51 protein-coding genes and 1 pseudogene are annotated in these 56,019 nt (G+C 43.5%); 12 read left to right on the forward strand and 40 right to left on the reverse strand.

All coding sequences use genetic code 11. The annotated features are described in order from the left end of the window. Window positions 1-153: 153 nt before the first annotated feature. Genes V7D18_RS04705 through V7D18_RS04740 form a run of 8 tightly spaced genes read right to left on the reverse strand, consistent with a single transcriptional unit; the run spans window position 154 to window position 8,591 of the window. Entirely contained in the window at window positions 154-1,839 is a 1,686-nt protein-coding gene (locus V7D18_RS04705) for a sulfate adenylyltransferase subunit 1 (RefSeq protein ID WP_426151944.1), read from the reverse strand. Further along, entirely contained in the window at window positions 1,840-2,742 is a 903-nt protein-coding gene (gene cysD, locus V7D18_RS04710) for a sulfate adenylyltransferase subunit CysD (protein ID WP_426151946.1), read from the reverse strand. A 12-nt stretch (window positions 2,743-2,754) separates the two neighbouring features. Then, complete coding sequence (locus V7D18_RS04715; protein WP_426151948.1) at window positions 2,755-3,066, reverse strand: indolepyruvate ferredoxin oxidoreductase subunit alpha; 312 nt, start codon at window positions 3,064-3,066, stop codon at window positions 2,755-2,757. Further along, window positions 3,047-4,735 carry an adenylyl-sulfate reductase subunit alpha gene (locus V7D18_RS04720; protein WP_426151950.1) on the reverse strand — a complete coding sequence of 563 codons (1,689 nt, stop codon included), beginning with the start codon at window positions 4,733-4,735 and terminating at the stop codon, window positions 3,047-3,049. Before V7D18_RS04720 ends, V7D18_RS04715 begins: the two co-directional genes overlap by 20 nt. Window positions 4,736-4,757: 22 nt before the next feature. Further along, complete coding sequence (locus tag V7D18_RS04725) at window positions 4,758-5,822, reverse strand: sulfate/molybdate ABC transporter ATP-binding protein (RefSeq protein ID WP_426151952.1); 1,065 nt, start codon at window positions 5,820-5,822, stop codon at window positions 4,758-4,760. 21 nt (window positions 5,823-5,843) lie between these two features. Continuing rightward, window positions 5,844-6,680: a sulfate ABC transporter permease gene (locus tag V7D18_RS04730; protein ID WP_426151954.1), complete on the reverse strand. Its 837-nt coding sequence runs from the start codon at window positions 6,678-6,680 to the stop codon at window positions 5,844-5,846. A 12-nt stretch (window positions 6,681-6,692) separates the two neighbouring features. Next, complete coding sequence (cysT, locus tag V7D18_RS04735; protein ID WP_426151956.1) at window positions 6,693-7,544, reverse strand: sulfate ABC transporter permease subunit CysT; 852 nt, start codon at window positions 7,542-7,544, stop codon at window positions 6,693-6,695. Window positions 7,545-7,559: 15 nt separating this feature from the next. Further along, the gene (locus V7D18_RS04740; protein WP_426151958.1) at window positions 7,560-8,591 is read right to left on the reverse strand and encodes a sulfate ABC transporter substrate-binding protein; all 1,032 of its coding nucleotides are present in this window, start codon (window positions 8,589-8,591) and stop codon (window positions 7,560-7,562) included. A gap of 190 nt (window positions 8,592-8,781) precedes the next feature. On the opposite strand from V7D18_RS04740, the gene V7D18_RS04745 reads away from it, so the two are divergent. The 5 genes from V7D18_RS04745 (at window position 8,782) to V7D18_RS04765 (ending at window position 15,200) form a co-directional block, all read left to right on the forward strand. Further along, window positions 8,782-9,663: a LysR family transcriptional regulator gene (locus V7D18_RS04745; RefSeq protein WP_426151960.1), complete on the forward strand. Its 882-nt coding sequence runs from the start codon at window positions 8,782-8,784 to the stop codon at window positions 9,661-9,663. A gap of 75 nt (window positions 9,664-9,738) precedes the next feature. Then, on the forward strand, window positions 9,739-10,449 hold the full coding sequence (locus V7D18_RS04750; RefSeq protein WP_426151962.1) for a response regulator transcription factor: 711 nt from the start codon (window positions 9,739-9,741) through the stop codon (window positions 10,447-10,449). Next, window positions 10,450-11,862 (forward strand): sensor histidine kinase, encoded by a 1,413-nt coding sequence (locus V7D18_RS04755; RefSeq protein WP_426151964.1) that lies wholly within the window; start codon window positions 10,450-10,452, stop codon window positions 11,860-11,862. A 118-nt stretch (window positions 11,863-11,980) separates the two neighbouring features. Continuing rightward, window positions 11,981-14,491 carry an ABC transporter permease gene (locus V7D18_RS04760; RefSeq protein ID WP_426152037.1) on the forward strand — a complete coding sequence of 837 codons (2,511 nt, stop codon included), beginning with the start codon at window positions 11,981-11,983 and terminating at the stop codon, window positions 14,489-14,491. A gap of 22 nt (window positions 14,492-14,513) precedes the next feature. Further along, window positions 14,514-15,200, forward strand: a complete 687-nt coding sequence (locus V7D18_RS04765) for an ABC transporter ATP-binding protein (RefSeq protein WP_426151966.1) — start codon at window positions 14,514-14,516, stop codon at window positions 15,198-15,200. Between the two features lie 72 nt (window positions 15,201-15,272). On the opposite strand, the gene V7D18_RS04770 is transcribed toward V7D18_RS04765, so the two are convergent. Continuing rightward, window positions 15,273-16,085, reverse strand: a complete 813-nt coding sequence (locus V7D18_RS04770) for a CAP domain-containing protein (RefSeq protein WP_426151968.1) — start codon at window positions 16,083-16,085, stop codon at window positions 15,273-15,275. 146 nt (window positions 16,086-16,231) lie between these two features. Next, a complete protein-coding gene (locus tag V7D18_RS04775) occupies window positions 16,232-17,107 on the reverse strand; it encodes a LysR family transcriptional regulator (RefSeq protein ID WP_426151970.1) in 876 nt (291 codons plus the stop codon). A 129-nt stretch (window positions 17,108-17,236) separates the two neighbouring features. On the opposite strand from V7D18_RS04775, the gene V7D18_RS04780 reads away from it, so the two are divergent. Together V7D18_RS04780 and V7D18_RS04785 are read left to right on the forward strand one after the other, a co-directional pair. Next, entirely contained in the window at window positions 17,237-17,959 is a 723-nt protein-coding gene (locus V7D18_RS04780) for an AzlC family ABC transporter permease (RefSeq protein WP_426151972.1), read from the forward strand. Next, the gene (locus V7D18_RS04785; protein WP_426151974.1) at window positions 17,952-18,257 is read left to right on the forward strand and encodes an AzlD domain-containing protein; all 306 of its coding nucleotides are present in this window, start codon (window positions 17,952-17,954) and stop codon (window positions 18,255-18,257) included. Before V7D18_RS04780 ends, V7D18_RS04785 begins: the two co-directional genes overlap by 8 nt. Before the next feature lie 148 nt (window positions 18,258-18,405). On the opposite strand, the gene V7D18_RS04790 is transcribed toward V7D18_RS04785, so the two are convergent. From V7D18_RS04790 to V7D18_RS04815, 6 genes are all read right to left on the reverse strand, one after another. Continuing rightward, complete coding sequence (locus tag V7D18_RS04790; RefSeq protein ID WP_426151976.1) at window positions 18,406-18,810, reverse strand: hypothetical protein; 405 nt, start codon at window positions 18,808-18,810, stop codon at window positions 18,406-18,408. 96 nt (window positions 18,811-18,906) lie between these two features. Beyond that, on the reverse strand, window positions 18,907-20,184 hold the full coding sequence (locus V7D18_RS04795; RefSeq protein ID WP_426151978.1) for an MFS transporter: 1,278 nt from the start codon (window positions 20,182-20,184) through the stop codon (window positions 18,907-18,909). 254 nt (window positions 20,185-20,438) lie between these two features. Further along, window positions 20,439-20,870, reverse strand: a complete 432-nt coding sequence (locus tag V7D18_RS04800; RefSeq protein WP_426151979.1) for an RrF2 family transcriptional regulator — start codon at window positions 20,868-20,870, stop codon at window positions 20,439-20,441. Window positions 20,871-20,928: 58 nt separating this feature from the next. Further along, window positions 20,929-22,131 (reverse strand): ATP-binding protein, encoded by a 1,203-nt coding sequence (locus V7D18_RS04805; RefSeq protein ID WP_426151980.1) that lies wholly within the window; start codon window positions 22,129-22,131, stop codon window positions 20,929-20,931. 21 nt (window positions 22,132-22,152) lie between these two features. Beyond that, window positions 22,153-22,920 carry a tRNA threonylcarbamoyladenosine dehydratase gene (locus V7D18_RS04810; protein WP_426151981.1) on the reverse strand — a complete coding sequence of 256 codons (768 nt, stop codon included), beginning with the start codon at window positions 22,918-22,920 and terminating at the stop codon, window positions 22,153-22,155. Window positions 22,921-23,050: 130 nt separating this feature from the next. Beyond that, window positions 23,051-23,395 carry a metal-sensing transcriptional repressor gene (locus V7D18_RS04815; RefSeq protein WP_117419896.1) on the reverse strand — a complete coding sequence of 115 codons (345 nt, stop codon included), beginning with the start codon at window positions 23,393-23,395 and terminating at the stop codon, window positions 23,051-23,053. Between the two features lie 144 nt (window positions 23,396-23,539). Between V7D18_RS04815 and V7D18_RS04820 the strand changes: the two genes are divergently transcribed. Beyond that, window positions 23,540-24,088 (forward strand): GNAT family N-acetyltransferase, encoded by a 549-nt coding sequence (locus V7D18_RS04820; RefSeq protein WP_426151983.1) that lies wholly within the window; start codon window positions 23,540-23,542, stop codon window positions 24,086-24,088. A gap of 249 nt (window positions 24,089-24,337) precedes the next feature. Here V7D18_RS04820 and V7D18_RS04825 read toward each other — a convergent pair whose 3' ends face one another. The 8 genes and pseudogenes from V7D18_RS04825 to V7D18_RS04860 form a co-directional block, all read right to left on the reverse strand. After that, window positions 24,338-25,663, reverse strand: coding sequence for a carbohydrate-binding protein (locus V7D18_RS04825; protein WP_426151985.1), 1,326 nt, complete (start codon window positions 25,661-25,663; stop codon window positions 24,338-24,340). Between the two features lie 297 nt (window positions 25,664-25,960). Next, a complete protein-coding gene (locus V7D18_RS04830; protein ID WP_426151987.1) occupies window positions 25,961-27,760 on the reverse strand; it encodes a glycoside hydrolase family 43 protein in 1,800 nt (599 codons plus the stop codon). Window positions 27,761-27,774: 14 nt separating this feature from the next. Further along, on the reverse strand, window positions 27,775-28,272 hold the full coding sequence (locus V7D18_RS04835) for a carbohydrate-binding protein (RefSeq protein WP_426151989.1): 498 nt from the start codon (window positions 28,270-28,272) through the stop codon (window positions 27,775-27,777). Window positions 28,273-28,511: 239 nt separating this feature from the next. Beyond that, window positions 28,512-29,096: pseudogene (locus V7D18_RS04840) on the reverse strand (alpha/beta hydrolase); the annotation flags it as partial. A gap of 70 nt (window positions 29,097-29,166) precedes the next feature. Beyond that, a complete protein-coding gene (locus V7D18_RS04845; protein ID WP_426151991.1) occupies window positions 29,167-31,821 on the reverse strand; it encodes a carbohydrate-binding protein in 2,655 nt (884 codons plus the stop codon). 111 nt (window positions 31,822-31,932) lie between these two features. Next, window positions 31,933-34,029, reverse strand: a complete 2,097-nt coding sequence (locus tag V7D18_RS04850) for a sialate O-acetylesterase (RefSeq protein WP_426151993.1) — start codon at window positions 34,027-34,029, stop codon at window positions 31,933-31,935. A gap of 520 nt (window positions 34,030-34,549) precedes the next feature. Beyond that, window positions 34,550-37,141, reverse strand: a complete 2,592-nt coding sequence (locus V7D18_RS04855; protein WP_426151995.1) for a glycosylhydrolase-like jelly roll fold domain-containing protein — start codon at window positions 37,139-37,141, stop codon at window positions 34,550-34,552. Between the two features lie 2 nt (window positions 37,142-37,143). Continuing rightward, complete coding sequence (locus tag V7D18_RS04860; RefSeq protein WP_426151997.1) at window positions 37,144-38,532, reverse strand: PTS transporter subunit EIIC; 1,389 nt, start codon at window positions 38,530-38,532, stop codon at window positions 37,144-37,146. A 179-nt stretch (window positions 38,533-38,711) separates the two neighbouring features. Here V7D18_RS04860 and V7D18_RS04865 point away from each other — a divergent pair, with 179 nt between their 5' ends. Beyond that, window positions 38,712-39,749 (forward strand): AraC family transcriptional regulator, encoded by a 1,038-nt coding sequence (locus tag V7D18_RS04865; protein ID WP_426151999.1) that lies wholly within the window; start codon window positions 38,712-38,714, stop codon window positions 39,747-39,749. A 290-nt stretch (window positions 39,750-40,039) separates the two neighbouring features. Here the strand turns inward: V7D18_RS04865 and V7D18_RS04870 are convergent, their stop codons facing one another. The 6 genes from V7D18_RS04870 to V7D18_RS04895 are packed head-to-tail and all read right to left on the reverse strand — an operon-like array spanning window position 40,040 to window position 42,876. Further along, window positions 40,040-40,444 carry a hemerythrin domain-containing protein gene (locus V7D18_RS04870; protein WP_426152001.1) on the reverse strand — a complete coding sequence of 135 codons (405 nt, stop codon included), beginning with the start codon at window positions 40,442-40,444 and terminating at the stop codon, window positions 40,040-40,042. 43 nt (window positions 40,445-40,487) lie between these two features. Then, the gene (locus tag V7D18_RS04875; RefSeq protein ID WP_426152003.1) at window positions 40,488-41,036 is read right to left on the reverse strand and encodes a hemerythrin domain-containing protein; all 549 of its coding nucleotides are present in this window, start codon (window positions 41,034-41,036) and stop codon (window positions 40,488-40,490) included. Then, complete coding sequence (locus V7D18_RS04880; protein WP_426152005.1) at window positions 41,033-41,644, reverse strand: hypothetical protein; 612 nt, start codon at window positions 41,642-41,644, stop codon at window positions 41,033-41,035. Before V7D18_RS04880 ends, V7D18_RS04875 begins: the two co-directional genes overlap by 4 nt. A gap of 16 nt (window positions 41,645-41,660) precedes the next feature. Beyond that, window positions 41,661-41,843: a DUF1858 domain-containing protein gene (locus V7D18_RS04885; protein ID WP_170823777.1), complete on the reverse strand. Its 183-nt coding sequence runs from the start codon at window positions 41,841-41,843 to the stop codon at window positions 41,661-41,663. A 15-nt stretch (window positions 41,844-41,858) separates the two neighbouring features. Beyond that, complete coding sequence (locus V7D18_RS04890) at window positions 41,859-42,521, reverse strand: hypothetical protein (protein WP_426152007.1); 663 nt, start codon at window positions 42,519-42,521, stop codon at window positions 41,859-41,861. Between the two features lie 19 nt (window positions 42,522-42,540). Further along, window positions 42,541-42,876: a cupin domain-containing protein gene (locus V7D18_RS04895; RefSeq protein ID WP_426152009.1), complete on the reverse strand. Its 336-nt coding sequence runs from the start codon at window positions 42,874-42,876 to the stop codon at window positions 42,541-42,543. A 156-nt stretch (window positions 42,877-43,032) separates the two neighbouring features. Between V7D18_RS04895 and V7D18_RS04900 the strand changes: the two genes are divergently transcribed. Beyond that, window positions 43,033-43,716 carry a Crp/Fnr family transcriptional regulator gene (locus V7D18_RS04900; protein WP_426152011.1) on the forward strand — a complete coding sequence of 228 codons (684 nt, stop codon included), beginning with the start codon at window positions 43,033-43,035 and terminating at the stop codon, window positions 43,714-43,716. A gap of 4 nt (window positions 43,717-43,720) precedes the next feature. Here V7D18_RS04900 and V7D18_RS04905 read toward each other — a convergent pair whose 3' ends face one another. The 5 genes from V7D18_RS04905 to V7D18_RS04925 all read right to left on the reverse strand — a co-directional run bounded on the left by V7D18_RS04905 (window position 43,721) and on the right by V7D18_RS04925 (window position 49,322). Next, window positions 43,721-45,106, reverse strand: coding sequence for a sensor histidine kinase (locus V7D18_RS04905; RefSeq protein WP_426152013.1), 1,386 nt, complete (start codon window positions 45,104-45,106; stop codon window positions 43,721-43,723). Window positions 45,107-45,111: 5 nt separating this feature from the next. Further along, complete coding sequence (locus V7D18_RS04910; protein ID WP_426152015.1) at window positions 45,112-45,810, reverse strand: response regulator transcription factor; 699 nt, start codon at window positions 45,808-45,810, stop codon at window positions 45,112-45,114. Window positions 45,811-45,884: 74 nt separating this feature from the next. Then, window positions 45,885-46,094, reverse strand: a complete 210-nt coding sequence (gene copZ / locus V7D18_RS04915; RefSeq protein WP_426152017.1) for a copper chaperone CopZ — start codon at window positions 46,092-46,094, stop codon at window positions 45,885-45,887. Between the two features lie 23 nt (window positions 46,095-46,117). Then, window positions 46,118-46,837 carry a hypothetical protein gene (locus tag V7D18_RS04920; protein WP_426152019.1) on the reverse strand — a complete coding sequence of 240 codons (720 nt, stop codon included), beginning with the start codon at window positions 46,835-46,837 and terminating at the stop codon, window positions 46,118-46,120. A gap of 7 nt (window positions 46,838-46,844) precedes the next feature. Beyond that, a complete protein-coding gene (locus tag V7D18_RS04925; RefSeq protein WP_426152021.1) occupies window positions 46,845-49,322 on the reverse strand; it encodes a heavy metal translocating P-type ATPase in 2,478 nt (825 codons plus the stop codon). 142 nt (window positions 49,323-49,464) lie between these two features. Between V7D18_RS04925 and V7D18_RS04930 the strand changes: the two genes are divergently transcribed. Further along, the gene (locus V7D18_RS04930; RefSeq protein WP_426152023.1) at window positions 49,465-49,827 is read left to right on the forward strand and encodes a winged helix-turn-helix transcriptional regulator; all 363 of its coding nucleotides are present in this window, start codon (window positions 49,465-49,467) and stop codon (window positions 49,825-49,827) included. Between the two features lies 1 nt (window position 49,828). Here V7D18_RS04930 and V7D18_RS04935 read toward each other — a convergent pair whose 3' ends face one another. The 4 genes from V7D18_RS04935 to V7D18_RS04950 all read right to left on the reverse strand — a co-directional run bounded on the left by V7D18_RS04935 (window position 49,829) and on the right by V7D18_RS04950 (window position 53,728). Beyond that, the gene (locus tag V7D18_RS04935; protein ID WP_426152025.1) at window positions 49,829-50,368 is read right to left on the reverse strand and encodes a DUF2318 domain-containing protein; all 540 of its coding nucleotides are present in this window, start codon (window positions 50,366-50,368) and stop codon (window positions 49,829-49,831) included. 135 nt (window positions 50,369-50,503) lie between these two features. Continuing rightward, window positions 50,504-52,372 (reverse strand): sulfite exporter TauE/SafE family protein, encoded by a 1,869-nt coding sequence (locus tag V7D18_RS04940; protein WP_426152027.1) that lies wholly within the window; start codon window positions 52,370-52,372, stop codon window positions 50,504-50,506. A 150-nt stretch (window positions 52,373-52,522) separates the two neighbouring features. Further along, window positions 52,523-53,311, reverse strand: coding sequence for a shikimate kinase (locus V7D18_RS04945; RefSeq protein WP_426152029.1), 789 nt, complete (start codon window positions 53,309-53,311; stop codon window positions 52,523-52,525). A 78-nt stretch (window positions 53,312-53,389) separates the two neighbouring features. Further along, window positions 53,390-53,728, reverse strand: a complete 339-nt coding sequence (locus V7D18_RS04950; RefSeq protein ID WP_426152031.1) for a winged helix-turn-helix transcriptional regulator — start codon at window positions 53,726-53,728, stop codon at window positions 53,390-53,392. A 118-nt stretch (window positions 53,729-53,846) separates the two neighbouring features. Between V7D18_RS04950 and V7D18_RS04955 the strand changes: the two genes are divergently transcribed. Further along, window positions 53,847-54,242 carry a pyridoxamine 5'-phosphate oxidase family protein gene (locus tag V7D18_RS04955; RefSeq protein ID WP_426152033.1) on the forward strand — a complete coding sequence of 132 codons (396 nt, stop codon included), beginning with the start codon at window positions 53,847-53,849 and terminating at the stop codon, window positions 54,240-54,242. Between the two features lie 55 nt (window positions 54,243-54,297). Here the strand turns inward: V7D18_RS04955 and V7D18_RS04960 are convergent, their stop codons facing one another. Then, the gene (locus V7D18_RS04960; RefSeq protein ID WP_426152035.1) at window positions 54,298-55,968 is read right to left on the reverse strand and encodes a methyl-accepting chemotaxis protein; all 1,671 of its coding nucleotides are present in this window, start codon (window positions 55,966-55,968) and stop codon (window positions 54,298-54,300) included. Window positions 55,969-56,019: the final 51 nt, after the last annotated feature.

Here is a 56,019-nt window from a genome sequence, read left to right on the forward strand (position 1 = left end):
TCAATTTTGTGTATTTTTACCAATAAAACTATCAAAAAAGTATGTAATCAACAAGTTATCCCATCCAATACAAAACAGCTTCCCATCTGCAAAATAGCAACGGAAAGCTGTTTTTTTTGAAAGCTCTCAGGTATGCTTCTGTCTTTAAATGCTTTAAATAATCCAGAAATTTTCATTACATACAATTCGTCTGTACGTTTCAAATTTAGACCATTTATTTTGGAAAGCGATTTTATTACCAGCCATATTTTTATATTCTTCCAGACAGTTTAACAAATCTTCTTTGGAACCGATTTTTAAAGCAAAGCCTCTTTCATCCAGAATCGGCAACCCGGAATAACCATAATCATCAAGGCTTATGATGTCCAGTATTGTTCGGTTTCGTACAAGAACTGCCACTGAATCTTCCAAAGATATTACATCAAAAAAGTCCGGATAATGGAAACTGTCTCCCGAAACAGGGACGAAGTCACCCTGGCGGTACGTGATCTCTTTTGTCTTCTGTCTGGAAAGAAAAGCATTTTCCAGATTAAAATAAAACTCTTCAAAAATATATCCGCCTGCCCGTAACCCGCCCTTTTCAAAATAGGGCTTTTCTTCTCCGCTCTCCACATGCTCCACCACTCCGCAGGCTGAAGTCATATGGCTGACCCTGTCAATTAAAATTAGTTCACCCAGGGTTTTGTTCCTTTTAAATTCATCAACCGGAATCCGTTGGGAAAATTCAAGCAGACAGGATGCAATCTCATTCTTACCAATCTCTCTGGCGGATAAATGCTCACCTGTATTAATATCCACACGGTAATCAATGCGTTTTACCACAGCCGGCAGCATTCTTGTTCCCAGCTTCAGCAGATAATCATTTCCCTCCTTAAGGGGTGCTTCGTCCATCCACAGGATGGATGCCTTCACTTCTTTGCTTACCGGCAGCTGATCCTGATCCGTCAGAACGCTTCCACGGCTCACATCTACCTCTCTGTCAAGCTGTATGGTAACTGCCTGACCTGCAGCTGCCTGATCCGATGACCGGTCACCCACCAGAATGCTTTTTACCTTTGCTGTCTCATTTCCGGGAAGAATTGTAAGGCTCTGGCCCACTGAAACGGTCCCTGATTCCACCTGGCCCTGAAAACCGCGGAATTCATGATCAGGACGGCACACTCTCTGGACAGGCATATAAAAACCGCTTCCCTCCTCCCTGGCAACTTCCGTCTCTTCCAGACTGGAAAGGAGTGTTTCTCCCTCATACCAGGGCATATGATCTGATTTAACAGTTACATTATCCCCTTCCGTAGCGCTGACGGGAATTATGGTTACATGCGTTAGAGACAATTCCTCTGTGAGAGCCGCAATACTCCGGCTGATTTCTTCAAAGCGTTCCTGGCTGTAATCTGCCAGATCCATCTTGTTGACTGCGAAGATGAAATGATGGATTCCCATGAGGGAACAGATCCTTAAGTGACGCCTTGTCTGTACCAGAACGCCCTGCTTCGCATCTACAAGGATGACCGCTAACTGGGCGAAGGAAGCCCCTACCGCCATATTTCTTGTATATTCCTCATGCCCCGGAGTATCCGCCACGATAAAGCTTCTTCTTTCCGTTGTAAAATACCGGTAAGCCACATCAATGGTAATCCCCTGCTCCCGTTCCGCCATCAGACCGTCTAAAAGAAGGGAATAATCAATCTCACCGCCTCTGGAGCCCACCTTACTGTCAAGCAGCAGCGCCTTTTCCTGATCTGCATACAGCAGTTTGGAATCGTAGAGTATATGCCCGATCAGAGTAGATTTTCCGTCGTCCACACTTCCGCATGTAATAAATTTCAGCAATCCGTTCATTTAAAAATACCCCTCCCTCTTTCTCTTTTCCATACTGGCGGCTCCGCCGTCTTTGTCAATCACACGGCTGGTCCGCTCTGATTCTACGGAGCTTAGCGTTTCTTCAATAATCTGATCAATGGTATCTGCTTCTGAAAGAACTCCGCCGGAAAGAGGATAACAGCCCAGTGTTCGGAAACGAACCTTTTTAAGCTGGGGAACCTCTCCGGGATTTAACCTCATCCGGTCATCATCCACCATGATAATATCATGATCCCGGTAAACAACCGGCCTTTCTGCCGCAAAATACAATGGAACTATGGGGATATTCTCCTGTTTTATGTACTGCCAGATGTCCTTTTCCGTCCAGTTGGAAATGGGAAATACCCGTATGCTCTCCCCTTTATAAATCTCTGTATTGTAAAGCTTCCACATTTCCGGTCTCTGATTTTTAGGATCCCAGGCGTGTGAGGCGTTTCGGAAGGAAAAGATCCGTTCTTTTGCCCGGCTTTTTTCCTCATCCCGTCTGCCCCCGCCAAAGGCTGCAGTAAACCCATATTTATTAAGCGCCTGCTTTAATGCCTGGGTTTTCATGATGTCAGTATAGGAGGAACCATGGTCAAATGGATTGATTCCCCGTGCGACACCGTCCTCATTGATGTATTCTAACAGCTCAATTCCCAGCTCCTTAGCTGTTCTGTCCCGGAATTCAATCATTTCTTTAAACTTCCAGGTGGTGTTGACATGAAGAAATGGGAAAGGCGGCTTCTCCGGATAGAACGCCTTTAATGCCAGGTGAAGCATGACCGAACTGTCCTTTCCGATTGAATAGAGCATAACCGGCTTCTCACACTGGGCGGCTACCTCTCTGATAATATAAATTGCTTCTGCTTCTAACTCATCAAGATGGGATAATCTGCTCATATAATCTCTCCTCTAATACTTATTCGAATTTTTACCGTCCACTTCAATCATACGTACGGTACCATCGGGTCTGGTGATTTTCCAGAAAAGGAGATTTCCTTCCCCGGACACGTTCATCACAGTTCCATTTCCTCCCATATCAGCCCCCAGGTAAAAATCAATGGCCCCAAACCGGCACTCCTTCACACAGGATGCACAGCCCCAGCAGTCTCTGGGATATTTGATAAATGCTTTGCCGTCTTTTACCTTAATCAGACTGCCCGGACAGACCCGGGTGCAGGCAAGACAGCCCACACATGCTTCTTTAGAAATCCGTATGCTCATATCTTGTCTCCTTTCCTATGTCCCGGAGTTTTAGAATGAGCCTGCCATCTTTCAGCATGGAATTAACAAATTTGTGGTAAGCCTCATCTTTACCGGGAAAATCCAGATTCTCCTGGAATGAATGCCATCTGGTTTCCTTTCTGTATCCGAGGTGGGCGATGACAAAACGGCATACAGTCAGACGCTCCTTCAGCTCATAGACAAACATCAGCTCATGCATATCGGTGGCATTTAAATATCTGGTCAGCTCCGTGATTTCCATTATTTTTTCTTTCCCCAGCTTTAGCTGCTTTTCATTAAACTGATAACTGGCAGAAATCCCTCCTGCATACTCATCCATCACTTTCTGCATTGCTTCTTCCAGCTCCTCTGCTGTAAAAACAGCTCCTGTACCATTTAAAATGCTTTCATACTCCCGGATCTTTTCCTCTGCCAAGGAAGTAACCCGGTCTGAAATTTCAATACGCCGGTCTTTATTTATAATATCAAGTGCGGCAATTTCCCCTTCTGCCAGGGCTCCGGTCACATACTTCTGGGGGCAGCCGCCTGCTGCGTCTCCCGCTGCATATAAACCTCTGACTGTGGTTTCCCTGTTTGTATTAATCCAGTAGCCGCTTGCCGTATGGCCTCCCACTATATAAGGCTCGGTTCCCGCTATCTCCACATCCTCTGTTCCCGGAGTGTTGTCATTTTGCAGCCATTTAAGAGTCTGGCCTGGAGCCATGTTTAAGTATGCTTTCAGCAAATCTTCTTCCGTGTCTTTATCAATTCCCTTGGTATGCAGATAACAGGGACCATTTCCCAGCTGATTTTCCTTTACGGTTCCATAGACCCGCTCACTGGTGGTGATTCCATATTTTTCCTCGTAAATCTCACCTCTGGAATTAATCTGTTTTGCCCTGACCCCCTGGGCGATGGTTCCGGTGGGCGCAATGGTATCTTTACAGCGGAGTGCGATAAAGCGCATTTCAAAAGATGTCATTTCTGCACCAGCTTTCATTCCCATGGCATAACCAGCTCCTGTGTTAAAGGGAGGGTACCACATCTTATGACGGGAAAACCCCGGGTTATTTGGTTTATAAAGACCGGCTGCGCCTCCGGTGGAAACGATGACTGCTGCTGCCCGTAATTCATAAGCAGTATTTTCTTCCATATGAAAACCAACGGCCCCTTTTACTTCATTTTTATCTGCAAGCAGATCCGTCACATTTACATGCTCTAAGACCGTGACATTTGGTGCCTGCAATACGGCATCGGCAAGAATGGGCTTTATATTTTCTCCGTTAATCTTTATATTGCGCTTCCCTCTGGTCACGTAATTGCCCTTTTCATCTTTCAGAATCACAAGTCCCAGCCGTTCTAAATCAGCTGTCACTTTATTAAATCTTAAGGCTGCCGATAACAGAAGATCTTCTCTTGCAATCCCCGCCGCATCTTTCATTGCATAATCCACATAATCCTCAGCAGTCTGCCCATCTGTGATGTAAGCATTGATGGCATTTACCCCGGCTGCCAGACAGCCGCTCCGCCTGATCCCTGCTTTTTCCGCAATGATAACCTTTAAGTCCGAATTTTTTGAAAGAGTCAGCGCCGCATAACACCCTGCCGTCCCTCCCCCTATAATCAGAACATCTGCCGTCATAACTTCCCGCTTCAACCTTATACTCATCTTTGACTCCTCTTTTTCTGTATCAGAATGTGACGATATTGACTCCGTTTAACAGTGAATTTTCCAGCAAATACGCCTTTTTGTCATCGTAAGCATAAATCCGGTAAACAATCACATGCATTTTTTCACCAATGGAAACAGGACGCCTTTCCAGAGACCTTCGGGTCGTAAGGAAAACTCCATTTACATTCAGCCGTACCTCCAGATAGTTTCCACGAAAGGAAATATCTTCAATGGTCCCCTCCTCCGAATACTCCATCACATCCTGAAACTTTGAATTATCACTTTTAAATGCTTCCACAAACTCGGGCCGGATAATCGCTCCCGTATAATCACCCTTTTCAAAGCCCTTCAGCCTGTGATACCCATCCATTCTGGTTGACTGACCGATAAACTCAGCCACAAAAGGTGTTGCCGGATTTTTATAGATTTCAAATGGACTTGCGATCTGTTCGATTCTGCCCTGATTGGTGACAATAATCTCATCTGCGACCTCCACCGCCTCATCCTGGTCGTGGGTGACAAAGATACTGGTAATGCCCACCTTATGAATCATTTCCTTTAACCAGCTGCGAAGTTCCTGACGCACCTTTGCATCAATGGCTGCAAACGGTTCATCAAGGAGCAGAAGCCCGGGGTTTGGTGCCAGTGCTCTGGCAAATGCAACCCTCTGACGCTGTCCGCCGGAGAGCTGATTTGGATAGCGTTTCTCTAACCCCTCCAGACCGGTCAAAGAAATCAGTTCCATAACCCGTTCCTTAATCAGCTTTTTGTGAACTTTTTTTACTTGCAGACCAAAGGCGATGTTTTCAAAAACTGTCATGTACCGAAACAGAGCGTAATTTTGAAACACAAAACCAATACCTCTTTCAGGGGCTGGAAGATCATTGACTCTTTTCTGATCGATCATGATATCTCCGGAATCCGGTGTTTCAAAACCGGCAATCATCCGCAGGATTGTTGTTTTTCCGCTTCCGCTTGGTCCAAGAAGAGCTGCCAGAGTTCCCTTTTTCAAGGCGAAATTCACTTCTTTGGAAACCTTAAAATTCCCATATGATTTTTCAATATTTTTCATTTCTATGTACATAGGACCCTCCTGACTAAACCTTTACTGCTCTTTCCCGTTCTTTTTTGCCTGATGCTCCGCCACATTGCGTATGATCAGCACTGCCACCGCCATCAGAACCAGAATGGAAGAAACAGCAAATGCTGAAGTAATGGATTCCGATGAATTGGAGAGATAAAGTGCATCGATTTCAAGAGGAAGAGTAAATGTTTCCCCTCTGGTTTTTGACAGGGCATGGACAGCCCCGAACTCCCCAAGTGCCCTTGCCGTACAGAGAATCACTCCATAAAGAAGTGCCCAGCGTATATGAGGAAACGTAATCTTTCGGAATATGGTAAATCCGTCTGCCCCCATAAGCGCTGCCGCTTCTTCCTCTTCTTTTCCTATGGAATGAAGAACCGGTATGATTTCCCTTGATACAAATGGAAATGTGACAAATACAGTTGCAAGCACCACTCCCGGAATGGCAAATACGATCTGGATATTTGTTCCAAGAGCCTCATTAAGCCTGGCAATCAGACCGCCTGCCCATCCCATTCTCCCGAATGTCATTAAAAAGGCAAGCCCTGCAATCACAGGAGAGATGGAAAATGGAATATCAATGACTGCAGAAAGAATCTGCTTTCCTTTAAACGAAAATCTGGTTATCAGCCATGCTGCCGCGATCCCAAAAATGGTATTGACAACGACTGCAGTCACAGCTGCCAGCACAGTGACCCAAAACGCTGATTTTACAGAAGAGGCAGCCAATGATTTTAAGTAAAAGCCCATACCCTCTTTCAGTGAATTGACAATGACTGAGATCAGAGGCAGGACCAGCATCAAAAAGAGAAATACCGCACTGATTCCTATGAGAATCCATTTACCTTTTATTTTCATCCATGTTCCCTCCTATAAACTGCTGGTGCGCTTCGCCTGATGCACCTGAATCATATTTACAGACAGTAAAACCATAAAGGACAGGAAAAGCATCACCAGAGCAATTGCTGTCGCGCCGGGATAATCTACATAATTCAGTTTCTGCATGATCACATAGGATACCACCTGTGTCTGATTCCTGGCGTTGTTTCCGGATATGTAGATTACGCTGCCGTATTCCCCCACCCCCCTTGCAAATGCAAGACCAAATCCAGTCAGAAGCGCAGGCCCAAGCTCCGGCAGAATCACCTTTCTAAACGTATGAAATTTCCCTGCTCCCAAAATTGCTGCTGCCTCCTCATACCGTGGATCAAGGGTTTCCAGAACCGGCTGAATGGACCGCACCACAAATGGTATTCCTATAAAAATCAGGGCGATGGTCAGCCCGGTCTTCGTATATGCCGCTTTTATTCCGAACAATCCGAGAAACGGGCCCATGATCCCCGTATCAGAATACAGTCTGGAAAGAGTGATTCCTGCTACTGCAGTGGGTAAGGCAAAGGGAAGTTCAATGATCCCATCCATAATCCGCTTGCCTGGAAACTCATACCGCACGAGGACCCAGGCAAGAATGAGTCCGGACACACTGTTGACAAATGCGGCAAAAAGGGAACAGAGCAGGCTGGTTTTAAATGCATTTACCACATTGGTCTTTGTAATCAGGTTTAGAAATTCCCGGGGGGATAACTGAAAGGAATAAACCAGCACTGAGGCAAGTGGAATGAGTATCATGCAGGAAAGCATGAAAAGAGTGACTCCCATACTCAGCCCGAATCCAGGTATGACACGCCGGCTTTTTCCTGTTGGATGCGACTGTTTTATCATCTGATTAACCTCCCTTTAATTGTCGTAAATCTCATCAAAGATTCCCCCGTCTGCAAAAAACATCTCATAAGCTGCATCCCAGCCACCGAAATCATCAATGGTGCAAAGTTTTACATTAAGATCAAACTTCCCGGAAAATTCAGAAAGAATCTTCTTATTTGAAGGCCTGTATCCGTATTCGCCGATCAGCCTCTGCGCTTCATCGGAATAAAGATATTTTAAGTATTCCTCTGAAGCCTTCTCTGCTCCGCCTCTTCGGGCGTTTTCATCTACCACCGCCACACTGGGTTCTGCGAGGATGCTGATGCTGGGAGTGATAATTTCATACTGGTCGGGATACTCTTTCACCGTATTGATGGCTTCATTCTCCCAGGCAATCAGCACATCTCCCTGTCCGTTTTCCACAAAGGTAGTGGTAGCTCCCCTCGCCCCTGAATCCATAACAGAAACATTTTTATAAAGGTCTGCCGCAAATGATTTTATTTTCTCCCCGTTTCCATGGTAAGTGACCTTCGCATACTGCCAGGCAGCCAGGAAATTCCAGCAGGCACCACCGCTGCTCTTGGGGTCCGGGGTGATTATCTCCACACCTGGTTTCATTAAATCAGACCAGTCCTTTATCTTTTTTTCATTTCCTTTCCTCACCAGAAACACGATGGCAGAGGTATAAGGTGATGAATTTCCCTCAAATTCTTTCATCCAGCCGGTATCAATCAATCCGGACTTTTCAATCATGGAAATATCATGGGCCAGAGCCAGAGTGACCACATCTGCCTTTGCTCCTTCTATGACCGAACGGGCCTGACCGCCCGATCCCCCGTGGGACTGCACCACCGTTATTCCGGTTTTGTAGGTATCCCTGTAATAGGATTCAAAGATTTTGTTGTACTCCTGATAAAACTCTCTGGTGGGATCATAAGAAACATTGGTAATTGTAATTGTTCCGTCTTTTCCGGAATCTGTCTGCTTCGCACAGCCTGCTGATATTACTGCTGCTGCGATGATCAGCGTAAGGGCTGCTGCCCGCTTTTTCCCTCTTTTTCTCATACATGAACCTCCGCTTGCTCCGTGTGTTATCTGGAAGTTTAATCCCTATTTACATATTTGTAAAGTATGTTATTGTTTTTTCTTTCTCTATATGTTAGAATTTCCTTATCTATTCCCCTATAACCATATTTTTTTGCTTATACATCATATATTACCAGTATGTAAATATGATATTAGTCAGGAGGAAATCATGTCCATTAAAACATTGCTGATCTTTGTCACGGTCTACAAGGAAGAAAGCATTACTGCTGCTGCAAATAAGCTGAATATCAGCCAGCCCGCGGTGAGCCTTGCAATCCGGGAACTGGAAAATGAGTATTCCATCCGGTTGTTTGAACGGGCTGGGAGGGGCATTCAAAAGACCAGTGCTGCCCGTAATTTATATGAATTTGCCTCCCACATCGCCTCTCTTTATCAGGAAATGGATTCAGAGTTTAAAAAGCAGGATCAGACGACTCCGCTGCGAATCGGATTTTCCAGCACCATCGGGGCCTGCCTGATGCCTGATATCATTCAAAGTTTTACGAAAAGTGGTCAGGTTCCCATGCCTTATATAAAAGTTGACACTTCTGACAGGATAGAAACCGCTGTCCTGGAAAATCAGCTTGATCTGGCTCTCACCGAGGGAGTAAGCAGCTCTGATAAAATACTGACTGAGCCATTCGCCAAAGAACAGTTAATTTTAGTTTCCAGTCCTTCCCATCCGTTGGCTCAGAGAGAGAAAATAACACTGGAGGACTTAAGAGAAGAACGTTTTATATTAAGAGAAAAAGGCAGTCAGACCAGAAAACTGGCTGAATCTGCCTTTCACCTTCATAATTTTATCCTCCGCCCTGTCCTTGAAAGCACCAGCAATGAAGCAATCATGTGGGGAGTCTGTACAAATCTTGGAATTGCCATACTGCCGGAACGCCAGGTGTCCGGATACCTGGGAAAGGGAACGCTGTCCGCCCTTCCCCTGCAGGGGGTTGAGCTGAAGCGGGAATATCAGATAATTTATCATCAGAATAAGTATTTAAATCCGGCAATGCTGCATTTTATGGAGCTGGTAAAAAGTAAATCATTACCATGAACAAAAAAACTCTCTGTTGATATTATCCGTTTGACCGTATATGATGGTTCTATCAGGATAGAGGGGGATATCTATATGGAAATGAACAGCAAAATTTTATTGGTAGATGACGAAAGAGATATTGTCAATCTGATACAGGAAGTGTTGCAGCAGGATGGTTTTCATGTTATTGAGAGAGCATATACAGGTCTTGAAGCGTTACGAATCTGCCGGGAGTTCCAGCCTGACGTTGTTGTGCTGGATGTTATGCTCCCGGATTTAGACGGACTGGAGGTGTGCAGGAAAATACGGGAATTCTCCTACTGCTCCATCCTGTTTCTTTCCTCTAAAAATGATGATATTGATAAAATTCTGGGGCTTTCCTGCGGAGGTGACGATTATATTACAAAACCATTCAGCCCACGGGAAGTTGTTTTCCGCATCAAAGCGCAGCTTCGCCGCCAGCAGTATCAGGCTGCACCCGGATTGGGAAACGGGGAGCTTTTAAATGCCGGTTCTCTTACTCTTGATAAAGAAAGCTGCCGGACCTATAAGTCAGGGCAGGAAATCAGTCTGACCGGACGTGAATTTCTGTTATTGTCTTATCTAATGGAAAACACGGATAAAATCATCAGCAAAGAGCGCCTGTACGAACAGGTCTGGGGTGATTACAGCAGCATTTGTGATAATACCATTATGGTTCATATCCGGCATATCCGCGAAAAAATCGAGGACACACCCTCAAATCCCCAACAGCTGATTACAGTAAAAGGCCTGGGATACAAATTAAAGAAGAGGACTGATTAGATGAAAAAATCCGGATACTTCACCATTTTTCATATTTATCTGATTTTCTTTCTGTCGCTGCTTGGAACGATAGCCGCATCATTTGCTCTCTTTTACTTATTGATTACCGTTAAAACCTCCACTGGCACCACCATAAGAAGCGACTGGCCCAAATCATTTACGGAGAATTTCAGGGAATATATTATATTTATCAATGAGAAAGCACAAATCCGGCAGCCGGGACTGGAACTGCTGCAGAAAAATGATATCGGACTGCAGATTTTAGATCATTCCGGCAATGAAATATTCAGCTATGAAAAACCGGATCAGGCTGATCTGGCTTACTCCAATACAGAGCTTTTTAAGCTTTATCAGACAGGACAGTTAAAAGGCAGCAAAACAACAGCTTTCATCGGAACGGTTACAAACAATGGAAATGACTACGTCTATATTCTACATTTTCCTATGACGATTACCAAAATAACCATGTATCTCAATGGAGACAGGTTTACAGGCGGAAAAACCATTGTCATTCTTATTCTCGGTATGTTATTTACGGTTGTTTTAATTTCCGGTATTATTTATGGATTCTGGACTACACACATCATGAACCGCTTAACAACTTCCATCAGAGAAATTTCGGAACGCAATTATCTTCCAATTAAAGTTCACGGTGCTTACAAGGACCTATATGATAGTCTGAACACTCTGGATTCAGAGATTAGAGAAAGCGACAGGCTTCTCAGACAAACTGAAAAAATGCGGGAAGAATGGATCGCTAACATTACCCATGATTTGAAAACACCCTTATCGCCCATAAAAGGCTATGCCGAACTATTACAGGAAAATGGCACCAAAACGGAGGAACAATGCAAACGATATTCGCAGGTTATATTAAAAAATGCCGCTTATATGGAAGCGCTGATTGATGAAATGAAATTAACCTATCAATTAGATAATGGTATGATTCCCCTGAAACTGCAGGAGCAAAATTTTATACGTTTCTTAAAAGAACTGGTAATTGATATCTTAAATAATCCTGAATATGAGCAACGTACCATAGACTTTGAAACTTCCGTGGAAACGATTTTATTTTCATTCGATCCAATACTTTTAACAAGAGTATTTCAAAATATCATTCTAAACGCATTTGTCCATGGCGATGAAAATACGGCAGTTGCTCTGCAAATATCCGTTTCTGATACCCTGCTTCAGATTATTGTGTCCGATAATGGAAGGGGAATGTCAGCAGCAGAAACGCTCTCCCTCTTTCAGCGTTACTATCGTGGAACTAATACAGAACACAGGTCTGATGGAACGGGATTAGGACTCGCCATAGCAAAAAGCATTGTAGAGCTTCACGGAGGCATCATTGCCGTATCCAGCATACCGGACATCGGATCTTCTTTTCAAATACAGTTTCCCATAAATTAAGGTTAATTAAGGTTGCCTGAAACACAGATTAAGGTTGGCAGTTTATCATTTAATTATGATAGCTGCCAGCCTTTTTATGTGTCATTCAAGCCAGAATACAGATGGGACAGACCTGTTAATGGTCTGTTTCCATCAGAAAGCAGGTGTTTCGTTGAAAGTAATATTAAAATACATTTTGATTAATGTAAAAGAGCACAAAGCAAGAACCGCTGTTATGCTGCTGTCAATCCTTCTTTCTTCCACATTGTTGTTCGTATCTTTTTCTCTTGCCGCTTCCTATGAAAGTGCCCAGCAGAAAATGGCGCGGGGTATGTCAGGAAGTGCAACGGTTTCTGTTAGTGCTGCTGGTGACCCGGGTACCATCAGGAGCGGGGATATTCCCGACTTACCCTGTATCGGAGCAAAAGTGGGGATGCTGAAGCAAAGCTGTATCTATCACGAAAACGGGTATTATGAAACAGTCGATCTGATTGCTGCAGATCTGTTACAGCTTGATGAGATTAATAAGCCTCGTCTGATCGATGGAGGTGAAATCACAGACTTCTCCGGCAGGAAAATCATTCTTCCTGACCGGTTTACTTTAAAGTATGGAATTAAAAAAGGAGATAGTATAACTCTGCAGACAGGGGGTATTCCGGTTGGTTTTGAAGTAGCTGAAATTGCTGCTTATGATACTGTTTTTCTGCGGAAAACACGGGGGGCGACCGCTCTTTTACCACTTTCTACGTTGTCCGGACTTTCAGGGAAAACGGATGGATACAGCGAGATATTAATAAAACCTGCGAGAGGCGTCTCTACGGTTGATCTGATAAACGAGCTGGAGGCAGCGCTTCCTGACGGCAGATATCAGGTCTCTGGGATTATAAATGAAGCACAGATCAAAGCCGACGCAAAGCAAAAATCCATGCCATTTTTTTTAATCAGCTTTTTCTCCCTCACAATCAGCGTTTTTATTATTTACAGCAGCTACAAGGTAATTACATTAGACCGGTTACCAGTGATCGGAACGTTTCGCAGCATTGGAGCAACCCAGAAAACAGTTACCCGTATTCTTCTTTTAGAAAGCCTGCTATATGGCGGCGCAGGCGGACTGACTGGTATTCCTGTTGGAATGTTTGTACTGAAACTGGTTTTGCAGGGTATGGGAAAATCTCTGCCACTGGGAATTAAAATCCCGGTTGTTATTACACCGTTCAGCATTATAATCTCCTTCACTATGGCTTTAGCCGTTTCTCTCCTTAGTGCATGGCTTCCGGTGTACCGGGCAAGCCGCCTTCCAATTAAGGAAGTCGTTCTCGGCACCGTTGAAGAGCGTTCCCCTCCCCGGCACATAATCATTGGAACAGGGATTATTTTATTTCTGATTTCAATAATTTTTCCAAAGCTTGTTCCTGAAAACATGTTAAATCTGGCCGGCGGCTTTTCTTTATCAGGACTGATTACAGCAACAATATTTGTCATTCCCCCTTTAACAAATCTGATTTCTATAGGACTGGAATGCGTATACGGTCTGCTTTTTAATAATATAGGCAGGCTCGCTGCCCGGAACATGCGGGACAACAAAAATATCACACAGAACATTACACTGCTTTTTATCAGTATTTCTGCAGTCATCGCAATCAGCGTTGTGGGGGATTTCGTAAATACCTATATCAGCGACGTATTTAGAGACGCAGAATTACAGGGTTTTGCAGACGGGCAAATGACTCCGGAGTTTGTAAAGCAGGTGAAAAATATGGACGGTGTTGAAAAGGTGCTGCCCCTCTATGTGTTCGAGAATGAAATAAATGGAAACGGTGTTGTTTTTTCACGGCTTGAAGCAACAGATAATCTGGAATGGTATAGCTCCATGCTGGCACTTCATTATACAGAACCCGTTATGAAGGAGCAGGCCGTTTCTGCATTTGCCGCCCATCGATCCATAATATTAAGTGAAAGTTGTCTGAAGCGGACGGGATTTACTGTGGGAGATGTGCTCACTCTGTCAAGTGGAACCGCAGCCGGCTCTTATGTTATAACCGGCAGTTTCAAATCGAGGGCAACTGATGTGGAAGCTGTGATTCCATCGTCCTATGCAGCCTCTGATTTCGGCAAAGAAAGCTATGGCTTTTTAGCCTATACTGCCGCTGATCCCGATGCAGTCATGATTCAAATCCGAGACCTGTTTGGGAATACACCAAACTGGAGCCGGACGGTGGAAGAATTTAATGCAGACACCCATTCTACAGTCGGAGCCTTTTTAAAACCTATGCACAGCATGACTTACTTCATTTTGCTGCTTGCGGCGATCGGTGTTATTAATAATCTGCTCATTAACTATATGCAAAAGCGCCGTACAATCGCCATGTATAAATCGATTGGACTAAGCACCCGGCAAAACATGAAAATGATGCTGATTGAGGGGTTTTCCTGCGGTATGATCGGAGCGTTAATAGCGATATTTGTTTCCTATATGGAGATAAAAATAATTTTTATTGTGGCTGGACCGAAAATTACCATGTTACCGGCACTTAGTGCCAGGACATTTCTAATGGCCGGGGCCAGTGGAATTTTAATCACCTTGTCGGGCTCCGTCATTCCAATTTTCAAAAGCCGGCAGATGAAACTGATAGAAGAGATCAAACTTTAAGAAGAGATTGGAGGTTTTGTACATGAAACCATTAACCGGTTCCATCACTGTTGAATGCAGACATATTGTGAAAGATTTTCGGCTTGGCGATACTATAACCAACGTATTAAAAGATGTGTCTTTGCAAGTAAAGCAGGGGGAATTTGTATCCATCATGGGACCTTCCGGTTCCGGGAAAAGCACGCTGCTTTATATTCTTGGAGGTCTTGACTCTCCCACAAGCGGTTCCATCCGTCTCAACGGCACAGATATATCCCACCTGGAAGACGAAAAAATGAGCCGGTTTCGGCGGCAGAAAATAGGATTTGTATTTCAGTTTTATAATCTGATTCCTAACCTGAATGTGGAAGAAAACATCATGCTCCCTTTGCTTTTGGATGGCAGGAAAATGAAAGACTACAAAAAGAAATTAAACTATATTTTAGAATTGACAGGGTTATCTGACAGGCAAAAGCATACTCCCCGCGAGTTGTCAGGCGGACAACAGCAGCGTGTGGCAATTGCCCGTGCATTGATTGGAAGTCCGGAAATCCTCTTTGCAGATGAACCAACGGGTAATCTGGATAGTAAAACCGGGGCAGAAATTTTACATCTGCTGCACCATATCAACCAGGAAAGCAAACAGACGATCATCATGGTAACCCATTCGTCAGAAGCAGCAAAAAGCTGCAGCCGGATCATTACAGTCCGGGATGGAATGATTGAGTAAGTAAAGGCTCCTTTCCAAACCGTAAGTCTGGAGAGGAGCCTAATGCTTTGTGTCCGCAAAGGACTTATTTTATTAGTATGTAAACAGCTGTACCCAATACTGTGTTCCTGCACCGTTTTGTACATTGCCGACACCGATATGTGTAAAGCTCTTATTTAAGATGTTAGCCCGGTGTCCGGCACTGTTCATCCATGCATTCATTACTTCTTGTGGTGTCTTCTGACCCCAGGCAATGTTCTCGCCTGCACCGCGGAAGTTAACGTTCTGCTCTTTGATTGCAGTAGAGAAGGAACTGCCGTTTGGACGTACATGCTCGAAGGAAGTCTGAATTTCATTGGCTCTTACATTCGCTGCTTTTTCCACATTTGCATCAATGGTAAGAGGTGCAAGTCCTGCTTTTGCTCTTTCTGCATTTACCAGATCAACAACCTGCTGAGTGTAGGTTTTGTTGGTAGTGGAGCCACTATTTGTGCTGCCGGTGTTGGTGTTTCCACTGTTAGTGTTTCCGGTGTTGGTGTTTCCGGTGTTGGTATTTCCGGTATTGGTATTTCCAGTGTTGGTATTTCCGGTGTTGGTGTTTCCGGTGTTGGTGTTTCCGGTATTTGTATTACCATTATTGGTATTGCTTCCGTTTCCATTGCTGCAATTTCCAGTTTTATTACTATTGCCGTTGGTTAAACAGGACCAGTTTAAATTGTTTGAGTTGATTCCAAGCTGCTGAAGCTTCGCCCTCAAATCACTGGCATTACAGGAGCCATAAATTGCAGTCACGTTTCTTCCGCCATAGCATTGTCTGTATGAGTTATTCACCGCTGCGTTTGCTGTTAATGGAAGCATGCTTGTCAAGGTTAACGTAATCAATCCAATTGCCTTTAGTTTCTTCAATGTTATTTCCTCCTTTTGGGTTTGTTACAATTTTATTACATTTGTGTTACAAGAATATGATAGCACTGTTACTTCCATTTTTCCAGTGGTAATACATGGTAATTATTTTTCCAGATTCCAGAAACGGAAATAGGAATTTTCCATTCTCACTCCAGTTCCCTGTATGCATCTGTTAAAAAGTCCAGAAAATGCCTGCTTGCAGCAGGTAAAATCCTCTGATCCTTAAATACGACTCCAATGGTTCTGGACAGCGGCGGTTCCAGATTTCTCACAGCATTTTTATAATCCACCCGGTTTAAAATTAAATCTGAGAGAATTCCCACACCCAGCCCTTTTTCTATCATCGCCATAATTGTATAATCATCATGAACAATATATTGAATGTTCGGTTTGATGTCATGCTGCCGGAAATACTCCATGGGTTCATTTAAACTTCCCTCTTCCAGCAGGATAAATGGCTCTTGTGCCAGTTCCTTTATAGGGATTTCCTCTTTTTTTGCAAGGGGATGGGTTATGGGAAGGACTGCAAGCATGGGATCTTTTTTTAAGGGAATGGTCTTCAGTTCCTGATCTGTCACTGCCTGGGGATTAATGAAACCAAAGTCTACGCTGCCTTCCTTTACCAGCTGCTCAATCGCCGTGTAATCTCCCTGGTAAAGCTGAAAGCTGACAGAGGGATATTTTTCTTTGAAGCCCTTCATCAGTCCCGGAAGCCAGTGACAGGATACACTGGCAAAGGTACCGATGCGGATGGCTGCATTCTGAATTCCTTCCATCTCACTTCGTTTTTCCATCAATTCCCTGTATGCATGACAGATATTTTTTATGTATGGCATAAGCTCAGACCCGTCCGGTGTCAGTGTTACGCCTTTTTTTGACCGTATAAAAAGGACTGTATTTAGTTCCTCTTCCAGAGACTGAACCATCTGGCTGACAGCGGACTGTGTATAGCCCAGTTCCATGGCAGCTTTGGTAAATCCCCCGCATTCCACAATTTTAACGACTGCCCGGTACCGGTTCATTCATCCACCTTCTTATCCATCAGTTTTCCTAATGTTTCCATTATAAACATTTGTTTTACTGATGTAAAGAAGCGTGGTATATTTTTCTTAGTTTATTAAAAGGGAGTGACCCTTTTACGGAGGATACTTATGAACGAACGCAGATTACAATATTATACCGGAATAAAAGACGGCATTCCCATCGGACTTGGATATTTTGCCGTATCATTTACCTTTGGCATTATGGCGGCTAATACCGGACTTTCACCATGGCAAGCCATCGTGATGTCACTTACCAACTTAACCTCAGCAGGACAGTTCGCCGGACTTGGGATCATCAAAGCAGGGGCTTCCCTTGGAGAAATGGCTCTTGCCCAGTTTGTGATCAATTTAAGATACAGCTTAATGTCCTGTTCCCTGTCCCAGAAATTTAAAGAAGATACTCCATTTTATCACCGTTTTCTTATCGGATACGGTGTAACAGATGAAGTCTTTGGTGTTTCCGTGTGCAAGTCCGGTAAATTAGATCCCCGCTACTGCTATGGACTGCTGTCTGCGGCTGTACCCGGCTGGACACTGGGCACTGCTTTCGGAGCTGTATCCGGCAGCCTGCTTCCAGACCGTCTTTTAAGTGCTTTAAGTGTGGGATTATACGGTATGTTTGTGGCTATTATCGTACCTCCGGCAAGGGATAACCGGAATCTGGCGCTGGTGGTAGCTGCTTCCATGATTCTTAGTTTATTGTTTTCCTGTCTTCCGGGACTGCGTATGATTTCTTCCGGTATGAGGCTCATACTTCTGACAATTGTAATTGCTGGCGCAGCCGCTTTTCTGTTTCCATTTCCGGCTGAAGAGGAGGTTTCTTATGAATGACCGAATTTATGCGTATATACTGGTTATGGCAGTTGTGACTTATGCCATCCGCGTACTTCCCCTGACTCTGATCCGGCGGGAAATTAAAAATACCTGGGTTCGGTCCTTTCTCTTCTACGTACCCTATGTAACTCTGTCCGTGATGACTTTTCCGGCTATCCTCACAGCTACAAGGAGTATCTGGTCCGCGGCGGCGGCATTGGCAGCGGCTGTGGTGATGGCTTATAGAGGGAAGACGCTGATTTTTGTTTCCCTGACGGCTTGCGGGGTTGTATTTTTGATGGAGCTGCTACTGTGACGATGACATATAACATAAACTGTAGAAACTCAAAAAAGAGACGATTACATTTATGATTTTAATATATATGTAATAGCCTCTACTAGTTATTAGCAAATCACACCAGCAAACATGAATAAAGATTAATCACTTTAATCTTCAGTTTTTATCATTTGCACAAATAATATATATACGCAATAAAAAAAATAGCAATTAAAATTTTTTTTATTGATTGCATTAACCATGCTTTTTTATTCATAATTGGAAAAAAGTTCTTTGGATTTTTCTCATCATATTGTAATATTCTAACCTCACCAATCGGTAAGTTTTCTTCCTTATTCTCAGGAAATGCTAATTCTTCTTCGTAAATAACGCCATCTACTATGTATCTATAAGTAGGATAATAGTTATAGTGATTCCCCTTTATACAAGATTCTCTAACACTTATAATTGTGCCATGAATTTTTTCTTCATACTTTCTCATTTTTAAATTCATGATTACAACTTTTATTAAAAAACTGTAAATAATCGAAACAAACATTATTATACCAAACACTATTTTAACTGCTACCATTTATTCATTCCTCTCTGATCATTATCTGGCTGCCTTCTTTCAGGCGGCAATTTTATATTAACATTTTTTACTTTAATTTCAATCCCTAAGTCAAAATCATACATCTTGACATCCAAAATCGGACGAAACCTCTTCCATTTTTCTGATAGATTTTAAAGTCCCAATGTATAAAAAAATTAAAACTGTAATTACTCCAACACAAAAATAAGTACGTATAATTGTTAAGTAAGGTAAAACGATTGCCAATAGAAAAGAGCCTGCTGGAATAGATGAGCAAGCCATTGCATTAAAGATACTTGCAGCTCTGCCAAGGTATTCGTTTGGAGTATTTGCCATGAAAGTTACTTGTGCTGACATACCAATAATAGAATTGATAAATCCAAATATACATAAAATAATCCCATAGGTTATATAACGCAGAGGAATATAATCAATCAAGCCAACAAACATTAAGCAGAAGTATATAATTCCAATTAATGCACCGCCATAAATTAATATATCTTTATTTGAAAATGTTTTTCTAACACAGACAAAAAGTAAACTGCCCAGAATAAGCCCGCAAGTCATAAAAATGCTTCCTACCGACATCGCATTAACTCCTAAACTAAGGCACTCATTCACATATGCCGCCTGTAGTTTTTCCAATGGAACAGTAATTACGTTTAATAGGAAACCAATACAACATATTATAAAAATAATCCGATTTTTCTTAAAATATTGTATGCCACCGTATAGATCAGTGCAATAATTCTTAACATTAATGTTTGTATGTCTTTTTTTACTTTGTGGTAACTTTAATAAGCAAAATAATATTGCTGATATAAAGAAAGTAATTGCATCAACAATAATTGCACCCCCACTTCCAAGAATGCCAATAACAGCACCTGCACAGCCCAGACCTATGAGTTCAGATATACGGCTAGCAGACTGATTGAGCGATAAACCAATATTATAATACTGTTTTTTTAATACAAGTGGAATTATAGAAAGACTGCTGGGTATTCTGTAAGCCTCAAAACATGAATTTAAAAAAGTAAGAATTAATAAATGCCACGGCTGCAACACTCCTGATATCATCATAATACCTGTACTTAAGACCACTAAGCCTCTGCCTGTGTCACATAATATAACTGCGATTCTTTTATCAATAAATTCCACCAAAACTCCGGCAAAAGGCTGAAGTAAGATCGTTGGCAGAGAATTTACACCATAAATAAGCGCCAGCCATGAGGTAGAGCCGGTTAGTTCATACACCATCCAGCCATATGCTATAGAATCAATAGAATCACCAAATCTGCCTATTATGTTTGAAAGAATAATTTTTATATATTCTTTTTCTGTTTTTATAAATAATTTATCCATATATATTTTCATTACTTAACCTTTACCTCCCCCCTCCTTTATCGGTCTTTATACAAAATGTATCTATAAACATTTAACACTTTATGACAATAAATTCAACCCAGGTGCCGAAATTATACGCGTTAGCTTCCAAAATTGGACACTACCAAAGAATTTGATCATTAGACCGGCAGCGAAACCGATCTCCCTGGGTACAAAAAAACAGACAACTTTCGCTGTCTGTTTTCTGCTATCATATATAAGAATGAACAAAGCTCTTCATTCTCCTATATCACATAATTATTCATATAATCATTCTTATGAATCAGATCTGCAATGGTAATCCCGTCAAAGTAATCATTAATCAGCTTATTAAGGCCTTCCCACATCTCCAGAGTCTGGCACTGCCCTGCTCTGTCGCAGTTATTGGTCTCCCCTTCCAGGCAGGACACAGGAGCAAGAGAACCTTCCGTAAGCCGTAAAATGCTTCCCACTGTATAAAGCTCCGGATCCTTAGCCAGCTTGTAGCCGCCGCCTTTCCCTCTTAAAGAGATCAGGAGATTATTTTTACTTAAAACAGAGACTATGGATTCCAAATATTTTTCTGATATCTCCTGCCTTTGGGCAATATCCATCAGTGTAATAAATTCTCCGTTATTGTGCTCTGCCAGATCAATCATGAGTCTGATGGCATAACGGCCTTTCGTTGAAATTTTCATATGCATAACCTCCTTATCATAATTTACCACAAGGTTAATATGTTTTTCAAGTCTATTTCTAATATTCTTCCAGATTTTCTTTTTTACCAGCCGTTTTCTCATCATAATCATCCAGGAAATGATGAACAGCCCCATCCTTTTTATAAGCAATTATGGTATTTAAATTAACATTCTCAACGCTTTTAAATAAATTGCCCTCAATATATGGGTTGGTCTCCTTCAGCTGCCTGATCAGATTCTTTATCTCCACCCGTTTGGAACCGGTATTTCCATCTGTTCTGCAGGTGGTACAGGTATCGGTAAACCGACATGCGCACTGAATGAAATGAAGATCGTTGTAATCCCGCCACCGTTTGATGTCATCTTCTCTGATGAGGTACAGCGGACGGATGAGCTCCATACCTTCAAAATTGGTGCTGTGCAGCTTTGGCATCATGGTCTGGATCTGGCCTCCGTACATCATTCCCATGAGAATGGTCTCAATCACATCGTCATAGTGATGACCGAGTGCGATCTTATTGCAGCCCAGTTCCTTCGCCTTGCTGTATAAGTATCCCCGTCGCATTCTTGCACACAGATAGCAGGGGGATTTCTCCACTTCATAGACAGCATCAAAAATCTGTGTTTCAAATACGGTAATTGGAATATTTAAAAGTCTGGCATTGTTTTCAATCACCTGCCGGTTTGTTTCGTGATAGCCGGGATCCATAACAAGAAATACCAGCTCGAACGGAAATTTGTTGTGGCGCCGGATCTCCTGAAACAGCTTTGCCATCAGCATGGAGTCCTTGCCTCCTGAGATGCATACGGCTATCTTGTCATTTTCCTTTACAAGCTCATATTCATTGATTGCTTTGGCAAATTTGCTGAACAGCTCCTTATGGAATTTCTTTCGGATACTCTTTTCAATCTCTTCCAGCCGTCCCTGACCCTTATCTTCCTTCTTCATGGTCTGAATGAGCCAGGTTCCATAGCCACCTGCCAGACTATAGGCCATATATCCTTTATCTCTTAAAGTCTCTGCCGCTTCCTCGCTGATTATACCCTTTAAGCAATATAAAACAATCTTCTTCTCTTTGGGAAGCGTGCACTCATCTGCTGATAATGCTTCCATATCCATGTGGATGGCACCGGGGATAAACCCATGCTGATAGGCTCTTTCCTCTCTGATGTCCACCAGAATATATTCTGCCTGATCCAGCTGCTCTAACTGCTGTAATGACAGACTGCATTCACAAGTATCCCTGTATTCTGAACCCATATCTTTATCTCCTCATTCCTTTTACGCTTTCTGCTGCCCGCCTGCAAGGTCCTTAATAACCTCTCCGGCGATAATCAGACCTGCAACAGACGGCACAAACGCAAGACTTCCGGGAATATCCCGTCTCTCTGTACACTTATGCGCAGCTCCGGGAGGGCAGATACAGTTTGTCCTGCAGCTGATGGACATATCCTCGATGGGCCTGGTTGGTATTTCCTTTGAATAAACCACCTTAAGCTTTTTCACTCCCCGCTTCTTTAACTCTCTTCTCATGACCTTCGCAAGAGGACAAACCGATGTCTTGTAAATGTCAGCAACCTCAAACTGGGTGGGATCTAACTTATTGCCAGCTCCCATACAGCTGATGACCGGAACGCCTGCCTCTTTTGCCTGCATGACAAGCTGAAGCTTGGCTGTCACCGTATCCACCGCATCCACCACATAATCATAGTCCTGAAAGGAAAAATCTCCTGCATTCTCCGGAAGGAAGAAGCATTTGTGCATCTCTACCTCTGCCTCCGGATTAATGTCTAAAATCCGCTCTTTCATTACTTCAACCTTATATTTGCCCACCGTTTTTCTGGTGGCTATAATCTGCCTGTTAATATTGGTCAGACATACCTTATCATCATCAACAAGAACAAAGGAACGGACTCCGCTTCTTACCAGAGCTTCCACAACATATCCGCCCACTCCGCCAATTCCAAATACGGCAACTTTCGCTTCTGACAGACGCTTCATAGCATCTTCCCCCAGTAACAGCTGGGTTCTGGAAAACTGATTTAACAAATGAATCTACCTCTTTCTACATTTTCTGCCTGATGGTATAAAAAAACACACTTCAAGTAATTATACTTCGAAAAGTGTGTTTGGGCAATTCATTTTTACTGGATATGGTTTCCTTCCGATGGGATTCGGTTTATTTAATAAAACGGTCAATGGCCTTGTTTAAATCATCAATTGCCTGCTTGTCTCCTGATTCCACCGCGTCCACAATACAATGTTCAATATGATCCTTGATAATCACTTTTCCCGTCTGGTTCAATGCCGATATGACTGCTGACAGCTGAATCAGAACCTCACTGCAGTCTCTTTCGTCACTGACCATACGTTTCACAGATTCCAAATGTCCGATCGCACGGGACAGCCGGTTGATAACCATCTTTGTATTCGTATGCTTATGCGGGTGTCCGGGTAAATGGGAATGGGTATACTCGGTTCCATCCTCTGCCTTATGTGTGTGATATTCCATGTTCTCGTTCATACTTGCTACTCTCCTCCATACTACCCTATTGTACTCCAGATTTCATTTTTTCACAAGATGGTATGAAAATTCAGGTTTTCTTGACATTCCCTTCCATTTATGCTACGCTCTTAGTCCAAAATTTCAATACAACAGGAGGAAACTATGTCAGCAATCTATGAAACCAGTCGGCTTTTACTAAGAACACCGGAACGGTCCTTTGCACCCATGGTTACAGACTATTATCTAAGAAATCGCGAATTTTTATCGGAATGGGAACCTGTCAGAGACGAAGAATTTTACACTCAGGAATATCAAAAAAAGCAGCTGGAAAACCAAATCGCAGACAGCAATGCGTTAAAGCTGTGGATCTCCAAAAAGGGGGAGGAGGACAAAGTGATCGGCGCCCTGGCATTTAACAATATCGTAAAAGGAGTGTTCCTCTCCTGCTTCCTTGGCTATAACCTGGATAAAGATGAAATAAACATGGGCTATATGACAGAAGCTGTAAAAAAAGGAATTGAGATCATGTTTCAGGACTACGGTCTTCACCGGATTGAAGCCAATATTATGCCTCGTAATATAAGATCGATTAAAGTGACGCAAAAACTTGGATTTAAAGAAGAGGGTCTTTCTCCTCAGTATTTAAAAATCAATGGAAAATGGGAAGATCACCTTCATATGGTATTATTAAACCATGAAATGAATGAATAATGGGCGGTTTCTCGCAGGGTTTTACGATTGCCTTTTCCATCATATTCGTATTCCGCCAGTACCACCCCGGCAAGGGGCGAGATGCGCAGAGATATCAAAAATATTCTTAGCCAATTTTTTGTTCATCATGTTTTTTCTAAATATTCTATTGATTCTGCTCACGGAAAAGAGCCGTCTTTTTTCAGAGACAACTCTTTTCCTGTACATGGATATATTTATTGATTATATAATATCTGGAATGCCATAAATTTAGTCTGTTTGCCCTTCGGAATTTAAACCACCCAAGCTTCCGGAATTACTTCCTGTACCAAATTGGAACCAGTTCAGGTTGAATAAGTATCCGCCTCCTCCCGTAAATTTCAGATATAAGTCATGCTTTCCGCTCACCCCACTAACATTGCACGTTGCAGCCGCCCAGGTCTGCCAACCCCCGGTCCCGGCAACCGGACAAGTCCCTATCAAAGTCCCGTTAAGACTATCCAGCCTGATCTCAATATTCCCTCCGCTGGTGGCACTGGCGACTCTGGCCTGAAAGCTTGCAGCACCGCTGCCGAAATCAATATTGCTATAAACTGCATAATCCCCGTTTTCGATATATCCGACATCCTCCCCACCTTCCGTACAGCTTTCGGTTTGAACTCCCGATTGGTTATTGTAACTCTCCGCTTCGATCTTAGTAAAGGCTGATATTGGGTCAGGAGTTGGCAGAACACCCCCAGAATCTAATGCGGCACCATCAAACGGAATGACGATAACCTTACTTCCATGACTGTCGTTGCCCAAATCTTGGTCTTTTGCAACGTCTATCGCCGCAAGTGTCATTGCAACCACATGTCCATTCTCCATATACACATTGGGTCGTTCTAATTTATTCCAATGATTGACCGTACCATTTGAATAGCGGATAAAATTCGCTGTCGGGTCATAGGCGTATCCCGATTCTAATTTCCAGTTGCTGATACCATCTTGGGAAGTGATGTGATACGCCTTACGTGTGTCCCACTTATTGACAATAATATGATAAAGACCACCACTATACCACATAACCGGATCTTCCATGTTGACTGTGGGACAACCGGGAATCTTCGCATAAATATTGGTTCCCTGAATGGTGTAAGGTCCAAGGACATTATCAGAAATACCAATTACCCCATCTCTTTCAATCAACCCATAACGTCCATCCGGACGAAGCATAATGTAAACATTGGACGCTGTATATTTGGATGAGTAAGCATTTGGAGCAATTGATACACTACCCAGCTTTGACCATTGCCCATCCAGGGAATTGGAGACAAAAATGTCCGCCGGCCGCCTTGTTTCACTCACGAGGATCGCATACCTCCCGTCTTTTAGTTGCAGAGGAACCACGTTATGACCTTTACCGCCCTGATCGTTGGGCCAGCACATACCCTTGTCCGTATAAGGTCCATACAGATTGGGGCTCGTCGCATGAACAGCCACAGAGCCAAACCACCCGTTGTGACCGGCCGATTGATTCCACCGGCTGGCAAACATATGATACGTGCCATCCGGCCCCTTGATAATTCCTCCATCCCAGTAAGCATACTTGGACATGGTCCTGTCTTCCAAACCGTTGGATTGATCACGAGGACCCACTGCCGCGGCGCCCCAACAGGACGACGATAGGGAATCGATTATCGGTGTCGTTTTAAAATAATCAATATACGATGAAGCAGCATGTACTACATTGAAAGATGCCAGTGATAAAACTAATCCAATAATAAATATTGATTTTTTTTCATAATCCACAATTACCTCCTTATTTGAATTTAACGGTATTGTTGTAAACAACTTTAGAGCGCACGTCTTTAAGGCAAACAAGGTAATTTCGTAATAGAAGGTACATTTTCATCAAGGCATAATCTGTTCATCAACACTCTCATCTTCCTTGAAATCTCCGGTGCTTACACTTCCACCGGTAAACTTGAACCAGTTAAGGTTGAATAAGTATCCGCTTCCTCCCGTAAATTTCAGGTATAAGTCATGTTTTCCGCTTACTCCGTTAACACTGCACATTGCATCAGCCCAAGTCTGCCAGCCTCCGGTTCCGGCAACCGGACAAGTCCCTGCTAAAGGACCGGTAAGACTATCCAGCCTGATCTCAATATTACCTCCGCTGGTGGAACTGGCGACTCTGGCCTTAAAGCTTTCTGCACCATTGCCGAAATCGATATTGTTGTAAACAGCATAATCCCCGTTTTCGATATATCCGGCATTCTCCCCTCCTTCGCTGCAGCTTTCGGTTTGGATTCCAGACTGGGTGTTGTAGCTTTCCGCTTCTATCTGTGAAAATGCCGATGTCTGGCCAGGAGTTATACCTGTGCCGGTGAACTTCCACCAGTTGAAGTTAAATAGAGAACCGCTTCCGCCGGTAAATTTAAAGTATAGGTCATGTACTCCTGTTGCACCGCTTACATTACAGGACTTAGTTATCCAGGTCTGCCAACCTCCGGTACTTGAAACAGCACAAGTCCCCACCAGTTTCCCTGTCTCGCTGTCAAGGCGGATTTCAATATTCCCGCCGTTAGTTGCCGAAGCTACTCTTGCATCAAAAGATGCCGCACCGGAACCAAAATCTACACCTTTTACTTTTATCCAGTCCCCGTTTTCGATATTACTTACATCCATTCCGCCTTCACTGCATTTTTCTGTCTCAACACCGGATTCCCAGCAAATTGTTTCAGCTTCAGTTTTGACATATGGGTCTAGATTACCAAGCTGGTCCGGACCATTTTTGGTAATTGGAATACTGGGAATTGTGCCATCTGCATTGTATTTGAATTGTTCCAAGCCAACAGAACGATGGTAGCTTCCGCCTCCCGGTAAAGTACCGGTATGGTAAAAGAGGTAGGAATTTCCCTTATAATCCATTACTCCCGGATGGTTTGTATAGCTGTTTTGCGAACCCATAATAGTTCCCTTGGAGGTCCATGGCCCGGTAGGACTGTTGCTGGTCGCATAGGAGATATTTTCGGATCCTCCGGTCATACCCGCGTATACCATGTAAAATAAATTATTACGCTTGTAGAACCACGGACCTTCGACATAACTTGCTGGTTTCGGAGATACTTGGACAATACCGCCTGAGTATGAAATCATATCTTGATTCAACTTCACATAATAGAGGTTACCGTTCCCCCAGTAGAGATACGCCTGTCCGTTGTCGTCAATGTATACGGTAGGGTCGATATCCTGCGCCCCGTTATTGGTGATTAAAGGTTTCCCGATAGGATCGGTGAACGGCCCGGTCGGGCTGTCTGATACCGCTACACCGATTACCCTTGCGCCCCCGGCGTTTTTCCGGGTCATCGGACCGTAGAAATAAAACTTCCCGTTCCTATTAATAACCTGGCCAGCCCATGCATCGCCTTGCGCCCAACTGAATGTTTTGTAAGACAACGGTGATCCATGATCCGTCCAGTTTTGCATGTCGGTGGATGAATAGCATCTCCAGTCATTCATGGTATAAAAATTATTGACGATGGTGTCCTCATCATGAGTGGTATACAAATAGCACGTCCCGTTATAGACCGTCGGGGCAGGATCCGCAGTATAATTCGTTTGTACGATTGGATTGTCTGCATAACACTCTGTTGAATGAAATAGGGAAATAGCCAACAGGGAAACTACAACTCTACATACTTTTTTCATAGATTTACCTCCAATCAATATGATAATTTCGTATCGACACGATCTCCGGCGGTTACACTTGCGCCGGTAAACTTGAACCAGTTCAGGTTGAATAAGTATTCACCCCCTCCTGTAAATTTCAGGTATATGTCATGTTTTCCGTTTACCCCGCTAACACTGCACGTTGCGTCAGCCCAAGTCTGCCAATTACCAGTTCCGGCGACTGCACAAGTCCCTACTAAAGGACCGGTAAGACTATCCAGCCTGATCTCAATATTACCTCCGCTGGTGGCGCTGGCTACTCTAGCCTGGAAGCCTGCCGCACCGCTGTCGAAATCGATATTGTTATAGATTGCATAATCCCCATTCTCGATATACCCAATATTCTGTCCGCCCTCGTTACAAGTTTCGGTTTGGATTCCCGACTGGTTGTCGTAACTCTCTGCTTCGATCTGTGTGAATGCCGATCTCGGGTCAGGAGTTGGAGTAGGGGTTGGGGTGCCATAATCCGTAAATCCTTTCGCGCACGCCATTTGTGAAAAATTCCACAGACTTGGTTTCCAAACAGTCCAATCGTGACCTCTTCCTGGAATTGATAATAGGTGCAAGGGATATTATTGCTCTTACAAAAATTAGCTATGCCGTCACTGTAAGATAAATTATCATTGGTACCAATGCAAAGAAACAATAGCTTCATCTGCTGACGGGTAGCTGCAGGATCTGGAAACAACTTGCTGGTCGGATAGGCAACAGGTCCGCCGCCTGAAAAACCTCCGACATAGGCGAATTTGTTCATATTTGTACACCCAATATTATATGATTGTGGACCACCATACGAGAGACCGGCAATTGCTCTGTGAAGGCGGTCAGTATAAACGGAATAGTGTGAATCGATGTATGGTATAAGGCTGTTGAGTATATCATCCGGAAGCTTACCATCAGATATTGACGATGTATTAGCATTTGGTGTTACAATGATAAACGGCTGAATATTGCCATCGGCAATAAGGTTGTCCATAATGACATTGGCTGCACCTCCGCCTGTAAACCAATCACCTTCACTCCCGCCGTAACCGTGCAATAAATACAGGACGCTGTATTTGTTGTTTGTTGAATATCCTGGTGGCAGGTAAATTCTCGCCTTCCTCTGGCTGTTTGTTGCTGATGATTGATAAGTAATACTGTTGATCTGTCCGTGTGGAATGTTGTTCCTGGCTTGGTCATATCCTGCCGGCGGCATGGTTGGGAGCGCTTCCGCCCCCATTGAGTTTACAGGCATTGCTAAAAGTACTGCAAGAGTGATAAAAGCCGATACTATTTTCCTGACAATTTCATTCATTAAGGGTTTTAGTCTCATTTTTTATTTCCCCTTTCTTTTATATTGCCGGTATCCCAAACGGGATACACGGCAACATGATTAGAGTACACTATCTTCCCCCGGTAAATTGGAACCAGTTTATATTGAATAAGTAACCGCTCCCACCGGTAAATTTCAAGTATACGTTATGCGTCCCGCTTGCTCCGCTGACACTGCAGGTTCTGGTAGCCCACGTCTGCCAGCCGCCAGTCCCAGTGATAGAACAAGTGCCTACTAAAGGACCAGTAAGACTGTCCAGCCTGATCTCAATATTCCCTCCACTGGTGCCGCTGGCCACTCTGGCCTGGAAGCTTGCCGCTCCGGCGCCGAAATTGATATTGTTGTATACGGCATAATCACCATTTTCAATATACCCAATGTTCTGTCCTCCTTCACTGCAGGTTTCCGATTGAATACCCGATTGGCTGCTGAAACTCTCCGCTTCAATCTGTGAAGACGATCCGCTTACCCGGAGCAGTGCCGACGATTCACCCATCTTCATGCCTTGTGAATTTACTACACACAACCTGTACGTACCGGCGGCGGCTGGGGCAGTAATCGTTGTCGCAGTTCCTTCCGCTTTCGTCATCGTAGATCCCTCGGCAAAACTGGTTGTTCCGGCCGGGGCAAACCATACCGTATTTGAAGAATTCCCGCTGCTCCTTATACTTATGCCAGTTCCGGCTGCAGCAGCACAACTTGCGGGGAACACATAATCCGGTGTTGAAAGCAGGTTTGACGGGATAATATCCCTGTATGCTTCCTGGATTCCCGAATTCAAACAGGTGGTGTACTGTGTCAAAGGCCATACGTTATCCGGTACGACAACCGGGGGATCAATTTTACTGTTTGGAGGATTAACGCCCATTTTACTTACGGTAGCATAGGTCCGCAGTATGGTTAAATCGTGTTTTTGTCCAAAATCCTCACAGTTGATGGTATACTTTACCCCCGGATCAATATCCAGTACGTTGTCATTTTCATTGATATAGGCAGTTCCTTCATCGTTATGCAAACCATAGGTCGGACCGGAGGTTGCAGGAGGAATTCCCCTGACATAGTTTTGGTTAATGTTCGTGCCCGGCATCTGTCCAATGGTATAGATGGCTCCGCTGTCATGAAGCCTGGTTAAGGTATTAATAATCCGGTTATTACTTACTGTGTTGTTTTTACAGGTAGTGGAGTCAGTGAAATTACACCATCCCCATCCTAAATGGATTCCATTGTATGCTGTTGATTGAACATGGTTATTCGTTATTTTGATGGTATCCACAAAGTAAGCCGTGATGGCGGCACATCCACCAAATCCGTGAGACGTGCTTATGTTGTACAACAAATTATTGTTGATGGTGTTATTCTTACAAACCCCTTCTACGCCGGGAGCATATTTTGCATGGTTTCCACCATCTCCGATATAAACATGCTGCGGATGCCCTACCGTGATGCCGCTGGATGTGATGTCCGTGATGTAGTTGCCGATAAGACTGGAATTTATAACATCGTTTACCATGGAAATTCCATCATTGCCGCTATGCTTCACTGTATTTCTTATAAAGTTGATGGAATCGCTGCTGCTTACGTTGACCATTCCCGGCAATGTATCAACAAGATCATACTTGGTGTTGTGCCAATTGTCGTTATAAAAAGCGATAAATGCCTGTGAAGCCTGACATGTGGATTTGCCGTGTGAGCCTGCAACATTCACTAGGCTGTAATCCGTATTTTCAAAAGTAATACCCTGGAAGGTGATATTCCTGACCCTGTTTGTAATTGATGTTCCTGCGATCTCGATCAGCTTCTCTACAACAGGAGCCTCTACATCGGCAGTGGTCATATTCTCACCTGGACGGATATAGTAATAAAGCGTTTTGGTCGTCTTGTCAAAATAAAATTGTCCAGGAGAATTTAAGAATTCGAAGGCATTATAAATCGTATGGGTACCGGAAGCACTAAAGGCTGCCCCCCACCCCGGAGTCTGTGCTATCGCCCCATAAGGCTGCTGTAAAAGAAGCACTCTATAACTGCCGGATGTAATGACATCCCTGGTACAAACTATATTCTCATTCCAGGTAGTACCGTTTACGACCTCAAGGTCATCTTTGTTGCTGGCAATTGCCGGTACATCCGATGTATTATACTGAACCCCGTCACTCTTACTGCCGCTTGTCCATGCCCAACCAGCCTGTCCTGCAGTTACGGAATAAGTCCCGTACCCTCCGCGGGCTGTTACGGTTTTGCTGGTCATCGAAGCCCTCTGGTCATTCACATAAAGGTTTCTCAATTTGGTCGAACGATTGAGCGCAGCCTTATAAATATTGCCGCTATGCTGAGTCCAACCTGTAACTTTTGTTGCACCGTTCAGGATAGGCGTTTCACCCGTGTATGCCTGGTAATAGATCCTGTATCCGTTTGTCCCTGAATCCTGTGGTCCGAAAGTAACGGTACTGGTGATGCTGTAGTTTCCGCCCCGCAAATAAATATAAATATCTCCGGTCATATTGCTGTTGATCATGCGTACAGCGTCGCGCGCCTTTTCCATTGTTTGGAAGGGTGCTGCAAGCGTTCCCGGGTTGCTGTCGCTTCCTGTCGGCGAAACATAATAGGTTGCCTGAGTCGCAGCGGATGCAGCTATCGGAAAGACAGTAAAAGTGAATATGCTGCATAATACAGTTATCAAAGAGAGAATTAATGAAACACTTCTTTTGGAAGCCTTCTTTTTTAACATACCCGTTTCCTCCTGGTTTTTTAATATCTTTATAGTATATGAGGTAACTTCGAAATTGTACCTGACAAGTACTTTTTAAAGATAGTAAAATCATAGGTTTTACATGCCAACTCACCAGCCAAGGGCTTGAATCATTTTTTCAGCATATCGCTTGCCCAGGGTAACTGATGAATCATGACTAAAATGAAGACGGTATTGTGTATCGCCAGGGTCTACTACCAGACCACTTGCAGAGACTACATAGCAATTCGAAATCAGGGAAGGCAGTTGGTTTACCAACGTATTGTGACCTGCACAAGGACCGCTGTAAAGCAGTTCGCCGGCGAGGAAAGGAACATTCCCCAGGTTCAGATCTTTTCTAAGGTCATCCACCAGTGTTTTTACCTTGCCAGGCCAACTCGGGTCGCCGCTGTTGGATTCGCCCTGGTGGAAAATGATGCCTTCAATGACGCCTCCATTTTGCTGTGCAATTTTTGCACGGTTGATGATCCAATTATATTTGGTGCCTCCTGACTTCATAAATGTCTCGATCTTTTCACCGCTGATCGCGCAGGGTATCAGTCCGATGGTATCACCCGCCGGGACTTTCTGAATCATGGTCTTGCCAAACCAGTCTCCAGGGCCGATAGCATTAAGCCAGGAAGCATGAAGAGGTGGAGATGCCACATCCCACTTATTGGTTACCCGTCCGAGTGCAGCATTATTATCATACCCCAATACCAACACGCGGGGGTCTTCCACTTTATCAGAAGCTTGCGCCAACGCATAACCTGCCATATTGGATTGACCTAATAACAGAAAACAGTGGAATTTGCCAGTATTTGATGTTGGAGTTGTTGTCGGTACGGGTGTCTGTGCAGGCGTAAGGGTGAGACTTTGTCCGTTTACAACCCCTAGGATCTCCATGCTGTATGGCGCCGTAAATTTAAACCAGTTAAGGTTGAATAGGTATCCGCTTCCGCCTGTAAATTTCAGATAAACGTCATGTTTTCCGCTTGCCCCGCTGACATTGCACGTTACATCGGCCCAAGTCTGCCAACCACCGGTTCCTGCAACCGGACAAGTCCCGATTAAAGTGCCGTTAATACTATCCAGCCTGATCTCAATATTACCACCACTGGTGGCGCTGGCTACTCTGGCCTGGAAGCCTGCCGCACCGGTGCCGAAATCGATATTGCTGTAAACAGCATAATCCCCATTCTCGATATACCCGAGATTCTCCCCACCTTCGGTACAGGTTTCGGTTTGGACTCCCTGCTGGTTTTCGAAACTTTCCGCTTCAATCTGTGTAAAGGCCGATCTCGGGTCAGGGGTTGGTGTTGGCGTGGTCTGATCCGTAAATCCTGCTGCGCACGCCATCTGGGCAAAATTCCACAGACTTGGCTTCCACACGCTCCAATCATGGCCGTTACCTTGGAGAAGCCATTCCGTGTAGCGAATATTATTGGACTTGCAATAATCTCTTACCCTATTGTTATTAGATATAAGTCCATCTGCGGTTCCGCAGGAGAGAAACAGCAGTTTTGAATTCGCCTTAACCTTAGTCCCGCCGTCAGGAAACAGCTGGTTAACCTGTTTGGTGATGGGCGAGGAGGAAAAGCCACCGATATAGGGGAACTTATCCACATTCGGCAACCCGATATTCAGCGATTGGGCGCCACCCTGTGAAAGGCCGGCAATCGCCCGGTGTTGGGCATCAGTATAAACGGAATAGTGTGATTCGATATAGGGTACAAGAGAATTGATCAAATCTTTCGTGAAATTCTCCCAACCATCCCTTACTCCCGCTCCCGTCGCATTTCCGTTTGGTAATACAAGGATAAAGGGTTCAATTTTACCGGCAGCAATGAGATTGTCAAGGATGACATTCGGTGCGCCGCTGTTGTACCACTCGTCTTCATTCCCGCCAATGCCATGCAATAAATACATGACGCTGTATTTGTTGCTCGTTGAATATCCTGGAGGCAGGTAAATTCTCGCCCTCCGCTGGCTGTTTGTCGCCGTGGACTGATAAGTAATATAGCTGACCTGACCGTGTGGAATGTTGGCCTTAACTTGGTCATAGCCTGACGGTGGAGAGGTTGGGAGCGTTTCCGCCGCAACTGAACATACAGGTATTGCGAAAAGCACTGCAAGAAGTACAGCGAGTATGGAAAATGTTCGTCTAAATTTCCTGCTTATTTCTTTCATTAAGGTTTTTGATTCCATTTTTATTTCTCCTTTCTTTTTTGTAATTACAGAAAACCTACCTTTAGATTAAATTCATCGTTACGTCACCATTTTAACCTCCTTCATTTTTAGTAAGCACACTGCACTCGTATTGCTTATCTTTAAGTTTTCACACACCCCTTTCACTACCTTATTGTGTATTATAAAATAAACTTATCTTTAAACCGCCGATATCCCGAAGAGGGAGATGCACGGCTTTTTTTTGCTCTACATCATGATGTTAACTCATATTTACCCAATATTTATTTACATGTAAGAAATGCGACACAGCACGCCATTTTTCACTACTATTCACCCCATTGTCTATATGCTATATGTCCCAAAACAGTAAAAGGCGGGTGCCAAAGCGCCCGCCAGTGGAATAATTAAGTTATAACAAAATCTGATGATAGATGCTTTTATTCAGAAAAGCTACATTTATAAAAGAACAAAGAAGAGGAGCGTTGCCAATGACAAAAACCAGTCATTTTGCAACAGCTCCCTTTCCCTCCACATAAGTTTAAGTATACAGTGTAATTGGGCCCTCAATTCCGAAAGGCTCAATTACCAGGTATTGAGACAAACCGTCCCTGATCTGGGTTCCCAGCGTATTGGTCACTTCTACCCTCAGTAGGTGCTGCCCCTGTTCCACCAATCCAGTTAAATCAAATACATAGGGCGGGCACAATTTCACCCCAGCAGATTTGTTATTTACAAACACTTCTGCAATTTCATAAACAGTCCCTAAATCCAGAAACACATCACCAGACGCTTCCTCAACGGTAAAAACCGTCTCATACGATACTGTCCCGCATTTATCCTCATATCCATCAAGCGTATTTACAGTAACCGCTTCTCTAACCGGCAGCGTCTCTTTAAAATCCGGATAAGAGAAGCTGTCTGCAAAAGAAACCTTCCACTCCACCATCAACTTCTGCGATTTTCCATGGCACGCCGGTTTTACTCTTTCTTTCGCATCTGCAATAGGATCTTCCGAAAAAATCCAGACACAGGATTCATAAGGAGCCAGTTTAAGCCGATAACCGGATTCTTCCTTCTCCAATTGATACAGCGTATTGGAAAATGCATCATAGGAATATGCGTAAGCAGCATCCGGGATTTCTATGGTTGTATCAACAGTTCTTGACAAATGTTCATTAAAAAACATCCAATTCTCTGTCCCCTGCTCATAATGATAATAGACCAATTCACGATAAGGGGATCTAAGCCTTATCTCTGCCAGATCCCTGCACAGATCTGCCAAATCACTGACAGCTCCTGTCAGGCAGACTTGCTTCAGCGTAAGCCATTCTTCCTCTGACAGTTCCCCTCCAAGCGTTCTTGCCGGATAGTCCTGAAGAAATATTACCCGCAATCCTGACTGGGCATATTCCATTGCTTTCCTCACTACGCTTACAGGGATCGCCTCACCATAAGGGATAATTAAAGTCTTAAAATACTCCTTATGAATCCTCAGCATATTATCTTCCACCACAGCATCTAAAAGATAATCCCCGGATACAATATCACAGTCAATCTGATGTTCCAACAGTTCCCGCACCGGTTTTTCCACCGGCATATAGTTCCCTGCCCATTCCTGCTCTGCCGGATATAAAACTGCGGCAGGTGCTTTATGAACTCCATTTTGAAACAGGTTCATAAGACGGTTTGCATAATTACTATAGACATTGAAATACCGGAATTGAGGATTATGTCCCTGGGAATAAAAATGAGGCGGACAGTCCCAATCCGGAAATTCCCTGGGACTAAATGCATGGGGAACCAGATAATTAATCCCCCTCACAACCAGATGATCGGTAATCCATTTCATCAGCTTCAGTCCCTCATTCCAGCCATAAGCACCGAATGCCTCACACATAGCCCGGCCATTTTTTACCGGATCCAGATGTGCAGCGGAAGCCCCCAGCTTTGCAAGGGCAAAATGATAAAACTCCCCGTCACAACCGCCTGTGGAAAAAGAATCATGATGATACGGCATTCCCGGAACAATCTGGGTTCCGATCACATCGATTCCTGAAAAATCCTGTTCTGTCTGCCCTCGGAAGTAATGACCGGTTCCGTATCCCAGTCTGGCATGGGCACCGTTGTCTTCAATATTGTGTCCCAGGTAGCTGATACCTCTATCATGACACCATGCTGCCAGCACACCTGTGAAGTTTTCATGATATAATCTTGTAATAAGATTCATGTACTGATAGCGGATTTCCCCTTCCATTTCCTCTCCCTGCACCCAGAGTAAAGGAAGAAACTTCATTTCAAAAGGAAGCTCATTTTCAAGTCCAAGCCTCCATGGAAGAACCATATCCTGTCCTATGCCGGCCATAAATCCCTTTCTATTTCCGAATCTTGGCTCATCAGAAAAAAATCCTGTAATTGTTTTACCAAAATCCTCTTTATATTTTTCATAATGAGGTTCATAAACTGTTTTGATCAGAACTTCAGTGGCTGCCGCAGACAGCGGATTCAAGTAATCAGCTGTCGATACCTCTCCCCCGTTTCTGGTATAATATACTGTAAATATGCGATAAGCACCTTCTGGAATATCAATGATTATAATACCGTCCTTGTACGCATTCGTTATATCCTTCAGCGTATCAATCATAATCTCTTCTTTGCCAGTATTCCGGTCACTCACACGTTTTGCCATGTAAACTCCAATTACATGATTGATATCTTCACTGACACCATCCCATGGCCGTCCTGCAAGATAACTGATGTTAATTCTGGCTCCTTTCACAGGTCCTGCTGCATCAAAGCGGCGCATGTAAAGATACCATTTTCTATGTTCCGGATAATTTTCTTTTATGGCGCCATTGGCATATCCTGTGGGGAAATGGGAATCATCAAGAATCCACACTTTCATATCCCGTTTTCTTGCTTCATCCAATATAATATCTAAATCAGTCCACCATTTTTCACCCAGGAAATCCGGATGAGGCCTGGCTTCGATACACACCGCTTTCATTCCGCTTTCCTGTATCTTTTCCATATATTGACGGAGCACAGCCTCTGTTTCCCCGTGCTGCCAGAAGAATGGATAAAAACTGTTTTCCACCTTCCCATTTAAAATATCGTTTATTTTGCTGTACATGATCATTTACTCCGATCCGTCTTATTTGTATTCTCTCCAGCCAGTATAAATGCCAGGACTGCTGATATTACAAAAGATATGGCTGCACATAAGGCAAAACCATAAAAGCTGATATCCAGACCTTTTGGATTAATCATTGCCGGAAAACGAAAGATTCCATCCCCAATGAATGAATACATTCTGCCTCCAAGTCCTGCCATAATTCCGCCTCCAACGCCTCCTCCCACAAAAGCTGCAATAAATAATTTAAAATTGGGTAGAGCAATGGAATAAATGGTGGGTTCTGTGATACCAAATAAGCAGGATACCAGATTTCCAAACCCCAGGGATTTCTTCTCCTTATCCTTTGTCCTTAACGCATATCCCAGTGATACGCCGGCCAGTGCCCAGACAGTAAGTCCTAATACTGCATTGACGGGATCACTTCCCAAGGTAAATAAATTGTTCATCAATACCGGTATAAAAGCAGAATGTAATCCCAAAAGAACAATAAGCTGCCAGAATGCGCCGAACAGTACGCCCCCCAGAACCGGAACATGATTAAATATGAACATCACTCCGGCACTCAGGACATTGGATACATAGGTCATAACAGGTCCGATTACCAGATAGGACAGCGGCACAGTAACCATAAGAACGATTGTCGGTACAAAAAACAGCTGTACCATCTGGGGAATGATTCTCTTTGCTCCCTTCTCGATTTTAGAGGCAACCCAGGATGCCGCCACAACAGGAAGTAAGCTGCCGCTATAATTAATCAGAGTAACCGGTATCTTTAAGAAGGTCAGCACTGTGCCCGCTGTCTGGGCTGCAATGATATCCGGATAAATCAGAGAAGCGCCGATGATTGCAGTGACAAACTGATTGCAGCCAAATACCTTTCCTGCATTAAAGCCTACAACGACTGGCAGAAAATACATGATAGAATTGGCAGCTGCGTATAAAATCAGATATGTTCCGTCTGTGGCCTCAAGCACTTTAGCAGTTGTCAGGACTGCAAGCAGACCTTTAATCATACCGGAAGCAACCATAACTCCGATCATGGGCATAATACAACCACTGATAATTTTAAAAATCCGGTCAAACACATTACCTTCCTTTAAAAGCTTCATATCAGTTTTTTCTTCGCCCTCCAAGATCCCTGCCTCTTTTTTTACATCTGCAATCACTGCATTAACATAAGTGCCAATAATAATCTGATACTGTCCTCCCTGCCGGACTACCCCTTTTACATCCTTAACTGCTTTTATCTCATCTGTTTTTGCAGCATTCTCATCCTTTAAGACAAAACGCAGCCGGGTCATGCAATTGGTGACACTGATTATATTATCCCTGCCGCCAATCAGTCTGACAAGATCTGATGCCAACTGAGTATAGCTGTTTTTTCCCATATTCATCTTCTCCTTCTTTCTCTAAAATAGTGTCTGGGTACTTTGTATTTTTATACTACCATACGTGAATGCTTATAATAATAACGAAACCACTTTTGCTTATTGACCAAACTAACGATGGAGCATATACTTGTCCTGTACACTGATTTATCACCCTGTCACCCTTTAAGGAGAATCATATGGATTTAAACAGCCTTGATCTGACACTTCGAAGCCTGAGCTCAAGTGAGGAAAAATATAAGAACGGATACATTCCGGACTTTTGGGATCACATGCCGAAAATCAAGATTGGTGGAGAAAACGTCAACTGCATCTACTTTGAAGAAAAAAACAATAGATTAGGAAAACAGGGCGTTTTATCCGGATGGCAATCCACTTCTCTGGATATCAGCATTAAAAAAAATTCCCGGTTTATTCCGGTACCAGTTCACGTTCACGATTATGTTGAGATTAACTACGTCTATTCCGGCATTTGCCCTCAGACTATCAAAAACACGGATATCACCTTAAAGAAGGGGCAGGTACTGATTATTGAACCCAATGTTCCCCACTCCATAAAAGAGACAGGCGAGGATGATATTATGATTAGTTTCATGGTATCCAAAAAATATCTGCGGGAAAATCTTCTGGATCATTTCTCCACAGACAGTATCTTATCTCACTTTTTTATCAATGTCATGAACGAAAAAAGCCATGAAAACAAATACTTGTTGTTTCAATCGGAAAACAGCAGAAGAACGCAGTTATTTACCCAGGAACTTTTATGTGAATGCTTTGACCCTTCTGTCAATTCCACCGATTTTATAAAAAATCTGTTCAGTTTGATTATAGCTGAGCTGATTAATGTATATAAAAACCAGCTGGTTCAGGAAGAAAGTGAATCTGATACGCCTTCTATCCTTAGTATCATCCGGTTTATTGAAATTAATTTTAAAAGCTGTTCGCTAAATTCAGTTGCCGCATTTTTCCATTTAAGCCCCAACTATCTCACCTTTCTTATTAAGAAACATACCGGTATGACCTACAAACAGCTGGTACAGTCACAGAAATTAAAATACGCTGCTAAATTTTTGAGAAATACAAATATGTCAGTTACGGAAATTGCAAATGAAGCCGGTTATGAGAATATCAGCTTTTTTTATCAGAAATTTCAGGAGCACTACGGCTGCAGCCCGAAAGAATATCGAATGAATAAAACCAACAGTATCATAAAATAAGATCACCTGCAAACAGAGGCTTCCCCATTAATACAGGAAACCTCTGTTTGCAGATGATCTTTCTTCGTTCTTCTTTACTTATATACAGCCGTAAAATCCACCAGCTCCACATCATGATTTCTCAGCCACTGTTTCACAGCAGGATCACAGGCTGTCTCCGTTTCATTCTGTTACCTCCTGTTTCAATCCATTATACCAAAAAGAATGCATCGCAGCATGAATTTTTAAGCACGAAAAAAGGAATGGAATAAAATAAATGGTGTGTTCGTTATTTTACTCCATTCCGTTCTTTATACAAGCCGGTATAAATCTTTTTCTTCTTTATCCATACGCTGCTCGATGGACTGTATGATTCCTTTTGATTCATTTATAAAATGTTCTCTGTCAGAGAGAATTTTTATCTTTGTATTAAAGCTGTTTTTAAATTCAGTAAAATCTGCCAGAAGGTTTCCCATCTCATTTTGATACTCATGAGCTTTTCTAACCAGATTTTCATCATTTCCTTTAAAAAAGGAGGGGTATAAATATTGATCTTCGGAAGTCAGATGAATATTTAACTTTCCGGCAAGGCCGCTGACATGAAATGCCAGCTCTGCCGCATTCTGTTCCAGATCCTGCTTTGCAAGAAGCTTTTTCAGCTCCGACAGTTCTTCTCTGATTCTGTCATGCTGCTCTAAATAATGCTTCAATTCCATTGTTAACATTCACCTCTTTTGTATAATTCAAACCGGTTAAAAATTATACCAGTTTGCTGCGAAGCCAGTTCTCGTAGTGTTCCTGTATTCCGTCTTCTCTCGCCTGATTTTCAAAGCTTTCTGTCTCTGTATCCACATCATTCATCTTATCTGCAGGAAGAGCCCGGGCAGCAAAGGCATAGGCAGCCTGATCTTCTTTTTCTATATGACGCTGTAACAAGGCACCATACCCCACAGCATTGGAAATGATATCCAGCTTATGGTCTGTGATGGGATTTTTTTCATATTCTTCAATTGCTGCTTCCAGCTGGGTAAGATGCAGTCTTCCCAGATCGTGTTCAACCAGCATTCCGTTACGGATCAGCTTATCGGCAACAGGGCCCATATTTTCCATCATAATCCGGAATAAGATTTTCTCTTCCTTGCCATGATGATGCTTGTCCGCATAATTTCTGCCGAAGTCGATACATTCTCTAAGAAGAGCTCCGTCGACTTCTTTGCCTTCCACGATACCGGCACAGATCTTTCTTAAAAAACCGTTGAAAGCCAGAATATTTTCATGTTCCTTCATTAAAATATCGATTCCATTCATTGGCGGCTCCTTAATTCATACTCCTGATTTCCTGTATGATAAAATTGTACATCTGAACCTTCAAACATTCCCTCAATCAGGGCTTCTCTCAGGTCATAGTAGTGGTTCACATCGCCGTGGATCATATCCCAGTAGGGTCCATGAATTTCCACAGCCTGACGATAAGCGAAAAGATTCGGTTCTTCCTTCACCAGCTGATTGACTCTGTCACAGGGCATTCCGTTTAACAAAGTATTTTCCAGATGCTCATAAGCCTGTTTTACAGATATGGTTCCTTCTGCACTGCGGTTCTTGCCAAATTCCTTCACTGCCTGTTTTATTTCATCAAGACGTGCCGGGTCTCCTTCCAGAAGAGTGGTGACTGCATAAGCAAGACGGTTTTCCACCAGGCTCACACGCTCCTGAAGCCATCCGTGAATGTTATCCGTATTGATGTTATCCTCTAAATTGCCTGTTTCCAGAGTACCGTATCTGGAAGCCATCTTCTCTCTTAATCCGTCTGCCCAGCCCTTTTCCTCTGCGAAAGCAACTATCGCATCTGTCATCCCATCCTGAAGCAGGATTTTATTATATAACCAGGTGTGAATCGGTCCTAAAAATGCACTCATCTCATTCCTCTTTTCTCTATTTGTTTAATTGCTCCAGCACTTCGTCCGCATCAAGTCCGTGAACCATGCAGGCATCCTCTAAGGATTCCATCTGTGAGGATGGGCAGCCAAGGCAGTGCATTCCACATCCCATTAAAATCTCTGCTGCTTCCGGTTTGCTTCTTAAAATTTCACCAATATACATTTCTTTCGTTATCATCATTTCTTCCTCCTGTTAATTGAATGTTGTTAATTCCTTAGTTATTTTCTTTAAATCTTGCTCTGGCATGGGAATAAGAGAAATAGGATAGTTCTCTTCCAGTATTGCCAGTAATTTGCGTGTGGTTAACTCCTCCATGGATTTATAATCCGGTATTATAAGAAAGTGACTATTCTGGCTGGCACACTGTGCTGCGCTTTCACTCATTTCAGCCGTTTCTGCCACCACCGGAAGAAGGTCTTCCATGGTTAAGTCATAGCTTATGATAGACAAAGCTTTGTAAAAGAATTCATTTATTTTTTCATTTTCATATCCCTTTGCCATGTCAGGAAAAGCATAAACTGCGATTCCTTTGATGCCGGATAAAATCAGGGACTTAAAAAAACGAATCTCTTCCTCGCTGGTCCGGATATTTTTTATGTCATAATCAGAGGTGTTGCCGCAGACACTTTTACAGACTGAACAGCCTGGAGCGATCCTGTCTTTTTCCCTTCTGACCTTTAAAAGCATATCTGACAGGGCCTGATCATCAAAACCTGCGTCGGTGATTGTTGTTATTAAACCTTCCATCAGAAGTCTGGTTACGGCCGCCTGGCGGATATTCATCTTACACGCTTTTGCCAGGCCGATGAGCGCTCCAGTCAGCTCATCACAAAAACCGGACATTTGATTTTCCATCTTTTTGTACAGCCTTTCTTTAGAATATTACCACCAGAGACATCTTAAAGCATTCCTGCCCGTATACAGCATGAGGCTTTTTGGCCGGCATTACCAGGGTTTCCCCCTCGTTTAAAATAAACTCAGTTCCGTCTACGGTAAATTTCCCTGTTCCTTCCAGAACTGTGACCATGGCATCACCATTGGATTCATGGGTGCTGATCTCTTCTCCCTTATCAAAGGCAAACAGGGTAACGCTGACTGACTGATTCTGCACCAGAGTTTTGCTTACAATCTGGCCCTTTTGAATCTCAACTAAATCTGCTAACTGAAGGATTTCTTCCTGAGCTATATTTTTTAAGAGTTTCTCTGACATTTGTCTCCCTCCTTATTTTGTTCTTGTCTTTCTATGGCGATTATAATATAATATTATCATCATTTCTGTTGTTTTAACAACATTTCAAAAAAAATATTAAAAAATGGGACTTATTTACACAAAAAAATGGGAATCACACTTAGGAGGCACAATCATATGGAAGAATTTCTGCCTGTTTTAAAAAAATCAAGCTTGTTTTCAGGCGTCTCGCCTGATGAAATCAGAAGCATGTTAAAATGCCTGTCTGCACGAATGAAGCATTATAAAAAAGATGAATTTATTATAAGAAGCGGAGATTACATTCATTCCGTGGGAATGGTCCTTTCCGGAACCGCGCTGATTATACAGGAGGATTTCTGGGGAAAGCGCAGCATTATTTCGGAAGTTATGCCAGGAACGCTGTTTGCAGAAACCTATGCCTGCATCTCCTCTGTTCCCATTGAAATGAGCGTAGTTGCTGATTCTGACTGTGAAATTATGTTTTTGGATTTTAATAAGATTTTAACTGTATGCACCTCAGCCTGCGGCTTTCACACCCGGCTGATCCAGAATTTCCTGTCGGCGATTGCCGGAAGGAATCTGGTCCTGACTAAAAAGATGCAGCACATGTCAAAAAAGACGATCAGGGAAAAATTGCTCTCCTACCTCTCAGCAGAGTCTTTAAAGAGCAATTCTTCCACATTTGATATTCCATTTAACAGACAGCAGCTGGCTGATTATCTTTCCGTAGACCGGAGTGCGCTGTCCAATGAACTGAGTAAGTTACAGGCAGAAGAAATTCTCAATTTTAATAAAAACCGGTTTACTCTGAAAGAGCAGGGACCGGAAGGATATTTGTAAATTATCAATCTGACTTTGGAATCGAGACTGTAAAGCAGCTTCCCGATTCCTCTTTGCTTTCTGCCTCTACGGTACCCCCATGGGCTTCCACAATGGATTTTACGATGGTAAGGCCGATTCCGGCGCCTCCTGTTTTCCGGTTTCTGGATTTATCTGTACGGTAAAAACGTTCGAATATAAGAGGAAGCTCTTCTTCTTTAATTCCTATTCCTGTATCCGCTATTGTTACAACTCCATGTTCCTTTGTTTCATATACTTCAATCCGGATACTTCCGCCCTCCGGCGTATATTTGACAGCATTGGAAAGCAGGTTGGAAAATACCTGTCCCATTCGGTTTTTGTCCCCATTCACAAAAACCGGTTCTCCTTTTATGGCAAGAGCCAGTTTCTTCTTATTGATTTCTCCTGTCATATTCTCCGCTGCCGTCCGGACTGCTGAAAATAAATCCATGGAACCTTTGTTGATACGAAAACCATCCCCTTCAATCTTTGCCAGCTGCTCCAAATCAGCTACCAGAGTACCCAGGCGTTTTACTTCTTCAAGACAGCTTTTTAAACGTTCTGGTGTCGCCTCCCACAGTCCCTCTGTCATTGCTTCCAGATGAGTTCCAAGGGCTGTTAAGGGAGTCCGCAGTTCATGGGCAACATCAGCGGTCAGCCGCTTGCGCAGGTGTTCCTGCTCACTGAGATCGTCGGACAAATGGTTGATCGCTATGCCCAGATCTTCAAGCTCTTTAATCCTGGTGCCTGGTTCAAATTTAAGATCATAGTTGCCCGTTGAGATCTGCTTGGCAATATAGGCAGTTTTCGTAACCGGACGGGAAATTCTGCTTCCTAAGAGACAGCCAACCACGATGGCGCAGATACCCGATAAAACTCCGATGACAAGCAGTACGATGTTCATCACCCGGATAAAATTAAAATCGGTTTCGTTCATGAAAAACGGGCCGTAATATTTAATGGAGACAGAACCCGTCTTTTTTCCGTTTTGTGTCAGCTCATAGGTATGATCCACAAAACCGCCTTTTGCACCCCGTTCCTTCATGCGTGCGGAGATTTCGTCCATAATCTGGCCGCAAAGTCTCATATCGTGATTCTCTGCATCCCAGACCATGTTCCCGTCTGCATCGTATAGCTTTACGATATATCCGTCATATAGGGAATTCATGCCGATTGCATGAACGTAATCCAGCCTCCAGCTTCTCTTAAACCCATCATACTGACTTCCCAGTTCATCTGCGATATTATCCCGCCGCTCCTGACCTGTTTTGATAATGTATTTTTCAAATTCCCGGTTAATGAGCAGGTTAGAAGCAAGTCCGATTAATGCAATGGTAATGAGCAGAGTCAGAAGTATGGTCATGGAAAGCTGTTTTCTTAAGGTCTTCATATTCATCAGCCTCCGAACTTATAGCCCAGCCCGGGAATCGTTAAGACATAGGCTGGGTTTTTGGGATCATCCTCTATTTTTTTTCTGATATTTTTAATATGGCTGTCAATGGCTCTGTCGTAACCGGCAAAGTCTCTGCCCAGTGCAGTATCAATCAGCTCCTCTCTGGTAAATACCTTGCCGGGATATTTAATCAGCGCGGATAATATTTTCAGTTCGCTTGGTGTAAGTGTGAGGCTAAATCCTTTTTTTCTCACCTCATTTTTCTCAAAATCCACCACCAGATCTCCGTCTCTCCAGGAGTTTCGCTTCACAAGCGGCACCAGATCACTTTCCGTACGCCTTAGTACTGCTTCCACTCTGGCATACAGCTCCTTTAAACCAAAGGGTTTCATGATATAATCGTCTGCCCCCAGTCCAAGTCCGCTTACCACATCCTCTTCCTCCACTCTGGCCGTGAGCATAATCACAGGTATACGGGATTTTTTGCGGATGGCTGTGCAGATCTCTTCTCCCGAGATATCAGGCAGCATTAAATCCAGTATGACAAGTGAGATATTTTCCGTATCAAATATTTCCAATGCCTTTTTTCCATTTTCAGCGGAGAATGTTTTAAATCCTTTACTTTCCAAGAGCATGCATACCACTTCAAGAATCTTCGGCTCATCATCTACTACCAGCACATGCCTGCAGTTATTGTGCATTCTTTCACCTCAATTTCATGGGACTTTCCTGTAAGAAAAGAGGGAACCGGTCAATTCCCGGTTCCCGTCTTTCATTATTCTACTACATCATAACCCTGATCTTCAATCTCAGCTTTAATTTTTTCCACAGACGCTTCATCAGGATTGTGGTCAACAGTCACGGTTTTTGCGGATAAATCAACCGCTACTCCTGATACGCCGGACAGCGCTCCGACTGCTCCGGTAATTGCCTTTACACAATGCTCACATGCCATTCCATCCACGTTTATTACTGTCTTTGCCATTTCAATTTCCTCCATCATTCTAATTATTTTATATCAAAAGGCTTTAAAAACTTATTGACCTGCATTTTCTTTCCGTGTTCCATTACGGTAACGGGAGCGTAGATCCAGCCTTCCACCTTCTCAGGGTCCACACCAGCGGCTATTAACGGCTCCGGCTCCAGGACGAATACAATGTCCTTATCCTGTGTTTTTCCGGTTGATGCACTGGTTTCTAAATCTTTTGCCCATTCAAACATGTTTCCGCCGCCAAGCTTTACTCCAAAATGGTCCATAACTCCATGATAATTAATCAGGCTGCGATCGTTTTTTACGAGACCTTCATATGCTGACAGGGCAGATTCTTGCGTATCCGCTGAACCGCCTTCTTTCAGCTTCACTCCCACAGTTATGAGATCATCGCTTACGTCGTAATCTGCCGGAAGCTTTCCTGTATCAAGACCGGCTGCGATAAATGGAGCTGCATCTGCCTGAAGCTTCACATCATAACGGGAATTTTCGTCGTTTCCGCTGCTCCAGGTAAAGCGGACACTGCCGTCAGGAGCGGTTAATGTAAAGCCTTTGCCTTCCTCATCTTTCCTTACCTGATCCGGAATTGCGTTTATTACCATTTCATAGGACTGTACAGACTTTTTACCAATTACATCAATGCTGCCTCCGGCACTTTCCACTGCCAGAAATACGATTCCTGCAACCACCAGCACACCTGCGGCTATTGCTGTCATTACTTTCTTATTTTTTAACATGTATTTGTCACCTCTTTCCTGTCTCAGCCTTAAACCGCTTTAACCGCAGCGCGTTGGTGAGTACGGATACAGAGCTTAAGCTCATGGCTGCTGCTGCAAAAATGGGGTTTAACAGGGGGCCGTTAAATAACAGATGTAAAATTCCTGCTGCAATTGGAATTCCGATTACATTATAACCAAATGCCCAGAACAGGTTCTGCTTAATATTGCGGATGGTGTGTTTGCTTAAATTAATCGCTGTAGGCACATCCATCAGATCGGAACGCATAAGAACAATATCTGCAGATTCCATGGCTACATCGGTACCGGAACCGATGGCAATTCCAATATCAGCCTGTGCAAGCGCAGGTGCATCGTTGATTCCATCTCCTACCATGGCCACCTTCCGGTTGTCTGACTGAAGCTTTTTCACCTCATTGGATTTATCCTGCGGGAGAACCTCAGCCAGAACACGGTCAATACCCACCTGTTTAGCAATGGCAGATGCTGTCTTTTTATTATCACCGGTGATCATCGCAACTTCAATTCCCATCTTATGAAGCCGTTCAATGGCTGCACGGCTGGATTCCTTCACCACATCAGCAACCGCTACAATTCCTGCCAGTTCTCCGTTTATTGCAACATACATGGGGGTCTTGCCCTCTTCCGCCAGCTTGTCTGAAATTTCCTCCATGCCTGAAAGGGAAATGTTCTGTTCATCCATAAGCTTTCTGTTTCCTGCAAGTATTTCTTCTCCTTCCAGCCGGGCTTTAATCCCCCGGCCGGTCAGCGAATCAAACTGCTCCGCTTCCAAAAGGGAGAGTCCTGATTCCTTTGCTCCAAGAACTATCGCCTGACCCAGTGGATGCTCGGAACCTCTCTCAGCCGATGCTGTAAGCTGCAAGAGACGGTCTTTTGAAATATTTCCTGCCGGAAGTACGTCTGTCACTTTTGGTTTTCCTTCCGTAATCGTTCCTGTTTTATCAAATACGATGGTATTTATTTTATGCGCGGTTTCCAAAGCTTCTCCGCCCTTAATTAAGATTCCGTTTTCCGCTCCTTTTCCTGTACCTACCATAATTGCAGTCGGTGTAGCAAGCCCCAGAGCACAGGGACAGGCGATAACAAGTACCGAAATAAAGATGGTAAGTGCAAATTTTAAATCTCCGCCTGTACCGATGTACCAGCCGATTCCGGCGAGAAGGGCAATCACACAGACCACCGGCACAAAGTATCCGGAGACGATGTCCGCCATCTGCGCAATAGGAGCTTTTGATCCCTGTGCATCCTCTACCAGCTTAATGATCTGGGCAAGAGCCGTATCACTTCCTATTTTTTCAGCTTTAAACTGGATTACACCGGTAGTATTGATAGATGCCGCATAAACCGGATCTCCTTCCTTTTTGTCCACCGGCATACTTTCACCGGTGAGCATGGATTCATCAATGGCAGTGTGTCCGCCTGTAACAGTTCCATCTACGGGAATCTTATCGCCTGGCTTTACCAGAATCACATCACCGATTACCACTTCATCAATGGGAATTTCCTTTTCCTGTCCGTTTTCTAAAATTACCGCCGTTTTAGGAGCCAGACCCATAAGCTTTTTAATGGCCTCACTGGTTCTTCCTTTGGATACGGCCTCTAAGGACTTGCCCAGAAGAATCAAGGTAATAATCACACCTGCCGATTCGTAATAAAGGGAATCTACTGCCATAAAATGTCCGGCTGCGATCTGAAATGTATTATAAATGCTGTATAAAACAGCTGCTGTTGTTCCAATTGCAATGAGTGAATCCATATTCGGACTTCTCTGAAAGAGTGCCTTAAAACCAATGGTATAAAATTTATATCCAACTCCGATGACCGGGGCTGCTAAAACCAGTTCAACCAAAGCATAGGCAAGTGGGTAGTTCATTGGCTCAATGGCTGACGGAAACGGCAGACGGACAAAGCTGATCATGGGTGCCATGGCAATATATAATAAGGGCAGAGAGAACACGGCATAAGTAATAAACTTCGTCCACAGTGTTTTGATCTCCTGCTGCTTTCTGGCTCTGTCTTCGTCAGCTGCATCTGCTTTATTGACTTCCAGTGCCTGATAGCCTGCCTTTTCAATGGCGCCTTTAATAACGGATAACCTTACTTTACGTGGATCATAGGCAACGGTTGCCTTTTCTGTTGCAAAGTTTACGGAGGAGTTCTCCACACCTTCCAGCTTTCCGATGGCTTTCTCCACCCGTCTGGCACAGGCTGCGCAGGTCATACCGCCAATGGGAATGGTGACATCAGAATATTCCGTTTTTTCCGCTGCCTCATATCCGATCCTGGAAACAGCTGCCTTAATATCAGCTAATTCCAGACTGCTGTCATATTCGACAAAGAGCTTTTCACTGGCGAGATTTACAGATGCCTGACTAATTCCAGGAAGCTTCTTTACTGTCTTTTCAATTCTTTGGGCACAGGCCGCACAGGTCATGCCTCTTATATCTAAAGTTTTGTTTTCCATTTATTTCACCTCTTTTAATTGGCTGATGCCTCTTGAAGTTTTCGAGTACTCATGATATTATTATGGCAGATATCGCAATTATTGCAAGTATGCACTTTTTAGTGATATAGTACCCAAAATGATACTAAAGGAGGATTCCCTTATGCCCCCAATTCAGTGTGCCGGCTACAACTGTCCGGTGGATGCAACCTTAGATATGATCGGAGGAAAATACAAGGCTCTGATTCTGTGGCATCTCATCGACCATACTTTAAGATTCGGAGAATTGAGAAAGCTGATCCCTCAGGCCACCCCCAAGATGCTAACCCAGCAGTTAAGAGAGCTGGAAGAGGATAATTTAATTATAAGGACCGTTTATCCTGTTGTTCCTCCAAAGGTGGAATATGCTCTTTCAGATCTTGGAATCAGCATACGTCCTATTCTGGAGGCCATGTACAAATGGGGAGCAGATTACCTAAACCAGAATGGTCTGATCGTAAACTGCTCCATGAAATGTCCTGATTAAATTAGTAAGATTTTTTCCAGTTTGCAAATATCTGCCTGGACTCCTTTAAAAAGTCAGAAGAGATCGTGATGGATTCGTCAGTCACGGTCTTATTCTGATCGAATATAGGCCATGGGTTACAGCCTCCCGCTTCCACTTCTACCCGGCTCATAGGGAACCTGTTCCCGCAGTTCTGGCATACCAGCTCGTCCCCATCCTGTTTGTAGTATCCCCTTCCTGAATCATAACATACCTGACATGTATTAAATGCGGTCCGAATAGTTCCATCAGGCGCTTTTACAGCCAGAATCTCCATTTTTGTACCATCTGCTTCCACGGGGTAAAAGGTAACTTTGTCGGAGATTTCAGATACCGGTATTACAAGATCTGCTGCCTGTATACTTCCACTCTCTATCGCGGTCTTTGAAGATTGGGTTTCCTGTGTTTTTGTCCCTGTATTGAAGCTGCAGGCAGTCAGCACAAATACGGCAAGCGCCGCAGCTGCCGCTGTCTTAACTGCAGATACGCTTTTTCTTTCATTTCCTTTTCTGTTCTGTTTCATCTTTATTCTCCTTTTTTTCCGTTATTCCTCATAAAAAATAATCCTGCTATCAGAGCCGCTGCCGGCAGTATACAATGCCAGTGACTATATAATAATTCCATAAACCGTTCTCCTTTCCGTCATATCAGAAATCAATTATCCGCAGCACGATCCTCCGGAACCCTGAAACGTATCCTCAGGCCAGATCTTGGTCTCAAATTTGCTCACTTCATCTTTCACTGCATTTAAATCAACGTTTTCCAAATCATCCACTACCTTTATATATCCATAAAAGGAATTGTCTCCTGTTGAAAAATCGAAGCTCTTTTCCGGTATGAAATACAGGGTATTTTCTCCTTTTTCCAGATACAGCTCAGTAAAAAAATCAGGGATCAGAAGACTTGTTCCATAGTCGATATCCGACCGGTTATCAATAAATGTCCACTCTGTGTCCACACCGGCTTTCACCACCGCAACCGCAGGCTTAAATCCCTGGTCGGTCAGTTCCAGTGTGATTTTCTGAACGGGTTTTCCACTGTCATCCGTTGATTCCTGTGCAAGTGCCACATCGTCAACCGGTATGGTATAACCTGCTGGAACCGGTTTTTGAGGCGCATATTCCTTTAATACCCCCTGACCCTCCGGTTGCTGGCCACCATCTGTCTCTCCCTCTTTTGAAACATTAATAGAACCCCGTATCATCCCCATCCAGCAGCTGTATGGGATCTTTCCTGTTTTGTCCGGCGTAAATTCCACCACGTTTTCTCCTGTATGAAATGAGTACTCAATACCGTATTCCCGTATGATCATCCGGTTATTACAGCCGTTTATACTTCCAGCCGGCGCGTCTATGATCCATTTTACCGGAATCCCTGCCTGGACCTTAATATTGGGATACCGTCCCGGACTTAAGGTGCTGTTGATCACCTGAACGCCGTCTTCGATTTTTATCTCACCCGAACCTTCCTGTTTGTTCCCACTGCTTTCCAATCCAGGCAGGAAAGAAGAAGGACTGATTCCTGCCAAACTGATTCCCTGGGTAAACATGGACAGTCCCAGTACCACCACTAAAACCGCACCTGCAGTCATGACTCTGTTTGAAAATTTCTTTGAAAGAACCGTTGACAAGGCACCCAGAAAGAACATCAGAGGGACTGTACCAAGGCTGAATAAAAACATGGAAAGCGCACCGGAAAACGGATTTCCGGTTGACAGAGCATAGATCTGCATTGCCTGAAGAGGTCCGCAGGGCATAAGTCCATTTAACAGACCTACAAAAAACGGGCTGCTGCTTTTTGATTTTTCTTTCTGAATTTTTACCGCAATAAATTTTGGCATCCTGGGGTTTAGTCTGCGGAGCCAGGGGAAAATCCCCAGCATGTTGATTCCCATAATTACCATAAAAATTCCAGCCGCCAGCTTCAAAACACCCTGGAAGGTATTGGAAAAGGTCACTGCCGCTCCAATTCCTCCTGCCAGGAAGCCTACTGCGGTATAAGAAATAACGCGCCCCAGGTTATAAAGAAATGCAGGCCGCAGGGCTGCAATCCGTCCCTGGTTTAACTCAGCCTGTCCGCCTTTCGGTATGCACTGGGAAAGGTTAATGCCGCCGCACATTGCCACACAGTGAACGGAGGTAATGAGGCCGATGATAAAGAGCATCCCGTATCCCATTGTTTCATCAGCCAGCTGACTGGGAACCAGGAGGTTTAACAGACCGGATTGTTCTAAAAGCATATACAGGGACGCAATGATAATTAAAATTCCCACTGTTCTGTTCGTATCTTTTCTTTCCTGTCCCTGATCAGGTAACACACTGTATCCCAGATTCTCAATAATTCCTGTTATACTCTGACAGGAAATAATATCCGTATCAAAAGTTACCAGAGCAGTTCCGGAATTATAGCTCACCTCCGCTTTTTCAATTCCAGCTGTATTACGTAATTTTTTTTCAATTTTATTCTGGCAGCTGATACATGTCATACCACCGATACGCAATTTTTTCGTTCTGACTGCTGTTCCCATTACGCATCCTCCTTTTTCATTTCTGTATAGAAGAATAGCAGGACCATATGTAAAAGTTGTGTAGATCGTTTTCGGACACAAAAAAAACACGTATATCTCCTGCTGTCAAATGAGATATACGTGCTGGGAAACCAGTATCTTATATAAGTATTACACGGCTGATTCCAGTTTCATGAGTGACTGGATCAGCTCCTCACAGATGTCCACAATATTTTTACCGTCTGTTTCTATAATAATATCAGCCGCACTCTTATAAAGGCTGGCCCGTCTCTCCATCAGTCCCTTTATATATTCCACATTCATGTTTCCATTTAAGATAGGGCGCTCATCGCTGTCCTTTACTCTCTCTAATATGGTTTCGGGGCTGGCTGTTAAAAGCACAATTCTGCTGTTTTTCTTTAAATTCTTCACATTCTCTTCCCTGATTACCGCACCCCCTCCGCAGGAGATGATGGTCTGTCTGCAGTCCTTTAAGCTGATAATGGCGCTGCTCTCACAGTTACGGAAATACTCCTCTCCGTACTTGGCAAAGATATCCTTAATGGGCATCTTCTGATCTTCCACGATTCTTGTGTCCACATCCACTTCATTCATAGCCAGCATATCTTTTAAATATCTGGACACTGTACTTTTGCCTGCTCCCATAAAACCAATCAGGGCAATGTTATAATGAAACAGGCTCCTGCTTTGTAAACGCTTACTTTCTTCCACAATCTGACGGAAAATTCCAAGGAGTTCCTCTTTATAATCATGTTCACCGATTGCCCGGATCAGAGTCTCCTGCTGAGCTTCTTCCTGCTCCGGCTGAAATATGGGAAGCCCAAATGCTTTCTTGTATTCTATGATCTCCCCCATGCAGGAAAGCCGTTTCATTAAAAGTTCCAGAATCTGAAGGTCATATTGATTCAGATCTTTTCTAATTTCTTTCAGTTCTCTCATTTTTGCTTCTCCCTAAAATATCCGTTAGTATAATTTTTTACATTATACATACAGCTATGGGGTATTGTAAAGCAATTCTTACGCCTTTTCTTCAAGAAAATGAATATATTCATCTCCCCATTCTCCCAGTGCAATCAGAACTTTGTCAAATTTATCACCGATTTTACTTAAGGAGTATTCCACCTTTGGCGGAATCTGGGAATATTCTTTTCTTACAATAAGTCCCTCCTCTTCCAGAGATTTCAACTGTCTGGAAAGTGTGGTATGGGTAATCTCCTCCGGCATCATTCGCTTCAGTTCATTAAACCGCACCGGCCCATCCTTTAATAAATAAAGGAGATATATGGACCATTTACCGGAAAGGACTTTTTGAGAGGTAACGTAAGGACATATACCAAATAAATCTTTTTTATCCATATAGGTATCCTCCTTGATACTAGGTATCATAAAATATCGTAGTTTACAAATATCTCATACTCGATATAATAATCTTGTAAACAAATTATATCATGAATACCTGAAAGGAGCAAGAGCGATGAACGAAATCCTCAATTACTTAAAAGAATGCGGTACATTTTATTTAGCAACCACTGAGGGAGATCAGCCCCGTGTACGTCCCTTTGGTGCTGTATGTGAATTTGAAGGAAGGCTTTACATCACTACCAACAACCAGAAAAAAGTATTCGATCAGATGAAAAAAAATCCTAAAATTGAAATTTCCGCTATGAATAAGGGAACATGGATCAGACTGGAAGCCGAAGCTGTATGGGATGACCGCAGAGAAGCACGTGCTGCCATGATGGCAGACAACGAGGCTGCTCTCAGCCGTATGTATTCCGTTGACGACGGTATTTTTGCAGTTTTATATTTAAAGAATGCAACTGCAACAATTTTCTCCTTCACTTCTGAGCCAAAAGTTGTTACATTCTAAATCATAACGGAAAACGGCAGCTGATAAACTGCCGTTTCCTCAAAAAATTCTTCTGTTATTTTAATCGGAATTTCTCCACCTCTTTAGAAAGCAGATGAGCCTGTGCCGCCAGTTCTTCACTGGAAGAAGAACTCTCCTCAGCAGTGGCTGCATTGGTCTGAATGACTGCAGTAACCTGAGAAAGTCCCTGATTGATCTCATCAATTACAACTGCCTGTTTGGCAGATGCCTGTTCTATTTCTCCAACTGACCGTCCCACAAGCTCTGATTTTTCTCCTACTCCAAGGAGCAGTCTGGCTGTTTCCTCCGCCAGTTTCTCTCCCTCAGACACTATTTTCTCAGAGTTTTGAATCAGATCCGCGGTCTGTCTGGCTGCCTCTGCGGATTTCCCGGCAAGGTTTCTTACCTCGTCAGCTACAACGGCAAAGCCCTTTCCTGCTTCGCCTGCACGGGCGGATTCCACTGCTGCATTGAGCGCAAGAATATTTGTCTGGAATGCAATATCCTCAATTACTTTTGTGATACTGGATATCTTTTGTGATGCAGTTCCGATATCTTTCATTGCAGTGTTTAATTTCTGCATATATGCATTGCCCTCTTTCAGGCCTTTTCCGGTATCTTCAATATAAATGGTGGCTTTCTTCACATTTTCCGCATTTTGTTCTGCTTCCTTTGCTATACTGCTCACCGACGCGCTTAATTCTTCCACAGTTGCAGCCTGTTCCGTGGTTCCTGATGCAAGAGCCTGGGCTGCTGATGCCACCTGGGCGGAACCTTCGTTTACCTGGTCAGCGGCAACACTGATCGAAAGCAGCGTCCGGCTTAAATCATTCCTTATTTTCTGTAAGGCAAGACCAAGAACGTCTTTCTCGGAGCGCAGAGGAACCTCTGTTGTAAAGTCACCGTTGCTGATCTCTTCTGCCGCATTCACCTGTTTTTTAATACTGCCGGTCATTTGCATAAAAGCACCTGCAAGCTGCCCGGTTTCATCTTTTGAATCAATATTCTCCAGATTCACATCGATATGACCCAGTGCAATACGGCCGGCAGCTTCCACAACTTCAGTGATCGGGCGGCTGATCATGACGGATATTCTGTTTCCTAAAAACATGCCTGAACACGCACCAAATATTAGTACAAGTATCAAAATAACAATGAGAACGTCAGCAGTAATACGATTGTCATTGTTCGTATTATGTGCCTCGCCCATACGGTTATCTATAAGAATATCAAAATTATCAAACATTTTCTGGATATTGTCGCTTTCATTTAAAAGCTCAGCATATGCTTCTTCACTTTTTCCATCTCTTGCCTCTTTCAGACATTTCTGGATTGCAGGTTCAAAAGAATTATTAAACAGTTCCACCGATTCATCAAGAAGAGCATAAGAAGCCGGATTGGTGATTGTTTCACGGTACTTTGCTATATTAGTCAGAAATTTTTCCTTATCACTTTGAAATCCCTGTTCCAATTTATCCAGCTCACCGCTGTCACCAGCTACAATTACCATTGTTCTGGAATCAATACGAAACTGATACAGTCCCTCAATAGCTGCAATCAGATTTTCTATTGGCGCTGTCTGCTTTTCATATAAATATGTATCCATAGCGCTGATCCTGAAAAGCCCCGCAACTCCAGCCCCTCCCACAAGAAGCATGATCAGTGTCAGACATAAAAAACCCGTCCGCAGCTTTCGGGAAATACTGTAATTCTTAAAATTCTTCATTGGATTTCCTCCCTGTTTTATCTTTTGCAGCTAGTACCATATTACTGGACG

The organism is Lacrimispora sp. 38-1 (assembly GCF_049890855.1).
In the GTDB taxonomy this organism is placed as follows: Bacteria; Bacillota; Clostridia; order Lachnospirales; family Lachnospiraceae; genus Lacrimispora.

Bases quoted from the DNA above. Each gene is read 5' to 3' on its own strand.
- V7D18_RS04705 (WP_426151944.1), bottom strand. From the start codon at position 1,839: ATGAACGGATTGCTGAAATTTATTACATGCGGAAGTGTGGACGACGGA.
- cysD (WP_426151946.1), bottom strand. From the start codon at position 2,742: ATGAGCAGATTATCCCATCTTGATGAGTTAGAAGCAGAAGCAATTTAT.
- V7D18_RS04715 (WP_426151948.1), bottom strand. From the start codon at position 3,066: ATGAGCATACGGATTTCTAAAGAAGCATGTGTGGGCTGTCTTGCCTGC.
- V7D18_RS04720 (WP_426151950.1), bottom strand. From the start codon at position 4,735: ATGAGTATAAGGTTGAAGCGGGAAGTTATGACGGCAGATGTTCTGATT.
- V7D18_RS04725 (WP_426151952.1), bottom strand. From the start codon at position 5,822: ATGTACATAGAAATGAAAAATATTGAAAAATCATATGGGAATTTTAAG.
- V7D18_RS04730 (WP_426151954.1), bottom strand. From the start codon at position 6,680: ATGAAAATAAAAGGTAAATGGATTCTCATAGGAATCAGTGCGGTATTT.
- cysT (WP_426151956.1), bottom strand. From the start codon at position 7,544: ATGATAAAACAGTCGCATCCAACAGGAAAAAGCCGGCGTGTCATACCT.
- V7D18_RS04740 (WP_426151958.1), bottom strand. From the start codon at position 8,591: ATGAGAAAAAGAGGGAAAAAGCGGGCAGCAGCCCTTACGCTGATCATC.
- V7D18_RS04745 (WP_426151960.1), top strand. From the start codon at position 8,782: ATGTCCATTAAAACATTGCTGATCTTTGTCACGGTCTACAAGGAAGAA.
- V7D18_RS04750 (WP_426151962.1), top strand. From the start codon at position 9,739: ATGGAAATGAACAGCAAAATTTTATTGGTAGATGACGAAAGAGATATT.
- V7D18_RS04755 (WP_426151964.1), top strand. From the start codon at position 10,450: ATGAAAAAATCCGGATACTTCACCATTTTTCATATTTATCTGATTTTC.
- V7D18_RS04760 (WP_426152037.1), top strand. From the start codon at position 11,981: ATGGTCTGTTTCCATCAGAAAGCAGGTGTTTCGTTGAAAGTAATATTA.
- V7D18_RS04765 (WP_426151966.1), top strand. From the start codon at position 14,514: ATGAAACCATTAACCGGTTCCATCACTGTTGAATGCAGACATATTGTG.
- V7D18_RS04775 (WP_426151970.1), bottom strand. From the start codon at position 17,107: ATGAACCGGTACCGGGCAGTCGTTAAAATTGTGGAATGCGGGGGATTT.
- V7D18_RS04780 (WP_426151972.1), top strand. From the start codon at position 17,237: ATGAACGAACGCAGATTACAATATTATACCGGAATAAAAGACGGCATT.
- V7D18_RS04785 (WP_426151974.1), top strand. From the start codon at position 17,952: ATGAATGACCGAATTTATGCGTATATACTGGTTATGGCAGTTGTGACT.
- V7D18_RS04790 (WP_426151976.1), bottom strand. From the start codon at position 18,810: ATGGTAGCAGTTAAAATAGTGTTTGGTATAATAATGTTTGTTTCGATT.
- V7D18_RS04795 (WP_426151978.1), bottom strand. From the start codon at position 20,184: ATGAAAATATATATGGATAAATTATTTATAAAAACAGAAAAAGAATAT.
- V7D18_RS04800 (WP_426151979.1), bottom strand. From the start codon at position 20,870: ATGAAAATTTCAACGAAAGGCCGTTATGCCATCAGACTCATGATTGAT.
- V7D18_RS04805 (WP_426151980.1), bottom strand. From the start codon at position 22,131: ATGGGTTCAGAATACAGGGATACTTGTGAATGCAGTCTGTCATTACAG.
- V7D18_RS04815 (WP_117419896.1), bottom strand. From the start codon at position 23,395: ATGAACGAGAACATGGAATATCACACACATAAGGCAGAGGATGGAACC.
- V7D18_RS04820 (WP_426151983.1), top strand. From the start codon at position 23,540: ATGTCAGCAATCTATGAAACCAGTCGGCTTTTACTAAGAACACCGGAA.
- V7D18_RS04825 (WP_426151985.1), bottom strand. From the start codon at position 25,663: ATGTCCAAGTATGCTTACTGGGATGGAGGAATTATCAAGGGGCCGGAT.
- V7D18_RS04830 (WP_426151987.1), bottom strand. From the start codon at position 27,760: ATGAAAAAAGTATGTAGAGTTGTAGTTTCCCTGTTGGCTATTTCCCTA.
- V7D18_RS04835 (WP_426151989.1), bottom strand. From the start codon at position 28,272: ATGGCGTGCGCGAAAGGATTTACGGATTATGGCACCCCAACCCCTACT.
- V7D18_RS04845 (WP_426151991.1), bottom strand. From the start codon at position 31,821: ATGTTAAAAAAGAAGGCTTCCAAAAGAAGTGTTTCATTAATTCTCTCT.
- V7D18_RS04850 (WP_426151993.1), bottom strand. From the start codon at position 34,029: ATGGAATCAAAAACCTTAATGAAAGAAATAAGCAGGAAATTTAGACGA.
- V7D18_RS04855 (WP_426151995.1), bottom strand. From the start codon at position 37,141: ATGTACAGCAAAATAAACGATATTTTAAATGGGAAGGTGGAAAACAGT.
- V7D18_RS04860 (WP_426151997.1), bottom strand. From the start codon at position 38,532: ATGGGAAAAAACAGCTATACTCAGTTGGCATCAGATCTTGTCAGACTG.
- V7D18_RS04865 (WP_426151999.1), top strand. From the start codon at position 38,712: ATGGATTTAAACAGCCTTGATCTGACACTTCGAAGCCTGAGCTCAAGT.
- V7D18_RS04870 (WP_426152001.1), bottom strand. From the start codon at position 40,444: ATGGAATTGAAGCATTATTTAGAGCAGCATGACAGAATCAGAGAAGAA.
- V7D18_RS04875 (WP_426152003.1), bottom strand. From the start codon at position 41,036: ATGAATGGAATCGATATTTTAATGAAGGAACATGAAAATATTCTGGCT.
- V7D18_RS04880 (WP_426152005.1), bottom strand. From the start codon at position 41,644: ATGAGTGCATTTTTAGGACCGATTCACACCTGGTTATATAATAAAATC.
- V7D18_RS04885 (WP_170823777.1), bottom strand. From the start codon at position 41,843: ATGATAACGAAAGAAATGTATATTGGTGAAATTTTAAGAAGCAAACCG.
- V7D18_RS04890 (WP_426152007.1), bottom strand. From the start codon at position 42,521: ATGGAAAATCAAATGTCCGGTTTTTGTGATGAGCTGACTGGAGCGCTC.
- V7D18_RS04895 (WP_426152009.1), bottom strand. From the start codon at position 42,876: ATGTCAGAGAAACTCTTAAAAAATATAGCTCAGGAAGAAATCCTTCAG.
- V7D18_RS04900 (WP_426152011.1), top strand. From the start codon at position 43,033: ATGGAAGAATTTCTGCCTGTTTTAAAAAAATCAAGCTTGTTTTCAGGC.
- V7D18_RS04905 (WP_426152013.1), bottom strand. From the start codon at position 45,106: ATGAAGACCTTAAGAAAACAGCTTTCCATGACCATACTTCTGACTCTG.
- V7D18_RS04910 (WP_426152015.1), bottom strand. From the start codon at position 45,810: ATGCACAATAACTGCAGGCATGTGCTGGTAGTAGATGATGAGCCGAAG.
- copZ (WP_426152017.1), bottom strand. From the start codon at position 46,094: ATGGCAAAGACAGTAATAAACGTGGATGGAATGGCATGTGAGCATTGT.
- V7D18_RS04920 (WP_426152019.1), bottom strand. From the start codon at position 46,837: ATGTTAAAAAATAAGAAAGTAATGACAGCAATAGCCGCAGGTGTGCTG.
- V7D18_RS04925 (WP_426152021.1), bottom strand. From the start codon at position 49,322: ATGGAAAACAAAACTTTAGATATAAGAGGCATGACCTGTGCGGCCTGT.
- V7D18_RS04930 (WP_426152023.1), top strand. From the start codon at position 49,465: ATGCCCCCAATTCAGTGTGCCGGCTACAACTGTCCGGTGGATGCAACC.
- V7D18_RS04935 (WP_426152025.1), bottom strand. From the start codon at position 50,368: ATGAAACAGAACAGAAAAGGAAATGAAAGAAAAAGCGTATCTGCAGTT.
- V7D18_RS04940 (WP_426152027.1), bottom strand. From the start codon at position 52,372: ATGGGAACAGCAGTCAGAACGAAAAAATTGCGTATCGGTGGTATGACA.
- V7D18_RS04945 (WP_426152029.1), bottom strand. From the start codon at position 53,311: ATGAGAGAACTGAAAGAAATTAGAAAAGATCTGAATCAATATGACCTT.
- V7D18_RS04950 (WP_426152031.1), bottom strand. From the start codon at position 53,728: ATGGATAAAAAAGATTTATTTGGTATATGTCCTTACGTTACCTCTCAA.
- V7D18_RS04955 (WP_426152033.1), top strand. From the start codon at position 53,847: ATGAACGAAATCCTCAATTACTTAAAAGAATGCGGTACATTTTATTTA.
- V7D18_RS04960 (WP_426152035.1), bottom strand. From the start codon at position 55,968: ATGAAGAATTTTAAGAATTACAGTATTTCCCGAAAGCTGCGGACGGGT.